The 57,671-nt window shown below is 54.2% G+C and carries 51 protein-coding genes (2 of these 51 running past the window's edge); 30 read left to right on the plus strand and 21 right to left on the minus strand.

Features of this window, described 5'->3' with window-relative positions; genetic code table 11:
* The 8 genes from HNQ92_RS19860 to HNQ92_RS19895 form a co-directional block, all read left to right on the plus strand.
* Positions 1-1,748, plus strand: partial view of a hypothetical protein gene (locus tag HNQ92_RS19860; protein ID WP_246440490.1) — the 3' portion only. 22 nt of this gene lie to the left of the window's left edge; the window shows 1,748 of its 1,770 coding nt (coding positions 23-1,770); its start codon lies off the left edge, out of view; it ends in the stop codon at positions 1,746-1,748.
* Positions 1,749-1,755: 7 nt separating this feature from the next.
* Positions 1,756-2,373, plus strand: coding sequence for a c-type cytochrome (locus HNQ92_RS19865; RefSeq protein ID WP_184176503.1), 618 nt, complete (start codon positions 1,756-1,758; stop codon positions 2,371-2,373).
* Between the two features lie 10 nt (positions 2,374-2,383).
* On the plus strand, positions 2,384-3,625 hold the full coding sequence (soxC, locus tag HNQ92_RS19870; protein WP_184176505.1) for a sulfite dehydrogenase: 1,242 nt from the start codon (positions 2,384-2,386) through the stop codon (positions 3,623-3,625).
* A gap of 48 nt (positions 3,626-3,673) precedes the next feature.
* Positions 3,674-5,113, plus strand: coding sequence for an NAD(P)-binding protein (locus HNQ92_RS19875; RefSeq protein ID WP_184176507.1), 1,440 nt, complete (start codon positions 3,674-3,676; stop codon positions 5,111-5,113).
* Between the two features lie 200 nt (positions 5,114-5,313).
* The gene (locus tag HNQ92_RS19880; protein WP_184176509.1) at positions 5,314-5,886 is read left to right on the plus strand and encodes an RBBP9/YdeN family alpha/beta hydrolase; all 573 of its coding nucleotides are present in this window, start codon (positions 5,314-5,316) and stop codon (positions 5,884-5,886) included.
* 21 nt (positions 5,887-5,907) lie between these two features.
* Positions 5,908-7,173: a peroxiredoxin family protein gene (locus tag HNQ92_RS19885; RefSeq protein ID WP_184176511.1), complete on the plus strand. Its 1,266-nt coding sequence runs from the start codon at positions 5,908-5,910 to the stop codon at positions 7,171-7,173.
* Between the two features lie 114 nt (positions 7,174-7,287).
* Positions 7,288-8,178: a sulfite exporter TauE/SafE family protein gene (locus HNQ92_RS19890; protein ID WP_184176513.1), complete on the plus strand. Its 891-nt coding sequence runs from the start codon at positions 7,288-7,290 to the stop codon at positions 8,176-8,178.
* Positions 8,179-8,464: 286 nt separating this feature from the next.
* Positions 8,465-8,851 (plus strand): hypothetical protein, encoded by a 387-nt coding sequence (locus HNQ92_RS19895; RefSeq protein ID WP_184176515.1) that lies wholly within the window; start codon positions 8,465-8,467, stop codon positions 8,849-8,851.
* A gap of 512 nt (positions 8,852-9,363) precedes the next feature.
* Here the strand turns inward: HNQ92_RS19895 and uvrC are convergent.
* The 3 genes from uvrC to porW all read right to left on the minus strand — a co-directional run bounded on the left by uvrC (position 9,364) and on the right by porW (position 15,983).
* The gene (gene uvrC / locus HNQ92_RS19900) at positions 9,364-11,178 is read right to left on the minus strand and encodes an excinuclease ABC subunit UvrC (RefSeq protein ID WP_184176517.1); all 1,815 of its coding nucleotides are present in this window, start codon (positions 11,176-11,178) and stop codon (positions 9,364-9,366) included.
* Between the two features lie 151 nt (positions 11,179-11,329).
* Complete coding sequence (locus HNQ92_RS19905) at positions 11,330-13,627, minus strand: penicillin-binding protein 1A (protein ID WP_184176519.1); 2,298 nt, start codon at positions 13,625-13,627, stop codon at positions 11,330-11,332.
* Between the two features lie 121 nt (positions 13,628-13,748).
* Positions 13,749-15,983 (minus strand): type IX secretion system periplasmic lipoprotein PorW/SprE, encoded by a 2,235-nt coding sequence (porW, locus tag HNQ92_RS19910; RefSeq protein ID WP_343063024.1) that lies wholly within the window; start codon positions 15,981-15,983, stop codon positions 13,749-13,751.
* 135 nt (positions 15,984-16,118) lie between these two features.
* On the opposite strand from porW, the gene HNQ92_RS19915 reads away from it, so the two are divergent.
* The 6 genes from HNQ92_RS19915 (at position 16,119) to atpH (ending at position 19,465) form a co-directional block, all read left to right on the plus strand.
* The gene (locus tag HNQ92_RS19915; protein ID WP_184176523.1) at positions 16,119-16,352 is read left to right on the plus strand and encodes an AtpZ/AtpI family protein; all 234 of its coding nucleotides are present in this window, start codon (positions 16,119-16,121) and stop codon (positions 16,350-16,352) included.
* An 11-nt stretch (positions 16,353-16,363) separates the two neighbouring features.
* On the plus strand, positions 16,364-16,726 hold the full coding sequence (locus tag HNQ92_RS19920; protein WP_184176525.1) for a hypothetical protein: 363 nt from the start codon (positions 16,364-16,366) through the stop codon (positions 16,724-16,726).
* 21 nt (positions 16,727-16,747) lie between these two features.
* Entirely contained in the window at positions 16,748-17,842 is a 1,095-nt protein-coding gene (atpB, locus tag HNQ92_RS19925; protein ID WP_184176527.1) for a F0F1 ATP synthase subunit A, read from the plus strand.
* Between the two features lie 58 nt (positions 17,843-17,900).
* The gene (gene atpE / locus HNQ92_RS19930; RefSeq protein WP_184176529.1) at positions 17,901-18,164 is read left to right on the plus strand and encodes an ATP synthase F0 subunit C; all 264 of its coding nucleotides are present in this window, start codon (positions 17,901-17,903) and stop codon (positions 18,162-18,164) included.
* Positions 18,165-18,375: 211 nt separating this feature from the next.
* On the plus strand, positions 18,376-18,870 hold the full coding sequence (gene atpF / locus HNQ92_RS19935) for a F0F1 ATP synthase subunit B (RefSeq protein ID WP_184176531.1): 495 nt from the start codon (positions 18,376-18,378) through the stop codon (positions 18,868-18,870).
* Between the two features lie 58 nt (positions 18,871-18,928).
* Positions 18,929-19,465 (plus strand): ATP synthase F1 subunit delta, encoded by a 537-nt coding sequence (atpH, locus tag HNQ92_RS19940; RefSeq protein ID WP_184176533.1) that lies wholly within the window; start codon positions 18,929-18,931, stop codon positions 19,463-19,465.
* Positions 19,466-19,789: 324 nt separating this feature from the next.
* Here atpH and mtgA read toward each other — a convergent pair whose 3' ends face one another.
* A complete protein-coding gene (mtgA, locus tag HNQ92_RS19945) occupies positions 19,790-20,476 on the minus strand; it encodes a monofunctional biosynthetic peptidoglycan transglycosylase (protein WP_184176535.1) in 687 nt (228 codons plus the stop codon).
* Between the two features lie 125 nt (positions 20,477-20,601).
* Here mtgA and HNQ92_RS19950 point away from each other — a divergent pair, with 125 nt between their 5' ends.
* Complete coding sequence (locus HNQ92_RS19950) at positions 20,602-21,894, plus strand: DUF2851 family protein (protein WP_184176537.1); 1,293 nt, start codon at positions 20,602-20,604, stop codon at positions 21,892-21,894.
* On the opposite strand, the gene HNQ92_RS19955 is transcribed toward HNQ92_RS19950, so the two are convergent.
* The gene (locus HNQ92_RS19955) at positions 21,878-22,078 is read right to left on the minus strand and encodes a hypothetical protein (protein ID WP_184176539.1); all 201 of its coding nucleotides are present in this window, start codon (positions 22,076-22,078) and stop codon (positions 21,878-21,880) included. The genes HNQ92_RS19950 and HNQ92_RS19955 overlap by 17 nt on opposite strands.
* Before the next feature lie 41 nt (positions 22,079-22,119).
* Positions 22,120-23,553, minus strand: coding sequence for a CCA tRNA nucleotidyltransferase (locus HNQ92_RS19960; RefSeq protein WP_184176541.1), 1,434 nt, complete (start codon positions 23,551-23,553; stop codon positions 22,120-22,122).
* Between the two features lie 389 nt (positions 23,554-23,942).
* Between HNQ92_RS19960 and HNQ92_RS19965 the strand changes: the two genes are divergently transcribed.
* Positions 23,943-24,338 carry a DoxX family protein gene (locus HNQ92_RS19965; protein WP_184176543.1) on the plus strand — a complete coding sequence of 132 codons (396 nt, stop codon included), beginning with the start codon at positions 23,943-23,945 and terminating at the stop codon, positions 24,336-24,338.
* A 111-nt stretch (positions 24,339-24,449) separates the two neighbouring features.
* Here the strand turns inward: HNQ92_RS19965 and HNQ92_RS19970 are convergent, their stop codons facing one another.
* Positions 24,450-25,220, minus strand: a complete 771-nt coding sequence (locus HNQ92_RS19970; protein WP_184176545.1) for an AMP nucleosidase — start codon at positions 25,218-25,220, stop codon at positions 24,450-24,452.
* Positions 25,221-25,286: 66 nt separating this feature from the next.
* Between HNQ92_RS19970 and HNQ92_RS19975 the strand changes: the two genes are divergently transcribed.
* Entirely contained in the window at positions 25,287-25,727 is a 441-nt protein-coding gene (locus HNQ92_RS19975) for a type I restriction enzyme HsdR N-terminal domain-containing protein (protein WP_184176547.1), read from the plus strand.
* A gap of 188 nt (positions 25,728-25,915) precedes the next feature.
* Here HNQ92_RS19975 and HNQ92_RS19980 read toward each other — a convergent pair whose 3' ends face one another.
* Both HNQ92_RS19980 and HNQ92_RS19985 read right to left on the minus strand, forming a co-directional pair.
* On the minus strand, positions 25,916-26,536 hold the full coding sequence (locus HNQ92_RS19980) for a YceI family protein (RefSeq protein ID WP_184176548.1): 621 nt from the start codon (positions 26,534-26,536) through the stop codon (positions 25,916-25,918).
* Between the two features lie 84 nt (positions 26,537-26,620).
* Positions 26,621-27,076, minus strand: a complete 456-nt coding sequence (locus HNQ92_RS19985; protein ID WP_184176550.1) for a MarR family winged helix-turn-helix transcriptional regulator — start codon at positions 27,074-27,076, stop codon at positions 26,621-26,623.
* A gap of 210 nt (positions 27,077-27,286) precedes the next feature.
* On the opposite strand from HNQ92_RS19985, the gene HNQ92_RS19990 reads away from it, so the two are divergent.
* The 7 genes from HNQ92_RS19990 to HNQ92_RS20020 all read left to right on the plus strand — a co-directional run bounded on the left by HNQ92_RS19990 (position 27,287) and on the right by HNQ92_RS20020 (position 35,954).
* Complete coding sequence (locus HNQ92_RS19990; protein ID WP_184176552.1) at positions 27,287-27,898, plus strand: Maf family nucleotide pyrophosphatase; 612 nt, start codon at positions 27,287-27,289, stop codon at positions 27,896-27,898.
* A 12-nt stretch (positions 27,899-27,910) separates the two neighbouring features.
* Positions 27,911-29,410: an alpha-amylase family glycosyl hydrolase gene (locus HNQ92_RS19995; protein ID WP_184176554.1), complete on the plus strand. Its 1,500-nt coding sequence runs from the start codon at positions 27,911-27,913 to the stop codon at positions 29,408-29,410.
* A 97-nt stretch (positions 29,411-29,507) separates the two neighbouring features.
* The gene (locus tag HNQ92_RS20000; protein WP_184176556.1) at positions 29,508-30,362 is read left to right on the plus strand and encodes a universal stress protein; all 855 of its coding nucleotides are present in this window, start codon (positions 29,508-29,510) and stop codon (positions 30,360-30,362) included.
* Between the two features lie 174 nt (positions 30,363-30,536).
* Positions 30,537-31,499 (plus strand): SMP-30/gluconolactonase/LRE family protein, encoded by a 963-nt coding sequence (locus HNQ92_RS20005; protein ID WP_184176558.1) that lies wholly within the window; start codon positions 30,537-30,539, stop codon positions 31,497-31,499.
* A 124-nt stretch (positions 31,500-31,623) separates the two neighbouring features.
* On the plus strand, positions 31,624-33,570 hold the full coding sequence (gene mrdA, locus HNQ92_RS20010; protein ID WP_184176560.1) for a penicillin-binding protein 2: 1,947 nt from the start codon (positions 31,624-31,626) through the stop codon (positions 33,568-33,570).
* Positions 33,571-33,638: 68 nt separating this feature from the next.
* Positions 33,639-34,922 carry a rod shape-determining protein RodA gene (rodA, locus tag HNQ92_RS20015; RefSeq protein ID WP_184176562.1) on the plus strand — a complete coding sequence of 428 codons (1,284 nt, stop codon included), beginning with the start codon at positions 33,639-33,641 and terminating at the stop codon, positions 34,920-34,922.
* A 9-nt stretch (positions 34,923-34,931) separates the two neighbouring features.
* Positions 34,932-35,954, plus strand: coding sequence for a hypothetical protein (locus tag HNQ92_RS20020; protein WP_184176564.1), 1,023 nt, complete (start codon positions 34,932-34,934; stop codon positions 35,952-35,954).
* Here the strand turns inward: HNQ92_RS20020 and HNQ92_RS20025 are convergent.
* Positions 35,951-36,331, minus strand: a complete 381-nt coding sequence (locus HNQ92_RS20025) for a DUF423 domain-containing protein (protein ID WP_184176566.1) — start codon at positions 36,329-36,331, stop codon at positions 35,951-35,953. The genes HNQ92_RS20020 and HNQ92_RS20025 overlap by 4 nt on opposite strands.
* A gap of 121 nt (positions 36,332-36,452) precedes the next feature.
* Between HNQ92_RS20025 and HNQ92_RS20030 the strand changes: the two genes are divergently transcribed.
* Entirely contained in the window at positions 36,453-37,508 is a 1,056-nt protein-coding gene (locus HNQ92_RS20030) for a glycosyltransferase family 9 protein (protein ID WP_184176568.1), read from the plus strand.
* On the opposite strand, the gene HNQ92_RS20035 is transcribed toward HNQ92_RS20030, so the two are convergent.
* Positions 37,499-38,167: a YggS family pyridoxal phosphate-dependent enzyme gene (locus HNQ92_RS20035; protein WP_184176570.1), complete on the minus strand. Its 669-nt coding sequence runs from the start codon at positions 38,165-38,167 to the stop codon at positions 37,499-37,501. The two genes, HNQ92_RS20030 and HNQ92_RS20035, sit on opposite strands and share 10 nt — an antisense overlap.
* A gap of 132 nt (positions 38,168-38,299) precedes the next feature.
* Here HNQ92_RS20035 and HNQ92_RS20040 point away from each other — a divergent pair, with 132 nt between their 5' ends.
* The 5 genes from HNQ92_RS20040 to hemW all read left to right on the plus strand — a co-directional run bounded on the left by HNQ92_RS20040 (position 38,300) and on the right by hemW (position 41,981).
* Positions 38,300-39,262, plus strand: coding sequence for a hypothetical protein (locus tag HNQ92_RS20040; RefSeq protein ID WP_184176572.1), 963 nt, complete (start codon positions 38,300-38,302; stop codon positions 39,260-39,262).
* A gap of 118 nt (positions 39,263-39,380) precedes the next feature.
* Entirely contained in the window at positions 39,381-39,764 is a 384-nt protein-coding gene (gene rpsF, locus HNQ92_RS20045) for a 30S ribosomal protein S6 (protein ID WP_184176574.1), read from the plus strand.
* A 3-nt stretch (positions 39,765-39,767) separates the two neighbouring features.
* Entirely contained in the window at positions 39,768-40,019 is a 252-nt protein-coding gene (gene rpsR / locus HNQ92_RS20050; RefSeq protein WP_184176576.1) for a 30S ribosomal protein S18, read from the plus strand.
* Positions 40,020-40,043: 24 nt separating this feature from the next.
* Positions 40,044-40,487: a 50S ribosomal protein L9 gene (gene rplI / locus HNQ92_RS20055; RefSeq protein ID WP_184176578.1), complete on the plus strand. Its 444-nt coding sequence runs from the start codon at positions 40,044-40,046 to the stop codon at positions 40,485-40,487.
* A 348-nt stretch (positions 40,488-40,835) separates the two neighbouring features.
* Positions 40,836-41,981, plus strand: coding sequence for a radical SAM family heme chaperone HemW (gene hemW / locus HNQ92_RS20060; RefSeq protein WP_184176580.1), 1,146 nt, complete (start codon positions 40,836-40,838; stop codon positions 41,979-41,981).
* A gap of 143 nt (positions 41,982-42,124) precedes the next feature.
* Here hemW and HNQ92_RS20065 read toward each other — a convergent pair whose 3' ends face one another.
* The 10 genes from HNQ92_RS20065 to HNQ92_RS20110 all read right to left on the minus strand — a co-directional run.
* Positions 42,125-43,150, minus strand: coding sequence for a DUF6807 domain-containing protein (locus HNQ92_RS20065; protein ID WP_184176582.1), 1,026 nt, complete (start codon positions 43,148-43,150; stop codon positions 42,125-42,127).
* A gap of 90 nt (positions 43,151-43,240) precedes the next feature.
* Positions 43,241-44,584: a Gfo/Idh/MocA family protein gene (locus HNQ92_RS20070; RefSeq protein ID WP_184176584.1), complete on the minus strand. Its 1,344-nt coding sequence runs from the start codon at positions 44,582-44,584 to the stop codon at positions 43,241-43,243.
* Positions 44,585-44,724: 140 nt separating this feature from the next.
* Positions 44,725-46,092, minus strand: coding sequence for a 3-keto-disaccharide hydrolase (locus HNQ92_RS20075; protein ID WP_184176586.1), 1,368 nt, complete (start codon positions 46,090-46,092; stop codon positions 44,725-44,727).
* A 124-nt stretch (positions 46,093-46,216) separates the two neighbouring features.
* Entirely contained in the window at positions 46,217-47,131 is a 915-nt protein-coding gene (locus HNQ92_RS20080; RefSeq protein ID WP_184176588.1) for a sugar phosphate isomerase/epimerase family protein, read from the minus strand.
* 172 nt (positions 47,132-47,303) lie between these two features.
* Complete coding sequence (locus HNQ92_RS20085; protein ID WP_184176590.1) at positions 47,304-48,980, minus strand: RagB/SusD family nutrient uptake outer membrane protein; 1,677 nt, start codon at positions 48,978-48,980, stop codon at positions 47,304-47,306.
* Between the two features lie 31 nt (positions 48,981-49,011).
* Positions 49,012-52,083: a SusC/RagA family TonB-linked outer membrane protein gene (locus HNQ92_RS20090; protein ID WP_425504307.1), complete on the minus strand. Its 3,072-nt coding sequence runs from the start codon at positions 52,081-52,083 to the stop codon at positions 49,012-49,014.
* A gap of 303 nt (positions 52,084-52,386) precedes the next feature.
* Positions 52,387-52,884, minus strand: coding sequence for a hypothetical protein (locus HNQ92_RS20095; protein ID WP_184176592.1), 498 nt, complete (start codon positions 52,882-52,884; stop codon positions 52,387-52,389).
* Between the two features lie 320 nt (positions 52,885-53,204).
* Positions 53,205-55,160 carry a heparinase II/III domain-containing protein gene (locus tag HNQ92_RS20100; RefSeq protein WP_184176594.1) on the minus strand — a complete coding sequence of 652 codons (1,956 nt, stop codon included), beginning with the start codon at positions 55,158-55,160 and terminating at the stop codon, positions 53,205-53,207.
* A 49-nt stretch (positions 55,161-55,209) separates the two neighbouring features.
* Positions 55,210-56,541, minus strand: a complete 1,332-nt coding sequence (locus HNQ92_RS20105) for a BNR repeat-containing protein (RefSeq protein ID WP_184176596.1) — start codon at positions 56,539-56,541, stop codon at positions 55,210-55,212.
* A gap of 33 nt (positions 56,542-56,574) precedes the next feature.
* Positions 56,575-57,671: the 3' portion of an alginate lyase family protein gene (locus HNQ92_RS20110; RefSeq protein ID WP_246440498.1), read on the minus strand. Its footprint extends 139 nt past the window's final position; only the last 1,097 of its 1,236 coding nucleotides appear in the window; its start codon lies beyond the right edge, outside the window; it ends in the stop codon at positions 56,575-56,577.

A 57,671-nucleotide genomic window follows, 5' to 3' on the forward strand; every position in this document is an offset into this window, starting at 1 on the left:
CTGACGCCGTCGAATCGGCCCCCGTTTCTTCGTCAGCCCAACCGGTATCCTCCGATCAGCCGGGGAGCGTATCCGGGTACCTGCCGGTTTGGAAAAATTACCAAAGGGTACTTTTCCGCATTGCATTTATCTTCTTTGTGAGCATGACCCTCCCCAACAACGTCAATTGGTACAAAGAGTTGTTCGCGTTGGATTGGCTGCATTTGCACTACCGAGACATCTACGATGTAGCGCGTTTTGGTTCGGGGTTAAATTTTTTCGGTAGCCGCCTCTTTGGTAGTCCGCTCAATGGATACGCAACCTGGGTCATCACGCTGCTCTTTTCCGTAGTGGCCGGTTTCATCTGGACCGCCGTGGATAAGTTCCGCAAGCCTGAACCCAAAGAATACAACCTGCTCTACTACTGGCTGCGGGTCATTGTGCGCTACCGGGCCGGGATCGGCATCATCGGCTTTGGGTTCACCAAGTTACTCCCTACTCAGCTACCTTACCCGTCGTGGGGCGTGCTCAATACCAACTTCGGTGACCTTACGCTCCAGAAAATCTACTGGCTCTCGATCGGGATCGTACCCTGGTACGAAGTCTTTGCGGGATTTGTCGAAATCCTGGCGGGGGCTCTGCTGTTTTTCCGGGCCACCACCTTTTGGGGTTCCGTGTTGCTTTTCGGAGCCTTGGCTGACATCGTGTACGTCAATTTTGCCTACGACGGCGGGGTACATGTCTACAGTTCCTATTTTGTACTTTTTTCGGCCTTCTTGCTTATCCAGTATATTCCCAGCTTGTACAATCTGCTCATTCGGGAGCGCTATACGGTACCCTACATTTATTACCCGGACCTCTCTCAAACCTGGCAACGGGTCATGCGAATAAGCTTGAAAACCGCTACGATCGCCGTTTTCCTGGTACTTTTGCTATACCTACAGGTCGTCAATTTCCTGTACGACCCCTACAAACAGCCCGCCATCAAAGGTATTCCTGAACTGCGCGGCAACTACCAGGTTAGTGAGTTCCGGATCAACGACCAGCTTATTCCCTACGCTCCGCTGGACACCGTGCGCTGGCAACAGGCTACGTTTGAGAAATGGACTACCCTGACCTTTAAAGTAAACAAACCCGTCGACCTGGACCTCTCCAACGGCGGCGGATCTCCCATGCGTGACATCAACCGTACCTTCGAGCTCACCGGCGTGGCCGGTGGTCAACGCGTGTTCTACTACGAAGCTGACACCATCAACCAGGTACTTTATCTACAGGATAAAAATCGGGGCGCGGCCAACCGTGAGAGCGCGTTTTTGGCCGAGGGAGAAGGTGGTGGGGCCAGAAGTGCCCGAAACCAAAACAGCGGCAACCGGCCTAATCCGGAGAATAACAGCCGGGCCAACGCCAATGAACGCAGTGGAAATACGCGCCGCGAAGGCGGAAGGCGAAATGCAGAGGGAGCAGCCCGTCAAGGACGAGAGCAGGAAGCGAATTGGATTCCGAAAACGGCTTTGGCGATCATTGGTCCCGAAGATCCAAAAATTCATCCCTTGGGCCGCTCAACCCGCCGCACCCAGGGCATTGAGCGGGAGTCGCGCCCCGGCAAGCGTAATCGCATGGTACTTAGCTATACCATCCTAAACGGTGGCGACCGGGTGGTGCTTTCCGGGATCGATGAGAAGAAGGACTCGATTCGGGTGGTACTGGATCGATACGATAAAAAATACGCGCTTTCCAGAAGTACCTTGGAGGCTGGTCATTATGACTAACGGATTCATGCTAAAACTCCCAAAGTACTTATTCTTCGCCGCGCTCCCGGCCGCCGTCGTGTGTTCCGGGCCCTTGGCGGGCTCCAAAGCCCGCCAAGGGGTACTTTCAATGCCTACCCATCAAGATACCCTCAGGTACCCCCGAACGTTCGGACTGGGCCGGGTGGTAAGCCAAGAGGAAATTCGAAAACTGGATATTGACGTTCGTCCCGACGGCCTCGGGCTTCCGCCGGGTTCAGGGCAAGCCGCTGAGGGCAAGCTACTATACGCTCGCAAATGTGCCGTATGCCACGGAGAAGGGGGCGTAGGTGGACCCAGTGGCTCGTTGGTCACTTCTACCACCGCTACGGCCCCAAGCCCCCAACGACGGACCGAAAAGACGATAGGTACCTACTGGCCCTATGCCACGACCGTTTTTGATTACATCCGCCGGGCCATGCCTTTTAACGAGCCCGGCTCGCTATCGAACCAGGAAGTATACCAGCTTACAGCTTATTTGCTCCATGCCAACGGAGTCATTGGAGAACAAACAGTCATGGATGCTGAGTCCCTGCCAAGGGTAGTGATGCCCGCCCGGGAGCGATTTGTCTCGGACGACCGCCAGGGAGGCCCCGAAATAAAGTAACAGGTACCTTATGAACCCACAAGAAGAAAAAAAAGACGGTGTTATTGCGCAAAAAATCACCCGCCGGGCTTTGCTGGGCGGAGCAGCTACGGCTGCCGTAGTGATTGTACAGACAGCTTCGGGGAAAGCCGTGCAAGCGGCAATTCCCGAAGCCAAGTACCTCGAGGACCCAACCAAGCGCCCGGGGGTACCTCCAGGCGAGTTAGGTACCCGTTCCTCCTTTGAAAAGCCGCTGAAAAAAATTTCTGACACGTCCTCTCGCACGCCCCTTCAGGATCTGTACGGCATCATCACACCATCCGACTTGCACTACGAGCGCCATCACAACGGCGTCCCGGCCATTGATCCAGGTACTTATGAGCTGCTTATCCACGGCATGGTGGATAAACCCATGGCTTTCTCCCTCTCGGATTTAAAGCGTTTCCCTTCGGTATCCAGGATCTGTTTTTTGGAATGCTCAGGCAACTACCGTAGCCAGGCCAATGGTCAAATTGCCCCGCAAGAGATATGTGGCCTCACCAGCCAAAGTGAATGGATTGGGGTAAAGTTATCAACTCTATTTCGGGAAGTAGGCGTGAGCCCCAAGGCTACCTGGTTTCTGGCCGAAGGCTCCGACGCCGCCGTCATGACCCGCAGCGTACCCGTAAGCAAAGGCTGGGAGGATGCGGTCATTGCCTACGCCCAAAACGGCGAGGCCATCCGGCCCGAGCAAGGCTACCCGGCCCGGCTGTTCCTACCCGGCTGGGAAGGCAACGCCAGCGTCAAATGGCTGCGCCGGATCGAGCTATCAGACGCCCCCTTCATGACCCGCGAAGAGACTTCGAAGTATACCGAGCCTGTACGAGATAAGTACCGGCAGTTTAGCTTTGTCATGGACGCCCGCTCCATCATAACGTACCCGGCCTACCCGGCTCAGGTGCAAAAAGGCTGGATCGAAATCAGGGGCATTGCCTGGAGTGGACGGGGCAAGGTACTTCAAGTAGAGGTAAGTACCGATGCGGGCAAAACCTGGCAGCAGGCCCACCTCCAGCCCCCCATCCTGGACAAGGCGCATACCTACTTTAGGTACCTTTGGGAGTGGAAAGGCGAAGAAACCGAAATCATGAGCCGGGTTACGGACGAAACGGGCTATCTTCAACCTACCTACCGGCAACTCACCGAGGCCCGGGGGGCCAGCGGAGGGTATCATTTCAACCCCATTACGGCCTGGTGGATTGGCCGGGACGGTAAAGTACTGTTTCGTTCCACCTAAGTCAGGTACCTTTCTTTTGTTAATTTTATACTTTTTTTCAATTAAAGCGTGAGCAATAATCCTGAATACGATGCCGTCGTGGTGGGCTCAGGGCCGAATGGCCTGGCCGCCGCCATCACCTTACAGCGAGCGGGGTTGTCGGTGTTGCTTGTCGAGGGCAAGTCCACGATCGGCGGCGGGCTTCGCTCCGCCGAGCTCACGCTACCGGGCTTCACCCACGATGTATGCTCGGCCATTCACCCATTGGCCATTGGCTCCCCTTTTTTTCAAACCCTGCCTTTGGCCCAGCACGGCCTCACCTACCTGCACACGACCCTGGCCGCGGCTCATCCGTTTGACGACGGAAAAGCGGCTCGTTTGGAAAAGTCGCTGGACGCTACGGCTTCAAAACTAGGTACCGACGAAGCCGCCTACCTCCGGCTGATGACCCCACTCCTGCAAGACTGGCCCCTGCTTGCTCCCGAGCTACTGGGCCCACTCCGCCTTCCCAAGTCCCCTGTCAAATCGCTGCGCTTTGGACTGAACGCCTTGCTGCCAGCCACTTGGCTGGCCAGCCGCTTTCGGGCGCGCGACGCGCGCGGCCTGTGGGCCGGTATGGCGGCGCATTCCATCCAGCCCTTATCCAATCTTACCACGTCGGCCATCGGCCTGGTACTTATGGCTGCCGCTCACCTGCGAGGCTGGCCCATCCCGCGGGGAGGTTCCCAGTCGATTGCCCACGCGCTCGCTTCGTATTTCACCTCCCTGGGCGGCAGCATTCAGACTAATTTTTACGTCAAGTCACTGGCACAACTACCAGCCTCCAAAGCCGTACTTTTTGACGTAACGCCCCGCCAGTTGCTCCAAATCGCTGGGCATACTTTCTCCCCACTTTACCAATGGCAGTTGGAAAAGTACCGGTACGGCATGGGCGTTTTTAAGGTCGACTGGGCTCTGGATGGCCCCATCCCTTTTACCGCTCTTAGCTGCCAACAGGCCGGAACGGTTCATCTTGGGGGTACTTTGGAAGAAATTACCGCCTCGGAAGCTCATACTTCCCAGGGTAAGCATCCCGAGAAGCCTTTTGTGTTATTAGCCCAACAAAGCCTTTTCGATCCTACTCGAGCTCCTACGGGCAAGCATACGGCCTGGGCTTACTGCCATGTGCCCAACGGCTCGCGGGTGGATATGACCAATGCCATCGAGCGGCAGGTGGAGCGCTTTGCGCCCGGCTTTCGGGATCGAATCTTGGCGCGTCATACCATGAATACCCAGCAAATGGAAAGTTACAATCCTAACTACATCGGGGGCGACATTAACGGCGGTATACTGGACATTCGGCAGCTATTTACCAGGCCCGCCCTACGGGCTTCTCCGTATCGCACCAGTACCAGAGGTCTTTACTTATGCTCTTCTTCAACTCCTCCAGGTGGCGGAGTGCACGGGATGTGTGGGCACCATGCGGCTCGGCAAGCACTACGGGATGTATTTAAAATCCCGAGCTTGTAAGGTAAACGATTGCTTTAAAGCCACCACAAAAAAGTTTGCTTGTCGTAGATTCTTTTTTATATTTGTTTTTATATCCTATAAAATATATAGATTTAGTATTTTAATATGAAAATGAGTATTTGACCTCAGGAAAGTAGCTCTACCTACTTGGTAGCTACGCGGGAAATAGCCAGCTAAATATTAACAAAAAAAATTGTCCTATGAGCTTTCACTTTCTTACTCTACCGGGCTTGGCCAGCTCGGGGCCTACCCACTGGCAAACCATCTGGGAACAGCAACACCCTCACCGCTTCCACCGGATCGAGCAACCCAACTGGGACTGGCCCATCCGGGCAGAGTGGGTTGAGAGGGTACAGGATACCATTCAGAAACTCCAAGAGCCTACGATTCTGGTAGCTCATAGCCTGGGATGCACCACGGTGGTGCACTGGGCTGCTGAGCACTACTCACCCCTGGTACGCGGGGCCCTGTTGGTGGCACCGGCAGACGTCGAAAAATCACAACGCCTTAGCTTCATCAACAGCTTTGTACCCATTCCCAACGCCAAGCTGTGGTTTCCCAGCATCGTGGTAGCCAGCACGGACGACCGGTACGTGTCCCTGGAACGAGCCGAACGCTTTGCCGAAAACTGGGGGAGTGAATTCGTAAACATAGGTACCCAGGGGCATATCAATGCGCTGTCGGACCTAGCCGACTGGCCCGACGGAAAAGCGCTGCTACGACGGATCGGCTACCTGGCTTCACTCGCTTACCCCGTTAAGCATTTTGATTGAACATAAACTACCTAAACTACCATGAAGACCAAAAAATTTCGAATCAGTAGCATCCTCATGCTGCTCTTGGGGGTTGCTTTCAATGCCGTTTCGCAGCCTGTTTCCACGTTACGTGAAGGTCCCTGGCGAGGCGTTTTTTTACTGAACGACACCGAAGTACCTTTCAATTTTGAAATTAAAAAGGAATCCCACGCTTCCCTGCGCTTTACCACCCTCAACGCTGGTATTCGCGATGAATTCTGGGCAAGCCTACCCTCCCCAGATTCACTCTTCATTCCTTTGGGTACTTTCGAGGCTGCTTTGGTTGCCAAAATACAGGCTGATGGCACCTTGCGTGGAAGCTACCAAACGTTGGGTGATGGCCGCAAAAGGGTAATCCCCTTTACGGCCCAACCCGGAAAGACCCACCGCTTTGAGTTCTCCGGCCCGGAAAGTACCCCGGCTTCCAACCTGAGCGGACGCTGGGTCATTACACTTAAAAACACCGAAAACGCGGCCGACCGCGTTGCGGTGTTGGAGCAAAAAGGAAGTCGACTGACGGGGGCTATTCTTTCTATTACGGGTGATAGCCGAGCGCTCGAAGGAAATGTACAAGGCAATTCTTTTTTTCTCTCTGGCTTCACGGGCGCTAGCCCGTACTATTTACGGGGCACCATCCTGGACGATAATTCCCTTTCTGGCTCCATCGGAACGGGGCCCAATGCTACACCGTTCGAGGGAACTAAGAATGACCAGGCAGCACTACCCGACGCCTATTCCTTAACCTATCTCAAGCCAGGCTATGATCGCCTCGATTTTTCTTTACCCAACCTGGACGGGCAGCTGGTTTCGCTTCGTGACGAAAAATACCGAGGTAAGGTAGTCGTCATCGAAATTATGGGTACCTGGTGCCCTAACTGTATGGACCAAGTCACGTTTCTAGCCCCTTGGTATAAACAAAACAAAGATCGTGGGGTGGAGGTCATTGGGGTGGCCTTCGAAGCCAAAGATGACCTAGAGTATGCCCGCTATACGCTGAGCAAGCTAAAAAAGCGCTACGACGTGCAATACGACCTATTATTTGGTGGCAAAGCCGACAAGCAGGTGGCGGCCGAAAAATTTCCGGCCCTGGATCACGTGCTGGCTTTCCCAACTACCGTCATTATTGGTCGTGACGGTAAGGTACGGCAGATTCACACGGGTTACTCGGGCGAGGCCACCGGGAACTTTTATACGGCGTTTGTAAAGCACTGGAATGAGCAACTTGACACGTACCTGACAGAGGTTTCTACAACTTCCAGCAAATAAGTAAAATAGAAATGAAAAAAAAGAGCGATATAGTCTATAAATATTATAGACTATATCGCCTACTTTTGTACATTTGCCTCCGCAATCAATTTCCCGCCCAATCTTTGCCCGGAAATGTATAACAAAGTGCTCGCCCTGTTTTCTCCCAACAAGCTTTACTGGTATGGTCTCATCGCCCTAGCCCTTGTGTTGCTGCTAGGTACCGGTATCTTAATTTTTACGGGAAAAATACCGGTTGATTTCAGCAGCGCGGAGAAGCTTTTTCAGAGCGACTTCTTCTTTTACCTGCTGGTGGGGCTGGGTGCTCAGTTGGTGGACGGGACCCTGGGCATGGCCTATGGCGTTACTTCCAATTCCTTTTTACTCTCGCTGGGGGTACCTCCGGCGGTGAGTAGTGCCAGCGTACACGTGGCCGAGATGTTCACCACCGGCGCTTCGGCGATTTCGCACTTTAGATTTAAAAACATCAATAAAAAGCTCTTCCGAACGCTACTCATTCCTGGTGTGCTGGGCTCGGTAGCCGGGGCCTACATCCTTTCTGATTTACTGGATGGTGACTTTATCAAACCATTCATTGCCATTTATATGGGCGTGCTGGGCGTGATCATCATTCGAAAAGCCCTCCTGAAAAACCGTCCCAAGCAAAAAACCAAACGGCTGGGGCTGCTGGCTACCTTTGGCGGCTTCATGGATTCCATCGGCGGCGGGGGCTGGGGGCCCATCGTTACTTCTACGCTGCTCGGCCAGGGGCGCGATCCTCGCTATACCATTGGCTCGGTGAATGCCGCTGAGTTTGCCATTACCTTTGCCAGCGGCATCACATTTCTGCTCCTGCAAGGCATCTCCAACGTGCAGGTGGTGCTGGGCCTCATCGTCGGGGGCGTGATGGCCGCTCCCTTCGGAGCGCTGCTCGTTACCCGCCTCAAACGCCGCCCTCTGATGCTCATCGTGGGTACTTTGGTGATTATCCTGAGCATCCGGACGGTCGTGGTCAGTTTCTTTTAGGCCTTTCCGCAACGGTGATAAGGTACCTTGGGGTACTTACGTTTTCCAGGAGCGTAGCCACAAGCACTACAAGACAAACCATCCTTAGCCCGAAAAGCGACTCTTTCGAAGATCGCCTTTCGGGTTTTTAACTATCTGCCCAATAGCCAAGTACCTACCCAGGCAGGGTACTTGGCTATTGCGAAAAAGAATAAGGTACTTTGACTCAAAAACCAAGAGTCGGAAAAGTGGAGTTTCGTTAAAATTTCTTAATGGCTTGGTGGTTTTGCGTAAGGTACCTTCCTTTATGAGGCAGAGAAAAAACCACGAAACCAACGGCAGCATGAAAAAGCATTGGATGATGATCGGACTAGGCCTGGGAAGCCTGTACGCCACGGCCCAGGAGGTACCTCCATCAGAAAAAGTACCCCTACCAAACCAGGAATATACCTGTAAGGAGGTCCATATTAACACAAGTACCCACCAAACAACTTTGCTGGGAAACGTCGATTTTAAAACCGACTTCTTGGAAATCAAGAACGCCGATACGCTCATTTATGACCAAAAGACTCACGGAATCGTGGCGCTTGGATTGAAGCAATTCAGCTTTTCGGGCGCAGTGTACTTAGCCAAGGATGCTACGCACCAACGGCTACGCTACAAACTTGGCGATACCACCGCGTATCTGGATTAGTCCGCTGAGGTAAGGGACAAGTTCGGGCCTGTGCTTTTCAAATCTTCGTAATCCTGAAACGATGAACACCTTGTATTTTCAGTACCGAAAGAAAGTAGCCATCACGATGCTGATTATGATCGTGTCCTATTTTTTTACCTGCTACTACGATACCAAATGGAACCTACCAATAGTACTTTGGGCTTTACTATGTTTTTTTGGCGATACTTTTAGTAACCGTATTACGTGCTTCTTTATCCTGGCGAGCTGGGCTAGCCTTTGGCCTCTGGTCATTTGGTACGATAGAAAAATCAAGTGGTTTTTCCTGGCGGCTACGGTGATGCTTTGGTGGGAAATAATACGAGCTCTACCATTTAATTTACAACGGCCGCTCGATCACCATACGCTGTGGTTTTGGGTACCTGGCAACATTTTCGCGGCATCCTTTGCGTACTTGTTCTACCTCTATTTTATTGTAAAAGCCCCAAAGTGGATCTCTGAAAGTACCCCCGAGTAGCCTGTGCAAGTACCCCCTACTCCCCCGCCATCGTTTCGAAGTACTTCTTGACCTTCAGGGCGCGGTCCTGGCCTACGACTTCGGCCAGCTGCTCGGGGGTACTTTCGCGGATGGCGCGCAGCGAGCGGAAGTGCTTCAGGAGCTTGGCGGCGGTTTTCTTGCCAATACCCTCCACGTTTTCGAGCTCGCTCACGAGGCTGGTGCGGCTGCGCTTGTCGCGGTGGTAGGTAATGGCGAAGCGGTGGGCTTCGTCGCGGATTTGCTGAATGAGCTTCAGCGACTCGGATTTTTTGTCGATGTAGAGCGGCAGGGTATCTTCCGGAAAGTAGATCTCCTCCAGCCGCTTGGCAATGCCGATGATGGGTACCTGGCCGTAGAGCCCCAGCTCTTTCAGGGCCTCACACGAGGAGCTGAGCTGCCCCTTGCCGCCGTCGATCACGATGAGGTCGGGCAGGGCGTCGCCCTCGGTAAGTACCCGGCTGTAGCGGCGGCCTACTACCTCCTTCATGCTGGCGAAGTCGTTGGCTCCCACCACGGTTTTGATGGTGAAGTGGCGGTAGTCCTTTTTAGATGGCCTGCCCTCCTTGAAACACACCATGGCCGCCACGGGGTTGGTACCCTGGATATTAGAGTTATCAAAGCACTCGATGTGCCGGGGTAGGGCCTTAAGTTGCAGGTCGGTTTTGAGCTTAATCAATACCCGGTCTTTGCGGCTGGCGTTGGCGGTATTTTCCAGGGCTTTGCGCTCGGCTTTTTCGTGCCGGAAGTACATGACATTTTTCATCGACATATCCAGCAGCTTTTTCTTATCACCAATCTGCGGGATCGTCACCTCCATTTTCAGCTCCAGGTTAGGCTTAATGTTGGAAATCAATTCCTTGGATTCGCCGCCGTAGGTAGCGCGCATTTCCACCAGCAGCATGGCCAGCAGCTCTTCGTCGCTTTCGTCCAGCTTTTTCTTGATGTCAAAAGTCTGGGTTGCCACTACGTAGCCGTTGGTCACTTTCATGTAGTTGAGGTAGGCGGCCTCCTCATCCGACACGATGGTAAGTACGTCCACATCGCCCACGCGCGGGCTCACCACCGTGGCCTTGTTCTGGAAGTTATCCAGCAGCTCGAGCTTGCCCTTCCACTGGTGGGCTTCTTCAAAAGCCATGCGCTCGGCAGCTTCCAGCATTTTCTTTTTAAAGTACCCCTGCGGCAGCGATAGGTTTCCCTTCAGGATATGATGTACCTGCTCGATCTCGGCATTGTAGTCTTCCTCCGCTACGCGGGCCTCGCAGGGGCCTTTGCAGTTGCCAATATGAAACTCCAGGCACACCTTATACTTGCCTGAGGCTACGTTTTCTTCCGACAGGTTGAGGTGGCACGACCGGATCGTGTACAGCGCCCGGAACATGTCCAGCAGGGCGTACATGGCGCGCAGGTTGGCAAAAGGCCCATAGTAGGTACCTACCTTGCGGTCGACGCGCCGGGTGGTGATCACGCGCGGAAAGCGCTCAAACGTAATGCAGATGAAGGGGTAGGTTTTGTCGTCGCGCAGGAGGATATTAAAGCGCGGCTGAAAGCGCTTGATGAGCTGGTTTTCCAACAGCAGGGCGTCCCACTCGGTAGGTACGATGGTAAACTCCAGGCGGCGAATCTGGCTCACCAGCCGCTTGGTCTTGCGGTCGTGCTGGTTGGACTTCACAAAGTAGCTCCCTACCCGGTTGCGGAGGTCTTTGGCCTTGCCCACGTAAATGACTTCGTCGTGCTCGTCGAAGTAGCGGTACACGCCCGGCTCGTGGGGTACTTTGGAAAGCTCTAATTTAGAATCGAAAGAATTGGCCATGCGCCCTGGTCTGATCGTTGCTTAGTAGGTGTCAATCGGTTTATAAAAACAACCGTACCCGCCGAAAAGTTGCCGACGGATACAGCCCAAAAAGCGGTACTGCTCGCCAGGGGCGAGAGGCAGTACCGCCAAAAAAAGTCGGCTATTTTCGCTAGAAAAGTACCCCTTCGTCGTCCGATACCGAAGGAGGAATGTAGGTATCGGTGCTATCGGTATAGGTACCTCCGCAGTCGAGGTAGTAGTTGGGCGGCTTTACAAATGGCCCCTTACGGTACTGCACCAGCGTGGGGTCGGCGTAGACCTTCTGCATGTACAGGCCCCAGGCGGGCAGCGCCATGCGGCCCCCTTGCCCCAGTGCCAGGGTACGGAAGTGGATCTGCATGTCTTCCCCGCCTACCCACACGCCCGACACCAGGCTGTGGGTCATGCCCATAAACCAGCCGTCGGAGTAGTTGGAGGTCGTTCCGGTTTTGGCGGCAATCTCATTGCCGTCGGTGAGGCCGTAGGAGCGCAGCCGCACGGAGGTACCTCCCGGATCTTCCACCGAGCCCTTGAGCAGGTATAGCATGTTGTAGGCCATGTTGGCGCTGATTTCCTGGTTGGCTTTGGGGTAAAAATCCTGCAATAGGTTTCCGTATCGATCCTCGATGCGCAGCACGGTCATGGGCTCGGTACGGTGGCCGCCGTTCACGAAGGCACAGTAGGCTCCCACCATTTCGTACACCGTGACGGAGCTAATGCCCAGGCAAAGAGAAGGTTTGGCATCGAGCGGACTGGTGATCCCCAGCTTGCGCGCGTAGTCCACTACCGTTTTGGGACGTACCTGCTTCATGATGTAGGCACTCACCGAGTTCACGGATTTACCAATGGCCTGCCGCAGGGTCAGGGCCTGGTAGGAGTACTTGCCGGTGGAGTTTTTGGGCGTCCAGCCACCAGGTACCCCGTCGGCCAGCGTAAAGGTCACGGGCCGGTCCACCACGCGGTCGCAGGCGGTAAGGAAATTCTTATCCAGCGCCGACAGGTACACGAAGGGCTTAAAGGTAGAGCCGGGCTGGCGGCGGGCCTGCCGTACCTGGTCGTACTTGAAGTACCTGAAGTTATTCCCGCCTACCCAGGCTTTTACGTGGCCGTTGCGCGGGTCCATGGACATAAGCCCCGTGCGCAGGTACCTTTTGTAGTAGGCAATGGAGTCGAGCGGGCTCATGGTCACTTCTTTTTCTCCGTCCCAGGTAAATACCTTCATCTTGTGGGGAGTCCGCATGATCTTCCAGGCGGCGTCTTCGCCCAGCTCGTTTTTCAATCCAATAAACCGGGCCGAGCGGCGGGCGGCTTTTTCGATAAAGCCTTTGATTTCTTTTCCGTCGTCGTCGATCCAGGGGTTGCGGCCTTTCCAGTGCTCGTCGAAGAGCTTCTGCTGGTTTTTCATATTCTCGGTCACGGCCTCTTCGGCGTAGCGCTGCATCCGGGAATCAATGGTGGTATAGATCCGCAGCCCGCTGGTGTACAGGTCGTAGGAAGTACCATTGTCGGCGTTGTACTGTTCTACCCAGTTTTTCAGGATGCTTTTCATCGACTCCCGGAAGTAGGGGGCCGGGCCGGTATTGTGGCTCTCGATGGTAAACTTCAGGTCCAGCGGCTTTTGCTTGTAGGTTTCGTACTGCTCCTGGGTCAGAAAGTCGTACTTCACCATCTGGGTTAGTACGGTGTTGCGGCGTACCAGGGCGCGGTCCGGAAAGCGCAGCGGGTTCCAGAAGGTCGGGTTTTGGAGCATCCCTACGAGCAGCGCCGCTTCGTGGGCGTCGAGGTTCCAGGCTTCTTTATTAAAGTAGGTTTTGGCTGCTACTTTTACCCCGTAGGTATTATTGCCGAAGGAGTTGGTGTTGAGGTACATCATCAGGATTTCCCGCTTGGTGTACTTCCGCTCCAGAATTACCGACAAGATCCACTCTTTGGTTTTGGCAATGACGGTACGGACAAAGGGTACGTGCCCCAGCAGCCCCCGGTACTTTTCGGTACGGGTTTCAAAGAGGTTTTTGGCGGTTTGCTGCGTGAGGGTACTTCCACCACCGGAGCTTGAGCGCCCCGTAGCCACTCCGCGCACGGCCCGCGCCAGGCTGCGGGGATCAATGCCCGAATGCTTCACAAAACGGGCGTCTTCCGTGGCCAGCAGCGCCTCGATGAGCCGCGGCGATACTTGGTCAAACTCAATGAGCGCACGGTTTTCGATGATGTACTTCCCGAGCGACTTACCGTCTTCCGAGATCAGCTCCGAAGCTAGTTCCCACTTGGGATTTTCGAGCGTTTTGAGGTCAGGCATGCCGCCAAACAACCACAATAGATTGATGCTTACCGCAAAAATATAAAATATAATAAGACCTAAGCCGACGGCCGCATAACGCCAAATGTTGATGATAGTACGGCGGTATTTTCCCGGCTGTAATTCAATCATGTGCTTTTTTATAATGAGTTAATAATGGAGGGTTACGAAGGTACTTTCGAAAACCGGTACTACTCCTTTTTTTCGAAAAGAACGCCGATGATCCGGGGATCATTCCGGCAAAGATAACATTTCAATACTTACGCCGCGCAGCCGCTTGTCCGCTGATCTCGAGCATTTCCTGCACCCGGGGCAGCAAAGGGCTGCTTGGATACAGGCGAATGAACTCATTAATGGCCCCCAGGTAGGCATCCCGCCCCCGTACTTTACCCACCAAAAAGATACGCAGCAGGGCAAACTTATCTTCCAGCGCGTGGCCGTGAAACTGCGCCACGGCATTTTCCACCTGTTCAAGGGCTTCGGTGTAGTTGCCCCGGGTATAGAGGGCATAAACGGCATCGTAGCGTTTAGCGGGTGAGCCCGCCGCGGTCGTTCCGGCCAGGCCGTTGTCGTCAGGCGTTTGGTTGAGCAAGCGCGCGTAGAGGGAATTGGGGTACTCCGTCAGCAATTTTTCTTTCCACAAAGGGCGGTTCTTGTCCTGTTCGTCCAGGGAGAGGTAGATCAGGTAGTAGACCTCTTCGCGGAAGGTAGTGGAGGGGTACTCTTTTAGCAAGCGGGTAAAGGAAGCGACCGCCTTCTGGGGTTCCTCCAGGTCAAACCGGTAGATTTTACCCAGGCGGTAGAGGGCTTCTTCTTTTCGTTTCTGGGAAGCCGCCAGGGCCTCGGCGGTGAGCGGTATGGCCCGGCGGAGCTCGTCGCGGCGCGCCTGCCACTCCTCCGAGCCTTTGGTCATGGTCGTGGCGGCGTCGGCATTCTGGGCCGGTTGCTCCAGGCCCGCCAGCGGCATCGACTGGTTGGGGGTAGAAAGCGTACGGTTGTCGCGGGTGGAGCGGCGCCAGTCGTCTTCCAGCTTGCGGTTGCCCCACACGCGCCGAAACTCCGCGCGCCCCTGGATAATCAGCTGCGGATCGTAAAGCTCGAACCGGCGCTCGTTGCCCGCCAGCGGAAGGCTGCCCGGTTTATTGGCCGCGGCCAGCGACACCGCCAGCGCTTCCTGCGCTTTCTTGAGCAGTTGTTTTTTCTCTTCCTCTTCGGCTTCGATCACCGTGTCGAGCTTGCGCTCCAGGGCGGCGGGGTTCATTTGGGCAAGTACCTGTAGGCTATCTTCGGTCCGGACGATCGTCATTTGGGCCACAAATTCATCCAAAGCCTTTTTTCGGTCCGCTACCTGGCGGTAGGCTTCGGCTTCGCGGGGCAGTACCACCAGCGCGCTATCGTAGTAAGCTTTGGCGGCTTCGTAGTTTTCGAGTTGGTCGTAGTGAATCCGGGCTAGCTCAAGGTAGGTGTAGGGAATCTGGCTGGTGTTGGTCCCGGCCACCTGAACGGATTTTTGCAAGTACCCAATCGCCTCCGGAAAGCGGCCGCGCCGCTCGGCCAGAAGCCCCATGGTGTAATAAATACGGTCACGGAGGTCCTCGTTTTTACGATCCCGCAGCATCCGGTCAAAGCCTACGGAAGTCAGGTCGGCCTTGGGGTTGATCAGTACCTGGTTTTGCAATGAATTCATGGAAGCAAAAAACGACAGGTCGTACAGAGGCCGGTTTTTGGACACGGCTTTGTAGTGCTGGTTGGCCAGTGCGTACTGCCCGATCCGGTCGTAAAGCTGCCCGGCCGCGTAGTGCAGCCGCGCTTTCTCGGGCGATTTCTTGAGCAGAGGAAAGGTTTGTTCCAGAATCGCCACGGAGGTGAGGTACTCTCCCTCCTGCTGGTGCACGTAAGCTTTGGTCAGGTAAAAGTCCCGCGTGGCGGCTTTGGTCAAGGGCTGCTGGCGCAGGTACTCGGCCACGTTGAGGGCATTGGCGTAGTCGTCGCGCTCTGCGTAGGCGCGCATGAGCCAGGTCAGGGCCTCGTTTTTATCGTTTTCGTCGCGCCCGCTGGCAAAGACGTACCGCAGCGCTTCCACGCCATCTTCCCACTGCCCCAGGTACAAGCGCGACCGGCCCAGGAGTGTGTAGCTATTGTCCAGCCATTTGCTGTTTTGGTGCTTTTCGGCTACGATGGACGCCTTCTTGATGGCATCTTCCAGCTGAGGCTTAACGCCCTGGTAAAGTACCGAGTCCATGGGCAGTAGGAGCGGCAGCAGCTGATTGTAGTCGTCCCGGTAGGCTTTTTGCACCGTCATTTCGGCGTTGCGGAGGTCGGTACGGGCAATGTAGTAAGCGTTGTACCGGGCCGTAAGGTTATGAAAGGCCACCGGGCCCGGGCGGTTACTGTACTGCGAGCAACCCGCCAGCAGGGCCGTCAGGGTACTTAGTAAAGCCAGGCAGGCCAAAAGTCGGGAAGAGATGGATCTGAAAAAGCCTATCACAAACGGGTAGTAGCTGGTAAAAATGGATGGTATTCCGACTTCCCTAAAACGCCGGAATGAACAATTACGTATCGAAGATAATGCCATTTCCGAAAATTGAAGCAACTTTACTTTTAAATTAGCAACGTACCCCGCATGACGACCCCCAAAAAGGACGATTGGGACGACGCCCGCCGCCGCACCAACAACTACGCCAAGTACTCTGCCCTGGCCTTTCAGATGCTGGGGACGATCCTGGTTTTTACCTATGGTGGCTATAAATTGGACGAATGGCAACAAAACCAGGTACCCATCTGGACCCTGATCCTGTCGTTGGGCTCCATTGCCGCTTCGCTCTATTTGTTCATTCGTAACATGCCTAAATACTAACCGATCCGGTTATGATCAGAAGCATCCTGGCTACGCTAGTCATCGGAATTGTATTTTTTCTAGCCCAACGGACCCAGCAGGACGCCTGGCTTCACCCGTCGGTCTGGTACATGCTGGCCTTTTACCTGGGCGTTTCTTTTCTCATTCATCGGCTCATGGAATACGGTTTTCGCAACACACGCGAGAAATTCGTTCCCTTTTATCTTTCTACCATCGTGGCGCGCCTGTTGTTGTGCGTCATTTTTGTGGGCGTTTTTTTCTACCGCGGGGTTACAGACCCGCTCCTTTTCATTCTTAACTTTTTTGCACTCTATTTATTTTACACTTGTTTTGAAATCTATGGTTTGTATCGTAACTTGCGCCGCGATTCATAACGCCTAGTCTTACAAGCTTTTATGTTTAGTTCTATCCGCCGAATACTATCCGTTGCCCTGGCCGCAACCATATTCATTTCCAGCTCCTTAGTGGCTCAGCACGACGAAGGCGCTCACGGTAAAAAAGGGGTTGAGGGAGAAATCAACCAGAAAGAACATGCTATTGATCAAAATCTGAAAGAGAACGAAGAGGAGTTCAACATTGGCCAGATGATCATGCACCACATTTCTGACTCGCACGAGTGGGAATTTGCGCACGGCATGGTACTTCCGCTGCCCGTGATCCTGTACTCCGCCGACCGCGGCCTGGAAGTATTTTCTTCCAGCAACTTCCACAACGAGCACCACGAATACAACGGCTACCACCTGGTTCACGGTGATTCCGAGCAGATTGTACCTGTCGATGAGTCGCGCACGGTATATGACTTTTCCATTACCAAAAACGTAGCCTCCATGCTGCTGAGCGCGGTGATTCTGGTGCTGATCTTCGGCTCGGTAGCCAAAGCCTACAACAACCGCAAAGGCAAGGCCCCCAAAGGTTTTCAATCGGCCATGGAGGTGATCATTCTTTTCATTCGGGACGAAGTAGTAAAGCCTAACATCGGCCCCGCCTACGAAAAGTACCTCCCCTACATGCTGACGCTCTTCTTCTTTATATTGGTCAATAACCTGCTGGGACTGCTTCCCGGCGCCGCCAACGTAACGGGCAATATCGCCGTCACCATGACGCTGGCCGTGCTGACGTTCATCATCGTGCACCTCAACGCCAACAAGCATTACTACCTGCACCTTTTCAAGCCTACGGGGGTACCGGTAGCGCTGCTGCCCATCATGATCCCCGTCGAGATCGTGGGGGTATTCATGAAGCCTTTTTCGCTGATGGTCCGGCTTTTTGCCAACATGACCGCCGGGCACATTATCTTGCTTAGCCTTTTCGGTTTGATTTTCATATTCAAGAGCCTGGCCATTGCGCCGGTTATCTCGCTCTTTGCCCTGTTCATGAACGCCATCGAAATCATGGTAGCCTTTATTCAGGCTTTCATTTTCACGCTGCTTTCGTCCATGTACATCGGAAGTGCCATTGAAGATAACCACGAGCCCGACCACGGCCATTGATCCTTTTTGCAATCTTTTGTTTTCTTTTTAATTCTATATCTCTTAAACAAACACAATTATGTTGCTTCAAATGTTGCTTCAAGCTGCTGAACAGAGTGGCGCAGGTCTAGCTGTATTGGGTGCCGGTATCGGTGCTGGCTTGGCGGCTATCGGTGCCGGTCTGGGTATCGGACGTATCGGTGGTAGCGCCATGGAAGGTATCGCCCGTCAGCCGGAAGCGGCCGGTCGTATCCAAACGGCCATGCTGATCATCGCGGCCCTTATCGAAGCCGTGGCCCTTTTTGCAGCCGTTATCTGTCTGCTTATTTCTTTCAAGCTGTAATTAATCAGCAGCGTACGCCTGAGCTTCCGTTGCATTAGGCAAGGAAGTGGCAAAAAAATGTTTTCCGTAGGAGCACTAGGCTCCTACGGATTTTCAAAAGATTGAATTTACAAGTACCTAGTTTCTCCAGGTACCCCGACCCATCAGGTACTTGGCAAGACTACTGAACGATATTTTCTTTTTACATTCATTCCTTTTTATTCTATAAACAATGGCTCTATTAACTCCTGCCCTAGGACTACTCTTCTGGATGCTGGTGGTATTTTTGCTGCTGGTGTTCATCCTACGTACCTACGCCTGGAAACCCATCATTGGTGGGCTGAAAGAGCGTGAGCACGAAATCCAAAGCGCCCTGGACCTGGCCGAGCGTACCCGCTCCGAAATGGCGAAACTCCAGGCCGATAACGAAAAACTACTGGCCGAAGCCAACGCCGCCCGCGACCGCATCATTCGCGAAGCCCGGGATGCGTCCGATCGGATGATTGCCGAAGCCAAAGAAAAAGCGACCCTGGAAGGTCAGAAAGTGATTGAAAGCGCCCGCAAGGCCATTCAGGACGAGCAATATGCCGCCGTGAGCAAGATGAAAGTTGAGGTAGCCAAGCTGTCGCTGGAAATTGCCGAGCAGGTACTGCGCCGGGAACTCAGCGACAAAGCCTCGCAGGAAAAGCTCATCGCCGAGCTGGCGAGTTCCGCGCGTTTGAACTAAGTTTTTTAAGCTGAAAGGTACCTTTTGGAGGTACTTTTCTCATCAAGAAGACACAATTATGTCCGTAAGTTCCGTTGCCGCTCGCTACGCCAAGTCGTTGATCGAACTGGCCAAAGAAAAAAACGTCGTCGATATCGTCTATGACGACATGCTGCTCTTTAAAGATACGGCTTCCAAAAACCGGGGCCTGATGCTCGCCCTGGGTAGTCCGGTGGTGAGGCACGAAAAGAAGCTGGGAATTTTGAAGGCCCTGTTTTCAGAAAGGGTACATCCCGTTTCGTACACCATCTTCACGATCATTACCAAAAAGAACCGGGAAGCCATCCTGGACGCCATTGCGGAAGAATACATTACGATATACAACAGCTACCGGGGCATTCAAAAAGCGACCATTACATCAAGTACCCCGCTCACCGACGCCCTGCGTAAGCAATTTAGTGACATGGTGGCCGAGGCTACGGGCAAGACCGTCGAACTGGAAGAGAAGGTAGATGACCGGCTCATCGGAGGGTACATTTTGCGCGTCGGTGACCGCCAGATTGACGCCTCCCTACGGAGCCGTCTTAACGAGCTTCGCCTGGAGTTTGCTCCCTAAGATTTTACTTTTTATCTGTATAATTTGGAAAGACCCGGTAGCTTTGCGGCCGGGTCTTTTTATGTTAAAAGTACCCCAGCGAAGCGGCCCCCGCGTGGTTGTACAGGCCAAAAAATGTGTGATTCCGCTGAAATCGGAGGTAGGCATGGCCCGACTCCGGGCTATATACGTGGGATTCTTCCGGAATCTTGAAATACCGGCATAAGGTACTTCATACATCCACTGGTGTTCCCGTAAGTACCTAAGTGCTGCGAAATTTTTATTTTCACTCCCCTTCGGGAGGAAAACAGCTGGTACTTTACACGCTGATTCAAGCAACGCTAGCTACAAATGCTCGATGTACTTTTGCCCGCCCAGCAGGCGCATCTGCCGGGAAATTTTTCCGGCCCGGCCGCTTACGTAGGAAGAAGGATTCTTGATTGAAAAACGAATGGGATTGGGTAGTACCGCCGCAATGCGGGCGGCTTCGGCCCGACTCAAATTCTTGGCCGACTTGCCGTAAAATCGTTGCGCCGCGGCTTCCACCCCAAAGGTCATTTTACCCGTTTCGGCTACGTTTAGGTATACCTCCAGAATGCGCTTCTTGCCCCAGATCAACTCGATCAATACCGTAAAGTACGCTTCCAGGCCCTTGCGTATGAAGCTCCGGCCGTGCCACAAAAATACGTTTTTGGCCACCTGCTGCGAAATGGTACTGGCCCCGCGCGGCCGGGCGCGCTTCTCGGTCATGGCGTCGTAGATTTCGTCGAAGTCAAAGCCCCAGTGCGTCGGAAAGTTCTGGTCTTCGGAGGCTACTACGGCCAGAGCGGCTTCCCGTGAGATGTTTTCGTAGGGCTCCCAGTCATAATGAATTTTTGTGGCCTCGCCCGCCCGGCTCGCTTCGAGCTTCCGAACGGCCATCAGGGGTGTAAACCAAACCGGAACTACCTTCAAAACCGCCACCCACCCCACCGAAAGCAGGACGAAGTAAAGTACCAATTTAAAGAAAAAAGCAAAGAAAACGCGAAGCATATACGTGACCCAGGTTAGCGGACTATCTTTCGGGTACGAAGGTCGGAAATCTGTCGTTAATATCTAGTCGTCCCAACGGACGATCAGACCAAAATGACTATCATTACCCATTCACACGGGCTGTTATGAACGAAGATTTCCTAAGTTTTGTGTGGCGCTATCAGTACTTTGATACCACGCAGCTCCTGACCGAAGCGGGCGAGGCCCTTCAGGTACTTCGGGTAGGCTTCCCCAATACCCACGCCGGCCCCGATTTTTCGGAGGCGCGCGTTGTGGTGAACGGCACCGAATGGGCGGGCTGCGTGGAGATACACGTGCGGTCGTCGGATTGGGAGCAACACCGCCACACCACCGACGCCGCCTACGAGAGCGTAGTGCTGCACGTCGTCTGGGAAGACGACCGCCCCGTGCGCCGTGCCGACGGTACCTTGCTGCCTACCCTCGTCCTGCGCCAGCGGGTACCCCCTGCGGTGCGCGAAAGGTACTTACAACTCTTGGAAAATGAAGATTTCATCCCGTGTGCGCCGCAGTTTGCCCAGGTTGCCGACTTGCCCAAACTAGCCATGCTGGACCGCGTGCTGCTGGAGCGGCTGGACCAAAAAGCGGATCTGGTGCGGGCACTGTACGAGCAAAACCAGCGCGATTGGGAAGAAACAGCCTACCAGTGGCTGGCGCAGCACTTTGGCTTCAAACTCAATGCTCCGGCCTTTTTGCGCCTGGCTCAGCAGGTACCTTTGAAGGTACTTCAAAAGCACCGCGACCAGCCCCTCCAGCTCGAAGCGTTGCTATTTGGGACCGCTGGCCTCCTGCCCAGCACCTCCGAGGAGCCCTACGTGCAGGCGCTGGGGCGCGAGTACCGCTTCCTAGCGGCCAAGTACCAGTTGCTGGACAAAAAAATGGGTAGTCACGAATGGAAATTTCTAAGGCTGCGCCCGGCGGGTTTCCCCACGGTACGCCTGGCGCAGCTGGCAAGTTTGCTCCAGCGGCAGGTAGGCATTTTCGGGACGCTCACGAGCCCGGAACACGTGGACGAGCTGCGGACTTTTTTTCGTCTGCACCAGTCCGACTACTGGCGGGGCCACTACCAGTTTGGCAAACCGGCCAAGGGCCAGGTACCTACGCTGGGCAAAGACGCCGCCGACCTGCTGATCATCAATGCCGCGGTGCCACTGCTGGTGGCTTACGCCCGGCAACGAGGTACCTCCGCCCTGCTAGACCGGGCTGTGCGCTGGCTGGAACAGCTCCCGGCCGAGGATAATCAGCTCATTCGGCAGTGGGGTACTTTGGGAATGCGGGTCAAGACGGCCTTTGATTCACAGGCGCTGCTGGCTTGGCACCGGGCTTACTGCACGCCGAAGCGCTGCCTGGATTGTACGGTGGGGGCTACCCTGCTACGACCGGCTACGTCCGGCCGATGAGGTTTACGCCCGAAAGCAGGAAGACGGTCCCGACCAAAAAAGGTACCAGCGACTCCCACTTGCTGACGTCCAGGCCCAACACGGGTTTGTCGGAGAGGAAAGCTACGCAGGCAAAAAGTACCACCACGATCCCGAGGATGGTTAGGAGGGCGGCAAAAAAACGCTTGAAGCGGGTATTATCCATAGATTAGGGGTAGTTGTATTACATTCGATGTTTAGTTTTTATCAGGCTTCTTTGCGCGCACGTACTACCTCCAGGCCCAGCTTTTTTCCTTCTTCCACCATAAACGCGTAGGCTTTTTCCAGCTCGTTGGGGATGGTACCTTCCAGAATGGCCTCCCGTATGGCTTCTTTAATAAGCCCTACTTCGCGGGAAGGCTTCAGGGCAAAAACTTCCATGATGAGCTCGCCCGTAATGACAGGCTGAAAGCTACGGAGTTTGTCGCGTGCTTCCAGGTCCTGCAAACGCTGCTCCACCAGGTCAAAATTACGAAGATAACGCCGTACTTTATCGGGATTTTTGGAGGTAATATCCGCGCGGCAGAGCGTCATGAGGGCTTCCAGGTCTTCGCCAGCCTCCACCAGGAGCCGCCGCATGGCCGAATCCGTGATTTCTTCTTTGGAAAGTACAATGGGCCGCAGGTGCAGACGCACCAGTTTTTTCACAAACCGCATCTTTTCGTTGAGGGGTAGTTTCATGCGGCGAAAGAGCTGAGGCACCATCCGGGCGCCTACTTCTTCGTGGTTGTGGAAAGTCCAACCTACTTTTTTATCGAAGCGCTTGGTAGCGGGCTTGGCGATGTCGTGCAGAATGGCCGCCCAGCGCAGCCAGAGGTCGTCGGAATGCTCGGCGACATTATCAAGTACCTGGAGCGTATGGTAGAAGTTATCCTTATGTCCTTTGCCTTCGATATTCTCCACCCCTTGTAAGGCAATCATTTCCGGAAAAATGAGGGGCAGCAGCCCGGCGTGGTACAGCAGCTTGAAGCCGTAGGAGGGCTTGGGCGACAGGATTATTTTGTTAAGTTCGTCGGAAATGCGCTCCTGCGACACGATTTCGATCCGGTCTTTCATCTGCACGACTCCCTCGAAGGTACCCGGCTCGATGTCGAAATTGAGCTGCGACGCAAACCGGATGGCGCGCATCATTCGCAGGGGATCGTCCGAGAAAGTGAGGCTGGGCTCCAGGGGCGTGCGCAGGCTTTTCAGGCGCAGGTCACGCAGGCCACCAAACGGGTCGATGAGCTCGCCGTAGTCGGCGCGATTCAGGCTCACGCCCAGGGCATTGATGGTAAAATCGCGCCGGTTTTGGTCATCTTGTAAAGTACCATCTTCCACGCTAGGTTTGCGTGAGTCGGACCGGTAGGATTCGCGCCGGGCGCCCACAAACTCCACGTCCAGGTCCTGATAACGCACCTGGGCCGTACCAAAATTCTTGTAAACGGCCACGTGTACGTCCGGTCCCAGCGCCAGTGCCACGCGCTCGGCAAGCTCGATGCCACTGCCCACGCACACGATGTCAATGTCTTTACTAGGTCTTTTAAGTAGTAAGTCACGCACAAAACCCCCAATGACGTAGGCCGCTACGCCCAGTTCGTCGGCCGCTTTGGCCACGAGTCCGAACACCGGAAAAGGTTGCAATTGATCAGCTAAATTCATGCGGCAAAGGTACGGGTTTGCGCCGGAAAAAAGAGAGCTCACGAAAAGGTACTTTCAGAAGCTCCTGGGCTTTGTACGACCTTGCTCCATCGTGAGGCTGTCCAGGCAAAAGACCAGGTAAAGTACCTTGCCGCGGATCAGTCGAGCCTGCACAAATTCGGCTTAAATTTATCCTAGTTGATAATCAACTCCTTACGCATTCATAAAGTACCTCTACCAGTAAAGCAAGGTACCTGATTTCGTGCAGCGATCCGGTGTCGCAATTGGCCCCATAGTTTGTCGGAATTACCCAATCTGCCAATCAAATAGGGTTGGTACCTTTGTCTTGTTCCTTACCAGAACGCTTCGAAAATCAATAAATCCCCAACCTTAAACCAACTGTAAACAGCATGAAAAAGGCAAAAATAATTTACTGGTCGGCTACTACGTTTATCTTCCTGTTTGAAGGCGTTATGCCTGCACTGACTTCCCATACCGAGCTAGCCGCCGAAGGTACCCGGCACCTGGGCTTTCCGGATTACTTCCGGATTGAACTGACCGTTTTCAAGATACTTGGGGCGATTGCGCTGATCCTGCCGATGGTACCGGCCCGCTTCAAGGAATGGGCCTATGTGGGTTTTGGCATCAACATGATTTCGGCTTTCATTGGTCACTGGGTAGTAGACGGCCTGAACGCCGAAACGTTCTTCCCGCTGGTTATTTTTGGGATTCTGGCTTTGTCGTATCACTACTACCACCGGCTCCGCAAGCAGGTACCTGGCCCCCAGGCTAGCTATGCGTTTTAGAAAGATAAAGGGTAAAGAATTTAGGTAAATCCTACAAGAAAAAGCAGCCCATGAAAGAGCTGCTTTGGGTAGTTTGAGTTGTTGAGGAGACCGAATGTTTGGACCAGGTACCTACTCGAAGCGCAGGTGCTTCACGGAAGCGCCCGACTCAGCCAGCTCGGTGAGGGCGTCAATGCCGATGTCCAGGTGTTTTTTTACGTACTGAGCGGTTACTTTTTTGTCGCTTTCTTCGGTCTTGACGCCTTCGGGTACCAGCGGGTTGTCAGACACCAGCAGCAACGCGCCGTGCGGAATGGAATTGGCAAAACCGACGATGAATATCGTAGCCGTTTCCATGTCGATGGCCATGGCCCGGATGTCACGCAGGTACTCTTTGAACTTCTCGTCATGCTCCCAGATGCGCCGGTTGGTGGTGTAGACGGTACCCGTCCAGTAGTCCATTTCGTGCTTGGCAATGCTGGCCGAAACCGTGCTTTGTAGCCGAAAAGAGGGCAACGCGGGAATTTCGGTAGGCATGTAGTCGTCGCTGGTACCTTCGCCCCGGATGGCCGCAATGGGCAGGATCAAGTCCCCCACTAAGGTTTTCTTCAGGCCGCCGCATTTTCCCAAAAACAGCACCGCTTTGGGTTCAATGGCCGACAGCAGATCCATTACCGTCGCCGCCATGGCGCTGCCCATCCCGAAGTTGATGATGGTAATGTTGTTGGCGGTGGCGGTTTGCATGGCCCGCCCGTTTCCTTTCACCTCCACCTCAAACCGCGCGGCAAACATGGTGACGTAGTTGACAAAATTGGTCAGCAAGATGTACTGTCCAAATTCTTCTAGGGGCGTGCCGGTGTAGCGGGGGAGCCAGTCTTGTACGATTTGTTCTTTGGTAGTCATATTTTCAAAAAAGAGATACGAATAAAAACAAGTTGCAGGAGCGGGCACTAGTGCGTACTTTCGAGCATGGAATCGCTCAACCTCCCTCCTTTTGCGCACAAAGTTAAGGAGCTCTACGGCAAACCTCACATTTACGATCTCATTCGTCGCAAATTTGTGGCCCTCACGCCCGAGGAGTGGGTGCGGCAGCATTTTATTCACCTGCTCATAAGCCACTACGGCTATCCGAAGGCGCTCTTTGCGGTGGAGACGGGGCTCTACTACAACAAGCTCGCCAAGCGCAGTGACATCATGGTACTTTCAACGGTGGGCGAGCCTTTTCTGCTGGTGGAATGCAAAGCCCCGCACATTGCCCTGAACGAAGGTACCCTGGCGCAGATTGGCCGGTATAACTTTACGCTGCGCCCGCAGTACCTGGCCGTGACCAACGGACACCAGCACTACTGCTTCACGGCCTCCTCCGACGGAATCAGGTACCTCGACGATTTTCCGGTTTTCCTTAGATAGCCAAAAACCTGCCAGGTACCCCCAGCAGGTTTTAGATCGTGGCACGGACGAGACGTCCGTCGTGATAGTAAGCAAGGAATCAAAAAGGTATCTCTTGCCGCAGTAGAGGGGTACTTGGTTCGAAGCTACCGGGTTAAGGTACCTTGGCGGCTTAAAAACGGACGGAACGTCCGTACCCACAACCTAGCTTACTTAGAAGCAACCAGCTTCACGTCGATGGTAAAATCGTCGTAGATCAGCTTGTCACCCAGGGTGTTGGCATCAAAAAACGACTTGGAGCGAAACTTCATGTCGTACTTGGAGCGGTCGACCACGATGGTTCCCGTTGCTTCGGCCCCGTTGGCGGTGGTTTTCACGGTTACCGGAAAAGTAGCGGGCTTGGTGATGCCTTTGATGGTCAGGTCACCGGTTACGTCGTATTGGCCCGCGCTTTTTGGCGTAGCTTTGGTCACCACAAACTTGGCGGTGGGGTGGCTTTCTACGCTGAAGAAATCATCTGATTTCAGGTGGCCCGCCAGCTTGCCGTTCATGTCTTTATCCGTTACATCTTGCACGGTGAGGCTCGTCATGTCCGCTACAAAAGAGCCGCCAATAAGCTTGGCACCGTCCAGCGTGAATGATCCTTCTTTCAGGTTGATGGTACCGTAGTGCTCGCCCGTTACTTTTTTACCATTCCACTTGAGGGTACTTTTAGCAGGGTCTACTTTAAAGGTGATGGCTTTAGCTTTTGTACCATCTTCGGCTACGACGACAGAAGTCAGCAGCATCACGGCCGCCATGGCGCCGGCAAGTTGTTTCAATAGTTTCATTGTTAATTGGAAATTAGATTGATAGATTAATTAGAAAAAATATAGCAAAAATAAATGCTCTATAGTAAAGAAAGTTTCCCGCCCTTAGGCCGAATCCCGCAGACGGTCTAGCAGCGAGCTTATCAGGTCAGCCTCCTCGGGAGTCAGGCTATGTAGGTTCTCCTCCCATTCAGAGATGACAGGATCCAGCTTCTTGAGCAGTTCCAGCCCCTGCTCAGTAATGACCACATCGACGGCGCGGCGGTCGTTCGGGCACTCGTTTCGTTCCAGCAGCCCTTTGCTGAGTAGTTTATCCACCAGTCGGGATGCGTTGGACGTTTTATCCAGCATTCGTTCCGCAATGGCATTGACCCGAATGGGCTTCGGATGCTGGCCGCGCAAAATGCGCAGCACGTTATACTGTTGCGTAGTAATGCTGTATTCCCGAAAAACATCCAGCTGTTTATACATCAACCAGTTACTTGTGTAAATGAGGTTGATGGCCATCCGATGGTAAGGATTCCGGAATTTTTTCTGTTTTATATCGGTTTCAATGGACATAGTCTCGATCCTTCTCCACAATATTAGTGTATTTACATTTAATGTACAAACATCTATTTTATTTTTTTGGTTCAGCGTTCGCACAAGTAGCGTGAGTTGCTCATGCGAATAGCACCCCGCCCAAGCAAATATACTTAATTTTGCTGCATCTACCTTTTATATAAATTCTTTTACTTCAATAGCTTGCAGCCAACCCATCCGGTCCAGCTTATGCTCAAACTTTCTCGTTCCCTGGTACTAGCATCTAATTCTCCCCGGCGTCAACAGCTCATGAAAGACGCCGGTTTTACGTTCCAGGTAGAGGTACGCCCTACGCCCGAAACCTATCCGGCCACGATGCCCCCGTCGGAAATTGCCAGGTACCTGGCGGTGCAAAAAGCCGAAGAATTTAGACGAAGCTCAGAGGAGCGCCTCCCGGAGGATCGCCTCCCGGAGGACCGCTTGGTACTTTGCGCCGACACGGTGGTTATCAGCCAGGATACCGTGCTGAACAAACCCGCCGGAGCCGCCGAGGCCCGCGCCATGCTGCGCCAACTCTCGGGCCGTACACACCAGGTAGTGACGGGCGTGGCCTTGCTGAACTACGATGAAATCCATAGCCTCACGGACGAAGCCCTGGTAACGTTTCGCCCGCTCCTGGAGGCAGAAATAGACTACTACCTGGATCACTACCAGCCCTATGACAAAGCCGGGGCCTACGGTATTCAGGAGTGGATTGGCATGGTAGGCGTCCAGCGCATCGAAGGTTCCTATTATACCATCATGGGGCTGCCTGTTCACCGGGTATACGATCTGCTCCGCCCGTATGCCTTCCCGCTTTAACCCCAGCCCTTGATGACCCCACTTCCTAAGGTTTGTTACGAAATATTTGTCCGCTCTTTCTGCGACTCCAACGGCGACCGCATCGGCGATCTGAACGGCATTACCTCCCGGCTGGACTACCTGCGCGAGCTGGGCATCGAGGCCCTCTGGCTCACGCCCGTGCACCCATCGCCCTCCTACCACAAGTACGACGTCCTCGATTACTACGCCATTGACCCCGAGTACGGTACCCTGGACGACTTCAAACGCTTGCTCCGGGAAGCCCACCAACGCGGCATACAGGTGTACCTGGACCTGATCATCAACCATACCAGTGTACTGCATCCGTGGTTTGAAGAGGCCCGCCAAAGCGCACAGAGCCCCTACCGCTCCTACTACTGGTGGATGAACCAGGAGCAAATCGACCGGCTGGGCGTGGCTGTACGCTCCCAAACCGCCGACTCCCGGGAGGTCTATCCCTGGCACGACAATGCGGATGACCCGGAAAAGTACTACGGTTTATTCTTCAAAGGAATGCCCGACCTGAACTACGACTCGGCGAATCTGCGAACGGAAATCCGCCAGATCATGGATTTTTGGCTCAATGAGATGGGAGTGGATGGCTTCCGGCTGGACGCTGCTCGCCATATTTATCCCGAATGGCTTAAAGAAAAGAACCACGCCTTCTGGGAGGAGTTTGGCCAGGTAGTGGAAAGTACCAGGAAAGGTACCTACACCGTGGGTGAAGTGTGGGCTCCGGCCCAGGAAGTGGCTCCCTACTTCAAGGGGCTCAAGGCTGCCTTTCACTTTGATCTTAGCTTCGAGATTCAACTACTCCTGCTCCGGGGGCGAGACAAAGGCCTGGTAGAAAAGCTGCTGACCGACTACACCATTTTTGAAGAGCACAACCGGGATTTTATCGACGCCACCATGCTCACCAACCACGACCAAAACCGCATTGGAAGCGTAGTGGGTGGGGATATTCGAAAAATGAAGCTGGCGGCCGCCCTCCTCCTGACGCTTCCCGGCCAGCCTTACCTCTACTATGGCGAAGAGATTGGGATGCTGGGCATGAAACCCGATCCGCGCATTCGGGAGCCCTTTCTCTGGACCGACGAGCGCGACGATCCCCAGCGGCCGCTCTGGATCAAGCCCCGGCATTCGCGCCGGGCCAACGTGCGCGCGCTGGCCCTCCAACAGCCCGATCCGGACTCGCTCTTCAACCATTACAAGCGGCTCATTGCGCTTCGCAAATCCCATCCGGCGCTGGGCCAGATCATCCGCCCCAACCTGGCCGCTTTTCCGCTCGATGATACCGAATGGCTGGCCTACTACCGCCCACACGACGAGCAGTCCGCCTGGGTACTTCATAACCTCTCGGGCCAAACCAAGTACCTGGCCCACGAGCAGATAGGGCTGGAAAAGCACCAGCTTCTCTTTGCTACCTACCCTACTACCCTGCTGCGGGACGCCCCTCTGGAGGTACCTCCGTACGGAAGTGTGGTCCTGGGCTACGCGCCACCCGCCGAATAACCTGAGCTGGGTCAGCGTTTGGAGTGGGGAGGTGTCATTGGGGAGGAGCAACAAAAAATGAATATCTTTGGCTTATCACAACCATTGCGCTAAACCCATGAAAACGATCCTTGTTCCTACCGACTTCTCCGACAACGCCCGCCACGCCCTCCGCTGGGCGGCTCATATCGCACGGGCGAGCCAGGCCGAAATCATTGTGCTGCACGTGAATGAAAAACCCGTTTTGGCGGCTCCCTCGCGGCGGTACAGTACTTCCAGCCAAACGCTCCGAAGCCTGATCACGGAGAATACCCCCGAAGAAATGGTTCCGGCGATTCAGGAAATAGCGGCCAACCCACTTTACCACAATCTGCGCCTGCGGACCGAGGTACTTTCCGGTGCGCTGGTAAAAGTGATTCAGGAATATACCGAAGAGCAGTCCGTGGACCTGATCGTGATGGGTACCCGCGGTGCCAGCGGCATGGAAGAACTGCTCATCGGCTCCAACACCGAAAAAGTAATCCGCTACGCGCCCTGCCCCGTACTGGCCGTTCCCAAAGGAGCGTTCACACTCCCTTTTAAGGCCGTGGTAGTACCTACTACCCTCCACGACAACCAAAAAGTAGTACTGCGGCGGTTGGCCGCGCTGCCCTCCGAGCTACTGGGAACGGCCCCGATCTACCTGCTTTACCTCAACGACCCCGCCGGGCTGGGCAGCGAAGAGCCGGTACAGGAGCGCGCGCAGGAGTTCCTGCTCGACAGCGGCCTGGATCGGGCCGAGCTCCGGATGCTGGGTACCTTGAGAGGCGACGAAGGCGATGCCATTCTTGAATTCGCTTCCCAGCACGAAGCCGGACTGATTGTGATGGGTACCCACCAGTTGCGGGGCCTCTCCCACATGATCTGGGGTAGTTTGACAGAAGACACCGCCAACCACTCCCCCATTCCGGTGCTGAGTATTCCCATTCGCTAACGAGCAGGTACCTTTGGTTAAAGTATTTTCTTTTTTCAAAGGTAGTTTTACAGGTACTTTTTTCTTTTACTACCTAATATGCAATTCATTTCTTTAACACAAACGCATTGTTTTATGAGGTTCTGGTTCCGTATTATGGCAATGGCCTCCGTAGTGCTCTTCCCTACCTTAGCCATGGCTCAGTCTACCTATCCTACCCTTGGACAAATAATCTACGAGGATGCTTCTCTGGAAAAACTCCTGCCCAAAGGTACTTCGCTGGAAGTACTGGCCTCGGGCTTCGACTGGTCGGAGGGGCCCGTATGGGTGAAAGAGGGAAAGTACCTGCTGTTCTCGGATGTACCCAAAAACACCATCTATAAATGGCAGGAGAAAGAAGGGCTGTCGGTATTCCTGACCCCTTCGGGCTACACCGGCCGGGGTACTTACAGCGACGAGCCCGGCAGCAACGGCCTTACCCTCGACAACCAGGGGCGGCTCATTGCCTGCGAGCACGGCGACCGGCGCATTACGGCCATGCCGCTGGACGTAGGTGGCAAGCTCACCCTGGCCGATCGCTACCAGGGCAAACGCTTCAACAGCCCCAACGACGTAGTACAGCACCCCACCAACGGCAGCTACTACTTCACGGACCCGCCCTACGGCCTGGCCAAAAAGGATAAAGACCCAACCCGTGAACTCCCCTACTTTGGTGTGTACCGCGTTACCCCAGAGGGCGAGGTAAGCCTGCTCATTCAGGACCTCACCCGCCCCAACGGCCTGGCGTTCTCGCCCGACGGCAAGATCCTCTACGTAGCCCAGTCCGACGCGAGCCGGGCCGTCTGGATGGTCTACCCGGTGCTGGAAAACGGCAACGTAGGCTCCGGCAAGCTGCTTTTCGACGCCACGCCAATGGTCAAAAAAGGATTGCCCGGCCTGCCCGACGGCTTCAAGGTAGACCAGGACGGCAGGCTGTGGGCCACTGGGCCGGGCGGCGTGCTGGTACTTAGCCCGGCAGGAAAGCTACTGGGCCGCATCGACACCGGACAGGCCACCGCCAACTGCGCCTGGGGCGACGACGGAAGTACCCTTTACATCACCGCCGACGGGTACCTGTGCCGGATCAAAACCACCACCCGAGGGGCGAACCTTAGATAAAAAACGCACTTTATTAGCTTTTTGCAAGAATCCCGATAAAATCCAATTTACTTTTTGATAAATGTTTCAATATCACGAACTTCGTGGCGAATTTGGTGTGAACAGGAAATTTTGAACGTGAGGAATGCTTGAGAATCGTCGTTTTGTTATTATTGGAGCTTTTTTAATGGTCGGCGTCGCCTACCTGATGCGTCTTTTTTATCTGCAAGTACTCGACGAAAGTTATTCCATCGAATCGTCCAGCAACTCCATCAAACGGATCGTGGAAGTACCCTTCCGAGGGCAAATCTACGATCGCTACGGGAATCTTATTGTGTACAATACGCCCGTCTATGACTTGCTCGTGACGCCTTACAAAGCTCGGATTCAGGATACACTTACCTTCTGCAACCTGCTGGGCATTGAGCGGCACGATTTTGACAGCCTCATGACCGCCGCCCGCTCCTACTCCCGCTTCAAGCCTTCGCTTTTTCTGCGGCAGCTTTCCAAAGAAGACTTTGCCCGCATCCAGGACATCATGGTAGATTATCCGGGCTTCGAGTTTGCCAAGAGCTCGCTCCGTACCTACTCCTCCCAAACGCTGGCTAATACGCTGGGCTACGTAAGTGAAATTTCCCGGGGCCAGCTCGAAAAGCAAGAATCGTACTACTACCGCCAGGGCGACTACGTAGGCCAGAACGGCATTGAGAAGTACTACGAAGAGCAGCTGCGGGGCAAACGGGGAATCAAGTTTATCATGCAAAACGTCAGTGGTGTCGCCAAGGGCTCCTGGAAAGACGGCGAGCTGGACACGCTGGCCGTGGCGGGGCAAAACCTGTATACGGGCATCGACCTGGAAGTACAGCAGTACGCCGATAGCCTCATGGTCAACAAGGTAGGTAGTGTGGTAGCCATTGAGCCCAAAACCGGCCAGATCATCGCGATGGTGTCTGCCCCTACCTATGACCCAAACATACTGGCTAGCAGGCATTTTTCAAAAAATTACTCCGAGCTAGCAGCCAATCCCTACAAGCCGCTCTTCAACCGGCCCGTCATGGCCAGCTACCGCCCCGGCTCTACCTTCAAGCTCATCCAGGCGCTCATTGCCCTCCAGGAGGGGGTGATCTCGCCCAACACGGGCTTTAGCCATGCGGGGTCTCCCGTAAAGTGCCACGGGCACCCCGGTACTGGTACGGTGGCCTCGGCCGTACGCTACTCTTGCAATCCGTATTTTTACCACGTATTCCGGCGGCTCATCTATAACAACGAGCTGAATAACACCTTCAAGGCTTCTGCCGAAGGGCTCGAGCTCTGGAACAGTCACGCTTCCAAGTTTGGCATCGGCGACCGGCTGGGCGTGGACCTACCCAGCGAGTACAAGGGCAACCTGCCCGACGCCAAGTACTATGACAAAATTTACGGCGAAAAACGCTGGAAATTTTCGAACGTATACTCCCTGAGTATCGGGGAGGGAGAGCTCCTGATTACCCCCCTAAAAATGGCCAACGTGGCGGCCATCATTGCCAATCGGGGGTACTTTTATACTCCGCACGTGGTGAGTGGCATTGGTGAGAAAAACAAACCCCTGCCCGAATACACCGTCCGCCACGAAACGGGGATTGATCCCCGTCATTTTGAAACCATCATTCCGGGCATGATCGGGGCCGTGGAAAACGGTACCGTACTGGGCCTAGCCCGCATTGACAGCATCCAGATCGCCGGGAAGACGGGTACTTCGCAGAATAGAAAAGGCAAAGACCACTCCATCTTCATTGCCTTTGCCCCCGCCCACGACCCTAAGATAGCCATTGCCGTTTTTGTGGAGAATGGCGGCTTCGGTGGCTCGGCGGCCGCGCCCGTAGCGAACCTCCTGATTGAAAGGTACCTGAAAAGAAAAACCAAAAACAAGGCTTTGGAAAACTACGTGCTGTCCAAAAACTACATGCCAAACGTAGTACTGCCCAACGCCCCCAAAAAGGTAGTTCCTAAGGATTCTTCCGGCCAAAAGAAAGAGACACTTCCGCCCCTGGCCAAGCACCAAAACCAACCCGCCAAGCGCAACGAAGAGCCGCTTGCTTCCTCGGGCAAGTAAGGCGTCTAGCTTTTCGTCGCGCCGATTTTATCAGAACTGATACGTACCCTCATTGTTAATTAGTACCCATGGCTCGCCAGCAAACTTTAACTCAAAATCTCGACTGGGTCGCCGTCCTCATCTACCTGCTCTGCGTCATGATGGGCTGGTTCAATATCTACGCGGCGGTGTACAGCCCCGAAGTACCCACCAGCATTTTTGACATGTCGCACAATGCCGGCAAGCAGCTCATGTGGATCGGAACGACCCTGCTGCTGATCCTGTGCATTCTGGTGATCGACTATAAGTTTTACGAAACCTTCGCGTTCATTATCTACGGGTTGTTTATTCTGTTGCTGATGCTGGTGCTGGTCATCGGGGCCGACATCAACGGTTCGCGCTCCTGGATCAGAATAGGTACCTTCCAAATTCAGCCCGCCGAATTTGCCAAGCTGGCCACCAGCCTGGCCCTGGCCAAGTACCTCAGCGACCCGACCATTAGCCTCACGCGCAAGCTCAAAGACTACCTGCCCATTGCGGGGCTCATCGGGCTACCGGCCGTGCTCATTTTGCTCTCCAACGAAACGGGCTCCATGCTGGTTTTTGCGTCGTTCACGATCATGCTCTACCGCGAAGGCCTGCCGGGATTCATCCCCGCCATCGGCATCGTGATGGCCGTGCTTGTGATCCTGACGCTGCTGGTAGCGAAGTGGTACATTGTAATAGGCATCCTGCTCATTGCGGGCCTGGCCCTGTGGCTGATGCCCACGGGTACCCGCCGTCGGGGCGGCTTCGTCGCCACGCTGCTGGTGAGCAGCCTCATGATTGGCGTCGTCTTTGGGGTTGATTTTTTTATCAATAATGTACTTCAAAAGCACCAGCGCAGCCGGATTGTGGTCCTGCTTGACCCCGACTCCGACCCGCGCGGCGCGGGCTGGAACGTCATTCAGTCCAAGATCGCCATCGGCTCCGGGCGCTTGTTCGGAAAGGGATTTCTGGAAGGTACCCAAACGAAGTTCGATTTTGTGCCCGAGCAAAGTACCGACTTCATTTTCTGTACCGTGGGCGAAGAGCACGGCTTCATTGGAAGTACCATCGTGGTGGCGCTGTTTGTGGCGCTCATCGCCCGCCTGATCGTGCTGGCCGAGCGACAGCGTACCCGCTTTGCGCGGGTGTACGGCTACTGCGTGGCGGGCATTATTTTCTTTCACTTTCTGATCAACATCGGCATGACCATCGGCCTCATGCCCGTCATTGGCATTCCGCTGCCCTTTTTTAGCTACGGCGGCTCTTCGTTGTGGTCTTTTTCGGTACTTCTGTTTATCTTCCTGAAAATAGACTCTCAGCGCCCGTTCACGCTGTCGCGTACCTAGCCCCGTCCTATGGCCCTTATTAGCAGGAAGAAAATTCCGTATCCGATCAGCCCGCTGCTTCGGGAGTACCTCACTAAAAACCAGCGGGAGGTACCTTTGCGCATTCACTTCAAGGACCTGCTGCGGTTTTCCAACGCCATTTCGCTCTACGATCCCAAGGGAAACGATACGCTCTGGATCTCGGTTTTTTACGAACCCAGCGATACCGACGAGATTTTCTACGCCCTCAAAACCATTTATGCGCACCTCAAAGCCGACGGTGATCTCTCCATCCTGAGCCACCTTTCCGTCGACCGGGTGGATCTGTGTACCTACGGCAATACACGCCCCTTCCGGATTCGGATCGTCAACCAAATCAACGACAACTTCGACTATTTTTACGTAAAAAACGCCGATGCTTCGCGGGTGTACGGGCTGGAGCTGGAAGATATTTTTTCGCCCAATCAGGTGAGCTACCTCACCAGCGGCGAGTCTTTGGTGGAGGAACATATTGTGGGAATTCCCGGCGACGTGTTCATGAAGTCGCACCTGAGCGATCCTAACCTCAACCCGATTCGATTGTGTAAAGAATTCGTGAAGTTCAACGAGCGCTGCTTTGTGCGGTTGCTGGGCGATATGCATTCCAGCAATTTTATCGTTGACATCACTCCGGACTTTGAGGAAATCTACTACCGGCTGCGGGCCATTGATTTCGACCAGCAGTCGTACGAAGGCAAGAAGTCGGTGTACATGCCGCAGTATTTCCGGCAGAATAACGCCATCATTGAGCTGGGAATGAAGTACATGACGCCCGAAAGCGTACGCCAGTACCAGATCGAGGAGCGCTCGCAGATCGCCACCCGGATGCGCATCGAAAAGTCGCGCGCCAACGACATCCTGGACGTGATGTCCGAAGACCGCATCTCCAGCCCCGACTACGTAGCTCAACTCCGCCGGGAGCTGGCCCGCCACTACCGCCACCAGGGCTTTATGGAATGCCGCACCATGGGGCAGCTGGTACGCCGGAGCCTGCAGCTCCTATCCGCCCACTAGGCTAGCTTTGCCGCCGCCAAGAATAAAAGTACCCAGCCCGCCATCAGCAGCAGCCCTCCGATGGGTGCCACCGCGCCAAACTTAGTAATGCCCGTAAAGCAGATGGCGTACAGCGCCCCCGAGAAGATAAGTACCCCCGCCGCAAAGGCATAGCCCGACCAGCCCAGCCACCGGCTGGCGTCTTCGCCCGCCCGCTGGGACAAAATACCCACCAGCACCAGCGCCAGCGCGTGGTAAAACTGGTACTTTACAGCCGTCTCGAAGGTATCGGCGCGCCCGGAGGCTTCCAGGCTGGCCCGCAGGGCGTGCGCGCCGAAAGCCCCCAGCCCAACGGCCAAAGTACCCAGCAGGGCACCCGCTTGTATCATGAATTTCATAGGAATCGGTCGTATGGTTGGTCAAATCACGAGCTCAAAGGTACGGGCTGCGCGCAGGGGAATCAACTTCGTCTTTCATTTTTCTTCGCTAAATTGCGCCCCGAAAGACAAAGACTGATCTATGCCCTTGCAACGCTTCGTAGCGCTCTGGACGCACCGTTACCACAAGTACTCCCATATTTTCCGGGCCCACCGGCTGGCTTACCAGGCCTGGATATACTTTATCATCAAGAAAAAGCAACTACCCCAAGGTACCCGGCTGGTGGCTATCGTACGCACGGAGCACTTCGGCGACATCGTGGCGGCAGAGCCGCTCTCCAGGTACCTGCGTAGCCTTCATCCCCACGACCACCTCGTTTGGTTCGTGAAGCCGGTCTTTCGGGAACTCGTGGACGTCAACCCTCACCTGGACGAGACTTTTGCCGAGTACTGCGTGACCCAGCGCCGGGTACTGCTGCAAACGGGTGTTTTTGACAAGGTGTACCCCTTGCAGTTTCGCAACAACGACCACTGCCCTCGCTGCCAGGTTTTTATGGACAATCCCATCTCCGACGCCGCCGGTGTCAACGTCCATACGTACTTTAATTTTGGGCATCTGCTTCAGGTTTTTGCTCTTACGGGTGGTATTAACATGCCGCTGCCCCCGGAGACCGACGATCAGCCCCGCGTGTACCTCCAGGAAAAACACCGGCAAAAAGTAGACGACCTGGCGCTGAGCCAGCCCTTTATTGTGCTGCATACGCAGTCTAATTTCGCACCCAAAGACTGGCCTATCAACAAGTGGCAGCAGCTGGTGCATTGGCTCCTGGACAAGTACCCCTACCAGGTAGTAGAGATTGGCCTGCGCAGCAACCTGGGCCTGGAGCACCCGCGCTACCAAAACCTGTGCGGAAAACTCTCGATTCTCGAAACGGCGGAGGTGATTCGGCGGGCGGCCTATTTCATCGGGCTGGACAGCGGCCCTTCGCATTTGGCGAACGCCACAGGTACCTTTGGCTTTATCCTGATGGGATCGCTGAACGAATTTCCGGTGTATAATCCCTACTCGGGGCGCTACGGCCGGGAAGAACAGTGCGTGCTGATCCGGGAATTGGGGGTACCTTGCGCCGGACTTTCCCTCGAGCGGGTACAGCGGCCCATCGAAGCCGTGCTGGGAGCCGGGGAGCCTCAGGCGTAGAGGCGGGCGCCAAAGATGGCGCTGCCCACCCGCACCAGGGTACTTCCTTCCTCTACGGCCAGGAGGTAATCGCCACTCATGCCCATCGACAACTCCCGCAGCTGGATGCGTTCGTTCGGCAAGGACTTTAGCGAATCAAAAAAAGTACGCAGCACCCGGAACTCCTTCCGGACCTGGGCCTGGTCGTCGGTGTTGGTGGCCATGCCCATCAGTCCCACAATCCGGATGTGATGCATTTGGATCAGTTCTTCGGACTCCAGCAGCGCCCGCGCTTCCGGCTCCGACAGGCCAAACTTCGTTTCTTCTTCGGCAATATGGATTTGCAGCAAACAGTCGATCACCCGGTTGTTTTTGCCGGCCTGCTTATTGATCTCCGCCAGCAACTTGAGGCTGTCCACGGAGTGGATCAGCGCCACAAACGGCGCAATGTACTTCACTTTGTTGGTTTGCAGGTGCCCGATCAGGTGCCACTCGATGTCTTTGGGCAAGGCCTCGTACTTCTCGACCATCTCCTGTACTTTATTTTCACCAAACCGCCTGAACCCCGCTTCGTAGGCCTGCTGCAGTACTTCCACGGGTTTGGTTTTTGTGACGGCCACCAGCCGGGCTTTAGACTGTAGCTGCTGCTCGATATGGGCAATGTTTTCTCTAATACTCATTGTATTTTACCATTAAACTATTGACTGCTAGGTACTTAATTTATTTACAGAAATAATACCCTATATTTGTGTTTTTAAGTACCCCTAAAATTCCAGTTAGCCCGTTTATTAAACACATTTTCTGATTAACGTATGGACTACAATCAAGAGCAGAAGCGTGATCGAAAAAACCTTCTGTGGGCCGCCCTAGCCGTATTAGCCTTGCTCAACGTGGTGCTTTTGTACTTTTTCTACCAGGAGAGGCAGGAAAACGAAACCAAAGATACGATCATTGCCGCCAAGACGGAGGAAGTTCTGAGTACGAAAATAAAATTCGATTCCATTTCCGTGCAGCTCGACGCCAAGATTGCCGAGATTCAGCAACTGGGAGGCAGCGTGGATTCGCTGATTTCGCTCAAAGCGCAGTTGGAAAAAGACATGCAGTCCCTAAAAGACATGAACACCTACTCGGCCCGGAAGTACGAGGATAAAATTAAAAACTACGTAGCCATCCTGGCCCAGAAAGATACGGAGATTGTAAGGCTGCGCGAAGAGCTAGGCATCGTGACGGCTCAGAACGAGGAGCTGAGCGAAAAACTATCGGGCCTGGAAACCGAGCGGGAAAGCCTGCAAAGCGAGCGGCAGGCCCTGAGCGACTCCATGAGTACCTTTGCGGCCCAAAACCGGGAGCTGAGCGAAAAAGTGTCGCTGGCCTCGGCCCTGCGCGCCGAATCCATCAGCGTGAACTCCATCACTTCCAAAGGCAAGGAGCGGGACGGCGGCAACTACCGCGCTCGCCGGATCGATAAGCTTAAGGTGACCTTCAAACTGGCCGATAATCCCATTGCCCGCCAAAACCAAAAGGAGATTTACCTGCGCGTGCTGGACCCCAACGGCGCGGTACTATCCGACATGGCAACGGGCTCGGGTGCCTTCCTTCACAACGGCCGCGAGATGATTTATAGCTCCAAAGAACTCATTAACTTCACCAACAGCCGCCAGGAAGTAAGCATCATGTACGGGCGGGGCGGGCTACCGCTCAAAGACGGCAAGTACGCCGTGGAACTGTACAGCGAAGGTTTCCGGATCGGGCAGGGGGAGTTTACGGTCAAGTAGGGTACTTCATAAGCAATAATAAGGGTAAGGGCTTGGAAAAGTTAATTCCAAGCCCTATTTTTGCACCCTCATTTTGAGAGAATTATACTTACTTTGTTACTAACCAATTAATTACCGTATGTCTAAGCAGTATGAAACGGTATTCATTTTAACTCCCATCTTGTCTGAGGCCCAGACAAGGGATGCCGTTGAGAAATTCCGTACGATCCTCACCTCCAATGGTGCGGAAATGGTACACGAAGAAAACTGGGGATTGCGTAAGCTGGCCTACCCCATCCAAAAGAAAAACACCGGTTACTACCAGTTGTTTGAGTACACCTCCGCCGGTCCGGTTATCGACACCCTCGAAACGGAATTCCGCCGTGATGAGCGCATCATGCGCTTTCTCACTATCTCCCTGGATAAGCACGCCGTTGCCTACAACGAAAAGAAGCGTAAAGGGCTGGTAGGCAGAAAGAAAGAAGAGTCAACCGAAACCAAAACCGAAGAAAAGGAGGCCTAAGCTATGTCACTCGTAAACGAACCGGTTGAAAAGAATATCAACCGCAAAAAATATTGCCGCTTCAAGAAAGCCGGTATTAAGTACATCGATTATAAAGATCCCAACTTCCTACTGAAGCTCGTCAACGAGCAAGGTAAAATCCTGCCCCGCCGCCTGACGGGTACCAGCCTGAAGTACCAGCGCAAGGTAGGGCAAGCAATTAAGCGGGCGCGCCACTTGGCGTTGTTACCGTTCGTAACCGATCAGTTGAAATAATAAAGGAAGGAGGTACGCAACACAATGGAAATCATACTATTGACAGATATCGCCGGTGTGGGTTATAAAAACGACATCGTGAGTGTTAAAGCGGGCTTCGGACGCAACTACCTGATTCCTCAGGGATTTGCCGTGCTGGCTAACAACTCGAATCGTAAGATCGTGGAGGAGAACATCCGCCAAGCCTCCCACAAGGCCGAGAAATTAAAGAAAGATGCCGAAGATATTGCCGCTTCTATTGGCGATATGGTGATCGAAATCTCGACGGTAGTGGGGGAAAGCGGCCGCATCTTTGGCCGGGTTACTAACACCCAGGTAGCCGATGGCCTTAAAGCCAAAGGAATCGACATTGATCGTAAGAAAATTACCGTTGATGACGTGAAAAGCGTCGGAACGTATAAAGCGATCGTTGACCTGCACAAGGAAGTGAAGCACAGCGTGACGATCAACGTCGTTGCGCAGGACTAGCTTCTGACCATACCCGTTTGACGAAGGCCGGAATATACCCTATATTCCGGCCTTTTGTATGAGGTACCTTGCTTACCTGTTACTTCCCGGTTCGGCCTAGAGGTACTTTTGGTCCAAGGTAGTTTGTTAATCCGTAGCGTTGATCGCCCTGTTTAAGAAGATGGTGGGGTTAGTTTCTTCAAGCTGCAACGTTGTCTTTTCGGCTGCAACCGCTTCGGCGGTCCGATTCGTTACTTTCTCCGTACATAGCCTCCGGCTATGCACGGAGAAAGTGCCTCGTTTCGCTCGAAAACCCTTCGTTTCGCTATTAAATTAATATCCCAAACACCTTCTAAGCGTTAGTACGCCATGCACTTGTACGTTCACATTCCTTTTTGTCGGCAAGCCTGCCATTACTGCGATTTTCATTTCAGTACCCAAACCGGGCAAAAGCGGGAAATGACCGGGATGATTGCGCGGGAAATAGCCTTGCGATCCGGGTATCTGCCCGGCACCGAACTTCAGACGCTGTACCTGGGCGGAGGTACTCCCTCGCTGCTGGACGAAGCAGAACTAGTCCTGTTGCTGGAAACGGCCCGTACGCACTTTTCCCTTAAACCCAACGCCGAAATCACCCTGGAGGCAAACCCCGACGACCTCGACCCAACGAAGCTACGCGAGCTGGCCCGGGCGGGCATCAATCGGCTGAGCATCGGCATTCAATCGTTTAACGACGCTCACTTAAAGTACCTCCACCGCGTTCATTCGGGCCCAGAAGCCGAATGCTGCGTGAAGCAGGCCCAAGACGCCGGGATTAGCAATATCTCCATCGACCTGATCTACGCCATTCCGGCTCCGGACCACCAGGTACTTCGGGAAGATCTGGAACGCGCCCTGGCGCTACGCGTATCCCATATCTCTGCCTACTGCCTTACCATTGAGCCCCAGACGGTCTTTGGCAACTGGCTGCACAAAAAGAAGATAGAGCCCATCGACGACGACTTTGCCGCCGAGCAGTTCGAGTTACTGGTGAGTCAACTGGCTCAGCACGGCTACGAGCAGTACGAGATTTCTAACTTTGCCCGCGACGGGCAGTACAGCCAGCACAATACCGCCTACTGGCAACGCCGCTCCTACCTGGGCGTAGGCCCCAGCGCCCACTCCTACGATGGTGCCAGTCGCCAGTACAACGTCAGCCACAATGCGCAGTACCTGCGGGCGCTCCAGCGGCACGAAGTACCCGCCACGCGGGAGGTACTTAGCCGTACCGACCAGGTGAATGAGTACCTGCTTACGGGCCTGCGCACCAAGTGGGGCTGCCGCCTCGACCTGCTGGCCGAGCTCTCAGAAGGGGGCTTTTTACGCAGCCAAAATCAAACTTTGTTTCGGCTGTTTGAAAAGGGGTGGCTACAGATAATCAACGATACGCTGCTGCTGACCGAAGCCGGAAAGCTCTTCGCCGACCGGGTGGCCAGCGAGCTATTTCTCGATAGCGAGTCCGGGTTGATCAACTAAAATACGTTGGGTGAATTTATTGATAGCAAGGAAGTAGAAGTACCTAGGTACTTAGGGGGCTCTTCTTTCATAAACAAAAAAGTACCCCCCGGACCTAATGCGGCCGAGGGGGTACTTTCATCTTAAAAATGGGTAGTTTGAGCCTATTTCACTTTGGCAAAATCGGCGGCCAGGGCATCTAGCTCCGCTTCGGTGAGGTACTTGGAGTCTACCACCAGGCGGTATCGGAACGTTTGCGATTCGCCTTTTTTCAACTGAAAATTTTTCGCCTCTTTCCCGTTGGTAAACTCCTTGGTACCCATAGGGTTGATGGCAAACAGGCCGTAGCCGCGGGCGTGCCAGTACGAGGGGTAGCTTACGTTTTTGGGATGATCAATGATGGCTACGCCGATCTTCTCGTTGCCAATTTGCCCCGTAAGGTTACACCAGACGGAACGCTTGGCCCACACATCTTCCCCCTTGATGCCTTCTTTGTTGGTATAACTACCCGTTACCCCCGTGTTATTGAGGGCAGGTACTTTGGTAGCGATGCCGCTGGCATCCGTAAATAGCTCGGGCTTGTTGGAGGGGTGCTCGAGCTGGCGAGCCAGGCGGACGGCAAACACGCCCTCTTTGGAGTCCTTGAACGTAATGTCTTCCTGCGTAGCGGTCAGGGTGGTGATGCGGTCGATAGTGCGCTGCTCGCCGACGGCTCCAAACACATAGGTCGTTGTTTCTTTTAGCATCAGGCCACCATCCTGGTTGATCCAGTCGGCAGTTACGGTGAGCTCACCCTTCTTCTTGCCACTCTTCATGGACTTAACGCCCGTATGCAGGATATCCCCGTACTTGTGCTTGGTTCGGTCAACGGCGGCGGAGCTGTTCCAAAAATCGTATCCGTTCACATCCCCGTGGTTGAGCCATACCCCCACGTGATGCGGGTGATCTACGCGCTCGTCGGGCCGGGGGTCCATGGGCCAGCCGCGGGTAATGGCCGTGCCGTGGGCCGTCTGGACGGGATAAAGTACCGCTTTCTTCAGATCACCGCCCGGATAAATGTAGGCCGTAAAAGGTTTCCCGTCTACGGTAACGGTCACTTTCTTCTCGGCTTCCAGATGGGTCAGTTCCACGCGTTGAGCCGTAGCTACCCCGGCGTAGAGGGCCAGGGCAATCGTTGCAATATTTTTCATAAAAAAGCAATTTGACAAACAGGTAGATTGGGATCTCTAAAGCAGAAAAAAGGGCCAGCACCAGGAGTAGTACCGACCCTTTCTCTCCGCCTAACTCAATACGATGTCCGTTTTCTTGGTATCCCAGGTTACGCGCTTGCCGGTATGCATGGCCTGCGTGGCCATGATATTCGCTACCGAATGGTTGAAGCCCGCCCGGGCCGGTGCGTTGGGTTGCTTGCGGTTGCGGATACACTCCATCCAGTTGCGCATATGCATGGAAGTCATGGGGTCGGCACCGGTGTTGGCACCGGTTTCCATCTTGATGCCGCCGGTACCCAGTTCCATTTTGGGCAGCATATTGGCCTGCATATTCATAGCCTTAGCCGCATTGGCGCTCAGACCGCCATCAGGAGTGATCTGGTTCGTATCCAGGTTAATCATCCCACCGTTGGAGTAGTAGTATTCCTTCACGTCACCAGCGGCCTGGTGCATCCGGGATGAGTAAATAACCTGGAAGCCTTTTTCTTTGTCGTCAAAAGGACCGTAGTCAAATACCGCCGTAAAGGTGTCGGCATTGGTACGGCCATCTTTCCATACATACACGCCCCCGTTGGCTACCACGCTGCGGGGTGCTTCGAAGCCCGAGAACCAGTGTACCGTATCAATCTGGTGCGACATCCACTGTCCCGGAATCCCCGAGGAGTACGGGTAGAACAGGCGGTACTCCAGGTAGTAGCGCGGGTTCCAGGCTACTTTGGGACGGTTGAGCAGGAAGCGATCCCAGTCTACATCTTCCTTCTTGATGGAATTGACCAGGTCAGGACGGCGCCAACGCCCAGGCTGATTGACGTTCCAGGTCATTTCTACCATGGAAATATCGCCAAACTTGCCCGAGCGAATAAAATCATTGGCGGCCCAGTAGTTGGGAGCACTGCGGCGCTGCGATCCAACCTGCACGATTTGTTTAGAAGCTTCTACCGTTTTCAGAGCCAGCTTGGCGTCTTCCAGCGATTCGGCAAAGGGTTTCTCCACGTATACATCCCGGCCTGACTTCACGGCGTCGACGCAGTGCAGCGCGTGCTGGAAGTCCGCCGTACTGATAATGACGGCATCGATGTCTTTACGAGCCAGGAGTTCGTCGTTATTGCGGGCTTTAAAAAAGTCTTTGGAAGCCGATGGTTTATCTTTAAAGTACTTTTCGGCTTCGTCCCGACGGCGGTTCCAGATGTCAGAAACCCCCACAAATTCAAAATTCATGGCCTTGGCGTGGTCGGCAAAGCTGGGAGCCAGGGAACTACGGAACCGATCCGAGAAGCCAATGATACCTACCCGTACGCGGTCGTTGGCGCCTACAATACGGCGGTAGCTGCCTGCGCTCATGGCGTTGGCCGAAAGGGCCACACCCGCCGTAGCCAGGGCAGTTTTCTTTATAAAGTCTCTTCTGCTACTCATAGGGTTAACTATTTAGGTTTTACAATATATGTTTGCAAAATAATAGGGTAGAAACCACGATGGCTTCTTTGGTCATAGTACCGGCAAACCGTCCAAAGGTACTATGGTTAAAAGGGTACTTTGATCTAAGCTAAAAGGCTTTACTTGATTTCTTTTACTTTCAGGCTCCGGAACGAAACCAAATCGCCGTGATCCTGCAAGAGTAGGTTTCCTTCTTTGGCCAGGCCAAAACCTTCAAAATCCTTGTACTTGGAGCGGGCTACCAAGGCTTTATAAATGGCCCCACCGCGCTTGTATTCCAGTACTTTTTGTTCGTTCAGAAAATGCTCCACGGTACCATCCGGGTGCACCACCAGGCGGCCTCGGTTCCACTCGCCAATTTTCTTCTGGGAGTTGCCGGGCTTTTCGGCGGGAATCAGGTCGTATAGAGATGCCAGCGTGCGGTTTCCTACTACGCCCATTTTAGCGTCAGGGTGCTTGGCGTCGTCCAGTACCTGGTACTCCAGGCCCAGGCCGGACTTTCCTTTGGCGTCCAGGCCTTCGTTGACGAAGTACTTCACGCCACTGTTGGCTCCTTCGGTGAGCTTAAACTCAAATTGAAACTCAAAGCCGGGACCAAATTTCTCGCGAGTCACGATGTCATTACCGGTTTCAGAGCCGTCAGACTTGGCTACGGTAATGGTACCGTCCTGGTAGCTCCAGCGCTTCGGCGGAAACTCCTGGCTGTTGTAACCACGCCAGTGCTCGGCCGTTTTGCCGTCGTACAGCAGCTTCCAGCCCTGCGATTTTTCCAGCTCGGAAAGGTTGTTGGGCAGCATGTTTACCACCCGAATATCGGCCGTCGGACTGGGCTTGAGGTCCGTGGTTTTGATGCGCACGTTTTTCCAGCGTACCTGCGTACCTTCCTGCTCTTTTTTATTGATGGAATGTACCTGTAAGCAAATAAAGCCGCTGGGCGTCATGTCGTCAATGAGGTGCGCCACGGGCACATCGTTCACAAAAGTACGGATGGAATTGCCGATGGCTTCCACGCGGTACTTGTTCCACTCGCCCTTCTTAAAGGCTTTCCGGCCCGACTGATTGATGTCGACGGGGTACAACCAGCCACGGCGGGCTTCGTCATAGATACCTCCCGACCAGGCGCGGTCGCTGGGGTCGATTTCAATCTGATATCCGTGCACGCGGCCGTCCTGGTAGTCGGGCTTAGAGAGGCTACGAATCTGAATTCCGGAGTTCAGACTATTATCGACCATCACATCGCACTCAAAAATGAAATCGGAATAGTCTTTCTCGGTAGTCAGAAACGAGTTGGGGGTATTCAGGGTGGAAGTACCGATGATCATCCCGTCCTTTACCTCGTACTTGGCCTTGCCGTTCAGCTGTTTCCAGCCGGTAAGGTCCTTGCCGTTAAAGAGCATTTGCCAGCCATCTTTCGACTTTTGGGCGTATCCTGTGGTCAGTGCACCTGCGAGTAAGGCTGCCATCAGCCAAAAACGTTTTTTCTTCATTCAGTAAGCTAAGTCAGAAAGGGTTATTGTACTAAATAAGGGGTACCTAGGTACCTACTACCTTCTATAACGATCATTAAGGGTTACTACCCTGACAACCATCCCCGAATTATGCCGGAGGCGATTAGCTCAGTGGGTTTTTCAAGGTACCCGTGATGTACTCCTTGTTCGTCACCGCGCAGGAGTAGGCGGTTTTGTCAGGATCTGGTACGCCGTCCAGCTCAACAACGGCCCAGCCCTTAAACTTGATTTTATCCAGGGCTTTGAATACCGCGGGTACATCTACCCGGCCTTGCCCCAGCTCCACAAACTTGTAGCCACTTTTGGTGTCGGCGGGTTTGGTATCTTTCAGGTGCAGCGCATGGAGCATGTTTTTATACTGAATGACCGCCTTCTCGGGTTCGCCTCCGCCCTGCTTGTAGTGAGCAATGTCCAGCAGCAGCTTCACGTAGCGCGGGTCCATACCCTGCACAATCTGGTCAATCTCTTCGGGCGTTTCGCCCAGCTGGTGCATGTGGTTGTGGTACACGGCCTGCACGCCCAGATCGGCCGTTTGTTTTCCGATCTCGTTCATGACGGTGGCCAGGCGTTTGAGCTCCTCGGCGGAGGGAGCGCGGTCTTTGGGGCGGGCGCTGTTGGTGAGCTGCATGGAATTCCCACCCAGGGCTTTCACAAAGCTGGCGTGCGCCACGTGCATATCGATGGTACTGGCCTCTTTGGCCGGGTCGATCTCCACGTTACCACTCGAAAACATACAAAGGTACATCCCGTTGGCCTGTAGCATGTCCCGCAGTTCGGAGACTTTGTTTCGGTAGGGACCAAAGGTATTGGCGCGTAGTTGAATGCCTTTGTAGCCCAGCGAGGCTAAGTCTTTAATAGCCTGCTCGTCTTTTCCGCCCCAGGTAATGGCCGAATAGCCAATCTTGATGTTGCTTTTTTTGAGTAATGCTTCGCCCCATACGGAGTCCCAGGCGGGTAGTGCAAGCGCAGAAGCGGTAAGCAGAGAGGTTTGCTTTAAAAAGGATCGTCGGTCGGTCATAATCGATTTTTTATTCAAGGTACTTCTAAGGTAAAGCCAGGCTTTGGTTGATTTTACTACTCCCGGCAAAGAGAAAAGCCCCCAAAGAGGGGACTTTTCTACCGGGGAATCAATCGCATGGCAGTATACGCCGGTTGGCGAAAACCACCCTACCCTCACACAGGTAGTATTTTTAGTAGCCAGTATTCTGTGGGAAAGCGGAGTTTCCACCTTCTACCCGATCAATCTGGGTTTGGGGGATTGGGCGCAGTACGTGGAAAGCCTTGATGTTAGGGGCCGCCTGGTTGTTGTGCAGTTTTACTCGCTCTACCAGTACTCCCCAGCGTTTGAGGTCAAACCACCGCATTTGCTCGCCAATCAGCTCACGCTCGCGCTCTTCCATGATAAAATCCATGGTGAGCTGCGCGGAAGTAATTTCCATGGCGGCTTGTTTGCCCGGCCAAGCGGCGCGACGACGTACCATATTGATATTAGCCGTAGCGTCCTCTACTTTGCCTTGCTTAAACTGGGCTTCGGCCAGCATTAGGTAGGTATCGGCCAAGCGGAAAGCAATGTAGTCACGGACACCCCCTTCGGCGGTCAGGTCGGCGCGATTGCCATCAATGTGCTTGCGCAGGGCCGGGAACCGGCGCTCATCGTACATACTGGGCGTCAGTACCTGATAGGGCCGCTTGGCTCTTTCAGCTTCGGGCATTTCATATCCGGGATCGAAAACAGCGGTATCTCCTAATGCAACCGTTATCCGGGCTTTTGACTTGTCATAGTTGGTATTAAAAGAACCCGGGTTATTACAGTAGTATACATCCTTGAAGGTTTTGTAGTAGCGGCTGTCGTTCACGCGGTTGGCCAGGTTAAAGACCGTATTCAGGGTATACTTCGTTGGCATATACCGCTTGAAGGGGCGTCCGTTGGTCACATCGCGACGCATACCGGGCATATTGTCGTACTCCATCAGAAAATACAGGTGCGAGTTATTGCCGCCGCCATTGGTAAGCGGGTTGTTGGTATACTGTATCCCAAATACCACCTCGTTGTTCATTTCGTTACCCTGGCGGTGTACATCTCCAAAGTCGGCCAGCAAAGCGGCACCGGGTGTAGCAATAACCTGTTTGAACAAAGCCTCGGCTTTGGCAAAGTCATCGGCCGCTTTGGCTTCGGAAGTGGCCTTGGTCAGGTACACTTTGCCCAACAGATGCTGGGCAGCCGCTTTGGTCACCCGCCCGTAGTTGGGGTGGCGGTAACGCGCATCCAGATCCGGAATGCCTTCTTCCAGGTCTTTGATGATCGCCGCGTACAACTCGGCTATCGTAGCCCGGGTGGCCACTTTGGTAGGGGCCTTGGTTTCCGTGAGCCGCAAATCTACCCCACCAAATAACTGCAGGAGGATAAAGTACTGGTGGGCCCGGATGAATCTCACCTCGGCCACGCGCTCTTTTCTTACCGCATCAGCAATACCTGATACGTTGGGAGCCCGGTCAACTACCGTGTTGGCGGCATTGATGGTTTCGTAAAACTGATTCCATACCTCCTGAACGTGCCCCGAACGGGCGTCAAAGCCTCCGTCGTAGGTGTTCATAAACTTAAAGCCACCGTCGGCACCGTTCTGGTAGGTATCCGTACCAAAGACGGTAAAGTTATTGCCACGCTCGGTACCGTACCAGTTACGCAGGCCGGAGTATACGGCATTGACGCCGTCGTTGAAGCCATTCGGCGTGTTGAGGTAGTTATCACCAATGCCGGATATTACCTCCTCGTCCAGTACGCTTTCGCTGCACGACTGTCCCACAAACAGAGCCACTACCAGAGCGCCTGTCTTGAGTATGCTTGCTAATTTTATATTTGCTTTCATAAATACTGTCTTTTTCTTGGTTCTGAACTACTTAGAACTTTGCATTAATACCAAACGTGATCACCATCGTAGCCGGGGAGAGATCCGACCCAATGGCCCGGTTCTCGTTACTCGGGCCGTTATCCAGCTCTACTTCCGGGTCTATTCCCTTGTATTTGCTGCGGTATTCCGAGAAAATAAACGGCTGCTGGATGCTGGAATAAACGCGAAGGCTCTGCATTTTTAGCTTACTGGCCCAATTAGCCGGTACGTTATAACCCAGGTTGATGTTACGTACTTTCAGGAACGAACCATCAAAGTAGCGCAGCGTGGAGCTATAGCGCGGGGTCTCCTGGTTTACGTTCGGACGGGGGAAATCGTTGGTGGGGTTGGTCGGCGTCCAGTAGTCGATGTCCAGGTTGTTGTAGCGGCCGGCCAGGGTGTTGTTGCCCTGGTGGAAACCACTCACGATAAACTGGCCGGCCCGGGCGTAAAGGAAGAACGCCAAATCAATTCCTTTGTAGCTAAAGCGGTTGGTTACCCCGGCAATAAAATCAGGGATGGCAGAGCCCAAAATAACCCGGTCATCGGCGTTGATAAGCCCGTCTCCGTTTACATCCTGTACTTTGATCTCACCCACTACGCTCTGGTACTTTCTGGCTTCCTCGGCTTCGTTGGTTTGCCAGATTCCGATTTTGCGGTAATCAAAGACTACCGAAAGGGGTTGACCAATGAAGCGCCCCGCGGCAACGTCATCCACTTTTCCGTTGGCCAGTTCTACAATTTCCTCTTTGTTACGACCAAACATCCAGTCGGTAGTCCAGGTGAAGTCGCCCTTGTCAACATTAACCGTAGTCATCGTTAGCTCGATACCCCGGTTACGGGTATGGCCGATGTTGGTTGTAAAGCCACCAAAACCGGTCGAGTTAGGTAGTGGTTGGGGAGCCAGCAGGTCGGTGGTGTTGGTGATGTAGTATTCCAACGAACCCGATATCCGGCCGCTCCAGAAACTGAAATCCAAACCGGCGTTAGAAGTAGCTGAGGACTCCCAACGGAGGTTAGGGTTTCCGATCGAACCGGGACGATACCCAAAGGCCGCCGTGTTATCCCAGGCGTACGAGGTACGTGACAGCAGGGCCTGGGTTTGGTAGGGGTTGATGGCCGTGTTTCCGGTCACGCCGTAGCTCAGGCGTAGTTTCAACACATCCAGGGCCCGGATCGTCTGCATGAAGGGCTCGTCGGCAATATTCCAGCCTACGGCTACGGAAGGAAAGTACCCAAACTGGTTGTTAGCCCCGAAACGCGACGAACCATCCGCCCGCATGGTAGCGGTCAAGAGGTACTTCTCTTTGAAATCGTATTGGACCCGAGCCATGTACGACAGCAGCGCCCACTCAGACAAGCCTGTGCCAACACCATTTACCAAGCTGGCGTTGCCTAGGTTATAGAACTGTTGGGTCTCGGCCGGTACCCCGGTAACTCTGATCTCCGACCTTTCATCATGATTCTTTTGGAACGACTGCAACAGCGTTACGTTCAGGTTGTGTACCTGGTTGAATTGCTTGGTGTAGGTAAGGATATTTTCCAGCGTATAGTTGAACTGGAACCGGTTAAATACATTGGCGGTGGGATCGGCCCCACGGCGGGCGTTGGTTTGGCGACCAAAGAATTGCCCGTAGCGATCAATTTTGAAGTCAGGACCGAAGTTGAAGCGATACTTCAGACCGCTGATAATATCTACTTCGCCGTACAGGCTGTTGAAGATCCGGTAGTTTTTGCGCTCGTCAATGATCGCACCCGGCACGATCTCGGCGTAGGGGTTGGTACGCAGACCATCCTGCGTGGGCAGGAAGATCATTAGCCCATTATCATCAAACGGCTTCCCAAGGGGGTTTTCGGCCAAGGCACCTCCCAGTGGGTTGAAGTTTTCGCCGTTCCTCAAGCTGTATACACCCAGCGTAGAAGTACCTATCTTGATCCGATTATTGATCCGGTGGTCAAGGTTTACCCGGAACGTAAAGCGGGTAAAATCCTGGTTTTTTACTACGCCTTTATCCTGGAAGTAATTGCTAGAAATATTGAACTGGGTTTTTTCGGTACCACCCGATACCCCAATCTGGTAGTTCTGGATGGCTCCGGTACGGAGCAAAGCGGCGGGGTAGTCGGTACTACGACCCATCTGAATCGACTCCATCTCGACGGGTTCAAACAAGGCTTCGTCGGTGGTGTAGGCATTCACGGCCCGTCGCGACTCGCGCTTGTATTCGGCAAATTCGGCCCCGTTCATCACATCAATACGGCCCAGCGACTGGTTTATACCCGTGTAGGCATCCACACTGACCGTTGTACGGCCGGGCGTACCGCGCTTAGTAGTAATAATCACGACCCCGTTGGCCCCCCTCGAACCATAAATGGCCGTAGAAGAAGCATCTTTAAGTACCTCCATGGAGGCAATGTCGTTGGGGTTGATGTCTTCAATACCACTTGCCAAGGGAATACCATCCACTACGAACAGAGGATCGTTGGAGGCATTGAACGAACGGCGCCCCCGGATACGAATCTGAGGGGTAGCTCCGGGCTTGCTCCCGGCCATGTTCACGTCCACCCCAGCCGCGCGGCCCTGCAAAGCCTGCTGCGCATTGGTGATGGGTAGTTCACTAATTTCCTTAGCGCTCACGGACGAAATGGCACCCGTCATTTGGCTCTTTTTCTGGACACCATACCCTACTACCACCACCTCACTGAGGGACTTGAGATCGGAAGCTAGCGTGATGTTTACGGCACTCTGATTGCCAACGGTAATCTCCTGGGTTACGAACCCTACGGCTGAGAAAACCAGTACTGAACTGGCCGACGGTACGCTAATCCGGAACTTGCCGTCTGCATCGGTATTGGTACCTTGGGTGGTACCTTTAATAACCACCGATACGCCGGGAATGGAGCTGTTGTCGTCGGCGGAGAGGATTTGCCCCGTTACGACTCTTTCCTGAAAAATAATGTGTGCCGCCAGCGTGGAACTAGCCGGAGCGGCAAGGGCCAACAAAGGCGTTAAGCAGGTACCTACCAAGGTGGCTACCAGGCAACCTCGAGCAACGTACTCCATAGGGGAGGTAAAACGTTTCATCATAGTTTTTGAACGATTAATAATTGTTAAAAAAGTAATAAATTATCCTAGAAATTTTCTTTTTGACGTACAAATGTAACCCATACCCGTACAATTAATTATATTAAATTTTCATTAGAGCACATGTAACCTATTTAATACATTCTATTTAATATGAATATAATCCTATTGAAAGTAACTTAAAAAGGGCTTTATAACGCTTTATACGCGGAAAAATCTAAGTGGGAAGAAGGGTAAAATAGTTTAAAAGAATAGGCGAGAGGCGCGGCCTTTTAGCTACTGCAAACGCGAAAAAGCATCCTCCTAACGAATTGATTTCCGGTAACTGGGGGGGGTAGCAAGGCTGTCGGAGAGAGGAGCCTGTCTAGAAGTAGTACTATCCGGGTGTACCAGCAAAGGGCCGGAAAGTTGGCGGGTTAGGGAGCTCGGCGCCAAAAAAAACCAGAGGCTCAGGAGCAGCATAGTAGCCAATATACCCGCGCTCCAGCGAAAAAAAGATCCTCGGGTGGCCTTGGTACGCACCGTAGTGGTAAGCGGCTCTACTACGGGAAGTACCTCAATGGAATTCTGGATCCGGCTCCAGAGGGTACCTACTTCCTCGACGGTAAAATCGTCGGTTCGATCCGAGGCGGTCTCGACCAGGTCGCGGGCTTGCTGCACCGTGCGGTTCATGGTAGGGTGCTGGATCATCCAGTTTTCCCAAAAGGTACGGATGGGAAGATCGTCAGGGAACCGAACCCACCTGATAAACAGGCGCTCCATCGCGAGCTCTTCGGCAGAATATTCCGAATAAGGTTTCATGGGTAGTTCGGTGACGGTTTAGAAGTGTATGTTATCCTATGGTATATCCGTGGCTCGCACGGCAGCTCAGCGCTACGCAGCTTTCAAAAAGAAGGCTCCTTCGCAGTACCTTATAACCAAAACAACCGCTTATGGTTTTTTTACTCATGGCCAGGTGTGATTGAGCCGCGCCGGGCTAGCTTTAGGCATTAAAGGATTCGTATAGCGCTGTCCTACTCTGTCGATGCGCGTCAGTACGGAATACTAAATCCGAAAAAGCCAAAAAAAAGCGCCGTAGGGCGCTTTTTTAGAGAAAAAATATTCTTGAGAATAAAAATACGTTACCTGGCCGCGACCGTAAAGTCGAGTTTGTCGGCTGTTTTAGGACTAAGTACCTTAAAATTAATGCGGTGTATTGTATCGCCCCACTTGGTCCGGATGCCCTCGTCTTCCACGGCTTCCAGTTTTATTTTTTCAACGCTGGCCTGCATTTGCTTGGGGTTGTATTTTACCACAAAATCTTTCAAAGTACCTCCCGGGGGCTGGTAGTGGATCACCACTTCGCCGGCCTTAAGTACCTCGGCGGGGTAGCTGGTCATAAGGTGCTGCGTGACGGCATCCGCTTTTTTGAGGTTTATTACATCCTGAATCACTACGTTTTTACCCCGGTTGAGGCGAATGGTGCGCTGCCATTGGGTAATGCCCGCTTCGGCCGGGTAGGCCTTGCCCATGTCCAGGGCGAATTGCGCGTAGGTACCTTTCTCCTGAAAAGCGACGTTAGAGGCCTTAAATTGTCCGCCCGGCGGTTGGGTTTTGCCGTTGATGGTGGGCAGGTTGTGGTAGTCGGAGCAATTGTACCAAATGTCGTAGCGCTGGTCGCTGAAGGTTTTGCGGGTGTAGGTACCCCGGCCCACGTCGATGAGCAGCGGCTGGCCGTTGTAGTACACCACGTAGTTGCCAATGTCGTTGTGGTTATGGCTTTCGTCGTTGTCGCCACCCTTGGCCGCCACGAAGAAGCCGTCGGTGGTACCTTCCTGGTCGCGCACAGCCATGACCTGCAGGTCGGGTAACCACACGCTCTGGGGCAGCGGCAAGCCCTGCGGCGCTTTTTGGTATTCATCCTGCATAAAAACCGCGTAGAAGTTGCGGAAGTAGTGGAACCGGCCGATCGAGCCCGGCTCCGGCTCGCGGTAGTACGCCCCAAACCGCATCATGGCGTCGTCGCCGATGGCCTTCCCGAACCGGTAGATCATGTTGGCCGACATCTTGGGTTGCGGGTCGGCGTCGGCAAAGTTGAGAAAGTACTCTTTACCGATCTGCACGCGGTAGATAAAGCGCCCCATGTTCTTGATTTTCTCGTCGGCGAAGACGTACCCGAAGCTGTCGTTACTGGCCTGGTTGAGCAGGGCCAGGTTGTCAAACAGCGAGGCCGCCGCCGCTCCCCAGTAGCTGGGGCCTTCGTCGCAGCCGCCGTCCTGCGGGTGGGGATTCAGGTAGTTGTCAAGTACCTTCAGGATTTTCTCGACCGCTGCGGCGCGTTTGACTTGATCTTTCTCGAGCAGCAAGACGGCGTTGAGCCAGTTGGAACAAATCCAGGGATTCCAGTTGTTGGGGCGGCGCCCGGCGGCACTGGAGGTCATGAATCCGTGCGGTTTGGTCATGAGGGGCTCCAATACCCGGCGGTTGGTTTCGTGGTAAATGCGCTTGCGGATCTGGGGAGACACGGCGTCGAATTTTTCGCCCAGGTAGTAGTCGGCCCAGGCCAGGAAGGTGGCCGTTTCGGCCGCAAACAAATCCACGAAGGGCTGCGACACATCCACCAAGCCTGCGATGTCCTTCGTGCGGGGTAGGTGCGCCGGTACGCCCCAAAACGATTCCTCGCAGATGGACCACACACCGTCGATGATGGGATCGATAAAGCGGCCCTGGTTTTCGTGGATTTCGGCCAAGATCAAGGTACCCAGTACCTCCCGCTTCTTGAAGCTAACCCCTTGGTATTCATTGCGGTCACCGGTACGCTCAATGAGCAGCGACTTGGTAGCCGGAATGTAGGGCCAGTCGTAGCCAAGGTACCCTTCGGCTTTTTTCACGAAGGCCTGCATCATGTCGGGGTCGGCCTTGGCCCAGCCCGCGCGGTCGTTCAGCTTGGGAAAGGGCGTCCACTGCGCCTGCGGAATAAGTACCTTGCCGAGCTCCGTTCGGCTGTACTTGCCACTGAGCAGGTTGGCGTCCTGGGCCAGGAGCAGGCTGGGCAAGAGCAGCACCACGAGCCCCAAAAGTAATTTTGCTGGTTTCATAACGGGTTACATTTTAACGGGATTAGGAGAAAGGTACTTTGGCAAAAACTCACTTCGAAAGCTCGTATAAGACTAGTTCCGACGGAGCCGGGTAAGGCTCCGGGCGCGGCCGATCCTGGTTGGTGGGTAAGGTCTGCCACTGCAGCAGGTACCTACCGGTGTTGTCGGGCAGGCGGTGCTCGATCATCCCCTCCCGCGGGGGCAGGGCCGTCAGCTGCTGGAGGTAGGCAGGTACTTTTTCGGGTAGTTGCTCCTGGATGGTCATGGTGTTTTCATTCACCAACCAGGTACCTTTGCCGTGCTGCTGGTGGTGGTAGGCCACGGCAAGTACCCCCTCTCCTGCTGCCTCCACGGAGCTAATGCCCACGTCATTGCTCAGGCTGCCGTTTCGGTTCAGGTCCCAGGTGAAACCCTCCCACCGGCTGAGCTGGTAAGGCTTCCACTGGTCGCCCTCCCAGCGGGCCAGGTACACCTGGCTGATGCCGCGGGCGTCGTACTTATGGTAGCTGATGTAAGGTACTTTTTGGCTATTCCAACTTACTTTATACCCCATGTTAATGAGGCCGTTCCAGGGGCCCACGGGGTCTACCACGGCGCGGTTGTCGCGCCACTTGATGGGCAACGTCATGGCGTCGCCCCGCTGGTTTTCCCAGCGCTTCAGGTCCTTGCTCCGAATGCACGACAGGTTGTGGTTGGTGCTGGCGGTAGGCGTAGCGCGCCACATCCAGACAATGTAAAAGTACCCGTCGGGCCCCAGGGCCGGGTTGGTCATGTAAGCGCTAGCCTCCTCCTCGCCGTCGAAGAATGGCGTATCAAACACCCCCTGCCACTGTTGGGTATCGGCGTGGTATTTGTTCCAAAAGGTAATCCCTTTGCCGCTCCCGCCGCTTCGGTACTGGAAGTACAGGTCGCCCGCGGCGTCTTTGAAAAAAACGGGGTAGGTCACGCGCTCCTCGTGCTGGCCCGTCATGGGTAGTTTGGCAAACGCCTCGATGCTCTCGGGCTTGGTGGAGCGGAAGTAGATGAGCGGTACGTTGTGCATATTGCCCGAAATATGGATAAACCCGCGCTTGTCCACGGCTATTTTGATGGAGTTGTGGCTATCCCACCCTACCTGGGTAGGTAGTTTGGTAGTTTTCCAGGTTTTGGAGCTCAGCGGGCGCTGTGCCACCACCAGGGTCCGGCTGGAGTCGTAGTAGCAGGCGTATTGAAAGCGCTCGGTGGTAAGGAGCTGAAAGCCCACCGGATGCCCGGCCCACACCTTGGCCACCGGCAAAGTACCTACCACGCGGAGCTCCGGCTGCTGCGCCAGAACCCTTCCGGAAAAAAGTAGGCTCAGCAAAAGTACCTGCGTCAGGTAGTTTATCGTGCTTCGTTTCAAAGTAAAGTACCGTTTTAGGATAAAATAAATACCTCAAAAAAGTGCATGGGTCAGTTGGGCTATCGCCTGGGGTTCATCAGGGTACTGATCCAGGAATGACTTCGTAGGACTTTGGGGATAAAGTACCTTTCCCGTACGCGCCAGCGGCACGAAAATCTGCTTGTCCATGGGCTTGATCTGCTGATGCTCCCAGGCTTTTTCGCCCGCGGCGCGGGACAGCATCCAGTCAAAGGCCTTTTGCAGGCTTTTGCCCTGGGGCGTCTGGTAGTGCCACAGGTCCACGCCCACGTTCTCGCCCAGCAGCGCCAGCTCAAAAAAGCCGCGCAGGTTCATCACCGAGTACCCCCAGGAAAGCGTGCGCGCCAGCTCATGGGGCTGGCTGCCGTCTTCTTTCAGTTGGCTCTCGATCCGGGCCTTGGTTTGCTCTTCCAGGATTTTTTTGGCTAGCTGCGGCTGCTCCGTAAACAGCGCGATAGACGCCGCCTGCACGTCGTAGTAAGTACCGTGGTTGTTGTGCTCGTCGGCCTCGTCCAGGCCCACGGGGCTCGTGAGCATCCAGTCCAGAAACTGCCGGTACCAATCCTGAAGAGCCCGGTAGTCGGCCGCCGACAGTGCAGGCGAGTCTTTCAAAAGCTGAATGCCGTCGATGAGCTTCGTGACCCCGTGGGTGTCGATGAGGCCTATCCCCCGCCCTTCCGTCCGGCCGGGTACCGCCTGGCCGTAGTTGAGGTGCGGGTTCATGCGGGTGGTTTCGTCCAGAAACCACACCCGCAGTAGCCTGGCGGCGTGCTCGGCGTATTTTTTATCTTCGGTATAGTACCAGGCTACTCCCAGCAGCTGCACATCCTGACACAACGCTTTGTAATATTCGGCGTCCTGGATCGCAAAGCGCTCGGGGTTCACCTGCCCGTCCTTCCGGATGTAGGGCAGGCCGTCGGCCTTGGACGAGTCGGGCCACCAGTACGGACCCACGCTCATGTAGTCGCGCTTGTCGCCACTGGGGGGTACTTTGCCTTTGGCCGTCACGGTATAGGGGCCGCGTTGCAGCGCCTGGTCGGCCTGCTGGGAAAGTGCCGCCACCGCTCGTTTCAGCGCCGGATCTTTCTTTTTCAATTTCGCTTTATTGTCCT

It is taken from the genome of Rhabdobacter roseus (assembly GCF_014202275.1).
In the GTDB taxonomy this organism is placed as follows: Bacteria; Bacteroidota; Bacteroidia; order Cytophagales; family Spirosomataceae; genus Rhabdobacter; species Rhabdobacter roseus.

Excerpts from the sequence above, each read along its gene's own strand:
- HNQ92_RS19865 (WP_184176503.1), top strand. The coding sequence starts at position 1,756 with ATGCTAAAACTCCCAAAGTACTTATTCTTCGCCGCGCTCCCGGCCGCC.
- soxC (WP_184176505.1), top strand. The coding sequence starts at position 2,384 with ATGAACCCACAAGAAGAAAAAAAAGACGGTGTTATTGCGCAAAAAATC.
- HNQ92_RS19880 (WP_184176509.1), top strand. The coding sequence starts at position 5,314 with ATGAGCTTTCACTTTCTTACTCTACCGGGCTTGGCCAGCTCGGGGCCT.
- HNQ92_RS19885 (WP_184176511.1), top strand. The coding sequence starts at position 5,908 with ATGAAGACCAAAAAATTTCGAATCAGTAGCATCCTCATGCTGCTCTTG.
- HNQ92_RS19890 (WP_184176513.1), top strand. The coding sequence starts at position 7,288 with ATGTATAACAAAGTGCTCGCCCTGTTTTCTCCCAACAAGCTTTACTGG.
- HNQ92_RS19895 (WP_184176515.1), top strand. The coding sequence starts at position 8,465 with ATGAGGCAGAGAAAAAACCACGAAACCAACGGCAGCATGAAAAAGCAT.
- uvrC (WP_184176517.1), bottom strand. The coding sequence starts at position 11,178 with ATGGCCAATTCTTTCGATTCTAAATTAGAGCTTTCCAAAGTACCCCAC.
- HNQ92_RS19905 (WP_184176519.1), bottom strand. The coding sequence starts at position 13,627 with ATGATTGAATTACAGCCGGGAAAATACCGCCGTACTATCATCAACATT.
- HNQ92_RS19915 (WP_184176523.1), top strand. The coding sequence starts at position 16,119 with ATGACGACCCCCAAAAAGGACGATTGGGACGACGCCCGCCGCCGCACC.
- HNQ92_RS19920 (WP_184176525.1), top strand. The coding sequence starts at position 16,364 with ATGATCAGAAGCATCCTGGCTACGCTAGTCATCGGAATTGTATTTTTT.
- atpB (WP_184176527.1), top strand. The coding sequence starts at position 16,748 with ATGTTTAGTTCTATCCGCCGAATACTATCCGTTGCCCTGGCCGCAACC.
- atpE (WP_184176529.1), top strand. The coding sequence starts at position 17,901 with ATGTTGCTTCAAATGTTGCTTCAAGCTGCTGAACAGAGTGGCGCAGGT.
- atpF (WP_184176531.1), top strand. The coding sequence starts at position 18,376 with ATGGCTCTATTAACTCCTGCCCTAGGACTACTCTTCTGGATGCTGGTG.
- atpH (WP_184176533.1), top strand. The coding sequence starts at position 18,929 with ATGTCCGTAAGTTCCGTTGCCGCTCGCTACGCCAAGTCGTTGATCGAA.
- mtgA (WP_184176535.1), bottom strand. The coding sequence starts at position 20,476 with ATGCTTCGCGTTTTCTTTGCTTTTTTCTTTAAATTGGTACTTTACTTC.
- HNQ92_RS19950 (WP_184176537.1), top strand. The coding sequence starts at position 20,602 with ATGAACGAAGATTTCCTAAGTTTTGTGTGGCGCTATCAGTACTTTGAT.
- HNQ92_RS19955 (WP_184176539.1), bottom strand. The coding sequence starts at position 22,078 with ATGGATAATACCCGCTTCAAGCGTTTTTTTGCCGCCCTCCTAACCATC.
- HNQ92_RS19960 (WP_184176541.1), bottom strand. The coding sequence starts at position 23,553 with ATGAATTTAGCTGATCAATTGCAACCTTTTCCGGTGTTCGGACTCGTG.
- HNQ92_RS19965 (WP_184176543.1), top strand. The coding sequence starts at position 23,943 with ATGAAAAAGGCAAAAATAATTTACTGGTCGGCTACTACGTTTATCTTC.
- HNQ92_RS19970 (WP_184176545.1), bottom strand. The coding sequence starts at position 25,220 with ATGACTACCAAAGAACAAATCGTACAAGACTGGCTCCCCCGCTACACC.
- HNQ92_RS19975 (WP_184176547.1), top strand. The coding sequence starts at position 25,287 with ATGGAATCGCTCAACCTCCCTCCTTTTGCGCACAAAGTTAAGGAGCTC.
- HNQ92_RS19980 (WP_184176548.1), bottom strand. The coding sequence starts at position 26,536 with ATGAAACTATTGAAACAACTTGCCGGCGCCATGGCGGCCGTGATGCTG.
- HNQ92_RS19985 (WP_184176550.1), bottom strand. The coding sequence starts at position 27,076 with ATGTCCATTGAAACCGATATAAAACAGAAAAAATTCCGGAATCCTTAC.
- HNQ92_RS19990 (WP_184176552.1), top strand. The coding sequence starts at position 27,287 with ATGCTCAAACTTTCTCGTTCCCTGGTACTAGCATCTAATTCTCCCCGG.
- HNQ92_RS19995 (WP_184176554.1), top strand. The coding sequence starts at position 27,911 with ATGACCCCACTTCCTAAGGTTTGTTACGAAATATTTGTCCGCTCTTTC.
- HNQ92_RS20000 (WP_184176556.1), top strand. The coding sequence starts at position 29,508 with ATGAAAACGATCCTTGTTCCTACCGACTTCTCCGACAACGCCCGCCAC.
- HNQ92_RS20005 (WP_184176558.1), top strand. The coding sequence starts at position 30,537 with ATGGCTCAGTCTACCTATCCTACCCTTGGACAAATAATCTACGAGGAT.
- mrdA (WP_184176560.1), top strand. The coding sequence starts at position 31,624 with ATGCTTGAGAATCGTCGTTTTGTTATTATTGGAGCTTTTTTAATGGTC.
- rodA (WP_184176562.1), top strand. The coding sequence starts at position 33,639 with ATGGCTCGCCAGCAAACTTTAACTCAAAATCTCGACTGGGTCGCCGTC.
- HNQ92_RS20020 (WP_184176564.1), top strand. The coding sequence starts at position 34,932 with ATGGCCCTTATTAGCAGGAAGAAAATTCCGTATCCGATCAGCCCGCTG.
- HNQ92_RS20025 (WP_184176566.1), bottom strand. The coding sequence starts at position 36,331 with ATGAAATTCATGATACAAGCGGGTGCCCTGCTGGGTACTTTGGCCGTT.
- HNQ92_RS20030 (WP_184176568.1), top strand. The coding sequence starts at position 36,453 with ATGCCCTTGCAACGCTTCGTAGCGCTCTGGACGCACCGTTACCACAAG.
- HNQ92_RS20035 (WP_184176570.1), bottom strand. The coding sequence starts at position 38,167 with ATGAGTATTAGAGAAAACATTGCCCATATCGAGCAGCAGCTACAGTCT.
- HNQ92_RS20040 (WP_184176572.1), top strand. The coding sequence starts at position 38,300 with ATGGACTACAATCAAGAGCAGAAGCGTGATCGAAAAAACCTTCTGTGG.
- rpsF (WP_184176574.1), top strand. The coding sequence starts at position 39,381 with ATGTCTAAGCAGTATGAAACGGTATTCATTTTAACTCCCATCTTGTCT.
- rpsR (WP_184176576.1), top strand. The coding sequence starts at position 39,768 with ATGTCACTCGTAAACGAACCGGTTGAAAAGAATATCAACCGCAAAAAA.
- rplI (WP_184176578.1), top strand. The coding sequence starts at position 40,044 with ATGGAAATCATACTATTGACAGATATCGCCGGTGTGGGTTATAAAAAC.
- hemW (WP_184176580.1), top strand. The coding sequence starts at position 40,836 with ATGCACTTGTACGTTCACATTCCTTTTTGTCGGCAAGCCTGCCATTAC.
- HNQ92_RS20065 (WP_184176582.1), bottom strand. The coding sequence starts at position 43,150 with ATGAAAAATATTGCAACGATTGCCCTGGCCCTCTACGCCGGGGTAGCT.
- HNQ92_RS20070 (WP_184176584.1), bottom strand. The coding sequence starts at position 44,584 with ATGAGTAGCAGAAGAGACTTTATAAAGAAAACTGCCCTGGCTACGGCG.
- HNQ92_RS20075 (WP_184176586.1), bottom strand. The coding sequence starts at position 46,092 with ATGAAGAAAAAACGTTTTTGGCTGATGGCAGCCTTACTCGCAGGTGCA.
- HNQ92_RS20080 (WP_184176588.1), bottom strand. The coding sequence starts at position 47,131 with ATGACCGACCGACGATCCTTTTTAAAGCAAACCTCTCTGCTTACCGCT.
- HNQ92_RS20085 (WP_184176590.1), bottom strand. The coding sequence starts at position 48,980 with ATGAAAGCAAATATAAAATTAGCAAGCATACTCAAGACAGGCGCTCTG.
- HNQ92_RS20090 (WP_425504307.1), bottom strand. The coding sequence starts at position 52,083 with ATGAAACGTTTTACCTCCCCTATGGAGTACGTTGCTCGAGGTTGCCTG.
- HNQ92_RS20095 (WP_184176592.1), bottom strand. The coding sequence starts at position 52,884 with ATGAAACCTTATTCGGAATATTCTGCCGAAGAGCTCGCGATGGAGCGC.
- HNQ92_RS20100 (WP_184176594.1), bottom strand. The coding sequence starts at position 55,160 with ATGAAACCAGCAAAATTACTTTTGGGGCTCGTGGTGCTGCTCTTGCCC.